55 protein-coding genes (2 of these 55 running past the window's edge) are annotated in these 57,537 nt (G+C 59.4%); 48 read left to right on the top strand and 7 right to left on the bottom strand.

Annotation, left to right across the window (positions count from 1 at the left end; all coding sequences use genetic code 11):
• Positions 1–65, top strand: partial view of a RidA family protein gene (locus AAAX34_RS02540; protein WP_055285184.1) — the 3' end only. 313 nt of this gene lie to the left of the window's left edge; the window shows 65 of its 378 coding nt (coding positions 314–378); the start codon falls outside the window, past its left edge; it ends in the stop codon at positions 63–65.
• Between the two features lie 112 nt (positions 66–177).
• On the opposite strand, the gene AAAX34_RS02535 is transcribed toward AAAX34_RS02540, so the two are convergent.
• Entirely contained in the window at positions 178–834 is a 657-nt protein-coding gene (locus AAAX34_RS02535; RefSeq protein ID WP_349109874.1) for a PAS domain-containing protein, read from the bottom strand.
• A gap of 352 nt (positions 835–1,186) precedes the next feature.
• On the opposite strand from AAAX34_RS02535, the gene AAAX34_RS02530 reads away from it, so the two are divergent.
• The 5 genes from AAAX34_RS02530 (at position 1,187) to xdh (ending at position 10,562) form a co-directional block, all read left to right on the top strand.
• Complete coding sequence (locus AAAX34_RS02530; protein WP_055285183.1) at positions 1,187–2,581, top strand: solute carrier family 23 protein; 1,395 nt, start codon at positions 1,187–1,189, stop codon at positions 2,579–2,581.
• 195 nt (positions 2,582–2,776) lie between these two features.
• Positions 2,777–4,132: a putative aminohydrolase SsnA gene (gene ssnA / locus AAAX34_RS02525; protein WP_349109873.1), complete on the top strand. Its 1,356-nt coding sequence runs from the start codon at positions 2,777–2,779 to the stop codon at positions 4,130–4,132.
• Positions 4,133–4,281: 149 nt separating this feature from the next.
• On the top strand, positions 4,282–7,281 hold the full coding sequence (ygfK, locus tag AAAX34_RS02520) for a putative selenate reductase subunit YgfK (RefSeq protein ID WP_349109872.1): 3,000 nt from the start codon (positions 4,282–4,284) through the stop codon (positions 7,279–7,281).
• A gap of 11 nt (positions 7,282–7,292) precedes the next feature.
• Positions 7,293–7,772, top strand: coding sequence for a 4Fe-4S binding protein (locus AAAX34_RS02515; RefSeq protein ID WP_035137469.1), 480 nt, complete (start codon positions 7,293–7,295; stop codon positions 7,770–7,772).
• Positions 7,773–7,784: 12 nt separating this feature from the next.
• The gene (xdh, locus tag AAAX34_RS02510; protein ID WP_349109871.1) at positions 7,785–10,562 is read left to right on the top strand and encodes a selenium-dependent xanthine dehydrogenase; all 2,778 of its coding nucleotides are present in this window, start codon (positions 7,785–7,787) and stop codon (positions 10,560–10,562) included.
• 541 nt (positions 10,563–11,103) lie between these two features.
• Here the strand turns inward: xdh and AAAX34_RS02505 are convergent.
• Positions 11,104–12,102, bottom strand: coding sequence for a hypothetical protein (locus tag AAAX34_RS02505; protein WP_349109870.1), 999 nt, complete (start codon positions 12,100–12,102; stop codon positions 11,104–11,106).
• Between the two features lie 591 nt (positions 12,103–12,693).
• Here AAAX34_RS02505 and AAAX34_RS02500 point away from each other — a divergent pair.
• From AAAX34_RS02500 to AAAX34_RS02445, 12 genes are all read left to right on the top strand, one after another.
• On the top strand, positions 12,694–14,073 hold the full coding sequence (locus AAAX34_RS02500; RefSeq protein ID WP_349109869.1) for an ATP-binding protein: 1,380 nt from the start codon (positions 12,694–12,696) through the stop codon (positions 14,071–14,073).
• Positions 14,074–14,265: 192 nt separating this feature from the next.
• A complete protein-coding gene (locus tag AAAX34_RS02495; protein ID WP_349109868.1) occupies positions 14,266–14,427 on the top strand; it encodes a hypothetical protein in 162 nt (53 codons plus the stop codon).
• On the top strand, positions 14,403–14,609 hold the full coding sequence (locus AAAX34_RS02490; RefSeq protein ID WP_349109867.1) for a hypothetical protein: 207 nt from the start codon (positions 14,403–14,405) through the stop codon (positions 14,607–14,609). Before AAAX34_RS02495 ends, AAAX34_RS02490 begins: the two co-directional genes overlap by 25 nt.
• A 456-nt stretch (positions 14,610–15,065) precedes the next feature.
• Positions 15,066–15,800 (top strand): 3'-5' exonuclease, encoded by a 735-nt coding sequence (locus AAAX34_RS02485; RefSeq protein ID WP_349109866.1) that lies wholly within the window; start codon positions 15,066–15,068, stop codon positions 15,798–15,800.
• Between the two features lie 374 nt (positions 15,801–16,174).
• Entirely contained in the window at positions 16,175–18,538 is a 2,364-nt protein-coding gene (locus AAAX34_RS02480; protein WP_349109865.1) for a hypothetical protein, read from the top strand.
• Positions 18,539–18,843: 305 nt separating this feature from the next.
• Positions 18,844–19,050 (top strand): hypothetical protein, encoded by a 207-nt coding sequence (locus tag AAAX34_RS02475; RefSeq protein WP_117773406.1) that lies wholly within the window; start codon positions 18,844–18,846, stop codon positions 19,048–19,050.
• Between the two features lie 2 nt (positions 19,051–19,052).
• On the top strand, positions 19,053–20,849 hold the full coding sequence (locus tag AAAX34_RS02470) for a class I SAM-dependent DNA methyltransferase (RefSeq protein ID WP_349109864.1): 1,797 nt from the start codon (positions 19,053–19,055) through the stop codon (positions 20,847–20,849).
• A 2-nt stretch (positions 20,850–20,851) separates the two neighbouring features.
• Positions 20,852–22,054: a restriction endonuclease subunit S gene (locus AAAX34_RS02465; protein WP_349109863.1), complete on the top strand. Its 1,203-nt coding sequence runs from the start codon at positions 20,852–20,854 to the stop codon at positions 22,052–22,054.
• A gap of 2 nt (positions 22,055–22,056) precedes the next feature.
• Positions 22,057–25,149 carry a DEAD/DEAH box helicase family protein gene (locus AAAX34_RS02460; RefSeq protein WP_349109862.1) on the top strand — a complete coding sequence of 1,031 codons (3,093 nt, stop codon included), beginning with the start codon at positions 22,057–22,059 and terminating at the stop codon, positions 25,147–25,149.
• A gap of 32 nt (positions 25,150–25,181) precedes the next feature.
• A complete protein-coding gene (tcmP, locus tag AAAX34_RS02455) occupies positions 25,182–26,408 on the top strand; it encodes a three-Cys-motif partner protein TcmP (protein ID WP_349109861.1) in 1,227 nt (408 codons plus the stop codon).
• Positions 26,409–26,502: 94 nt separating this feature from the next.
• Entirely contained in the window at positions 26,503–27,243 is a 741-nt protein-coding gene (locus AAAX34_RS02450) for a radical SAM protein (RefSeq protein WP_229026311.1), read from the top strand.
• Between the two features lie 265 nt (positions 27,244–27,508).
• Positions 27,509–28,117 carry a hypothetical protein gene (locus tag AAAX34_RS02445; protein ID WP_195239322.1) on the top strand — a complete coding sequence of 203 codons (609 nt, stop codon included), beginning with the start codon at positions 27,509–27,511 and terminating at the stop codon, positions 28,115–28,117.
• Between the two features lie 87 nt (positions 28,118–28,204).
• On the opposite strand, the gene AAAX34_RS02440 is transcribed toward AAAX34_RS02445, so the two are convergent.
• On the bottom strand, positions 28,205–28,627 hold the full coding sequence (locus tag AAAX34_RS02440) for a hypothetical protein (protein WP_349109860.1): 423 nt from the start codon (positions 28,625–28,627) through the stop codon (positions 28,205–28,207).
• A gap of 368 nt (positions 28,628–28,995) precedes the next feature.
• Here AAAX34_RS02440 and AAAX34_RS02435 point away from each other — a divergent pair, with 368 nt between their 5' ends.
• Positions 28,996–30,318 carry an ATP-binding protein gene (locus AAAX34_RS02435; RefSeq protein ID WP_349109859.1) on the top strand — a complete coding sequence of 441 codons (1,323 nt, stop codon included), beginning with the start codon at positions 28,996–28,998 and terminating at the stop codon, positions 30,316–30,318.
• Positions 30,319–30,355: 37 nt separating this feature from the next.
• Here AAAX34_RS02435 and AAAX34_RS02430 read toward each other — a convergent pair whose 3' ends face one another.
• Both AAAX34_RS02430 and AAAX34_RS02425 read right to left on the bottom strand, forming a co-directional pair.
• Positions 30,356–31,288, bottom strand: coding sequence for a hypothetical protein (locus AAAX34_RS02430; protein ID WP_349109858.1), 933 nt, complete (start codon positions 31,286–31,288; stop codon positions 30,356–30,358).
• A gap of 122 nt (positions 31,289–31,410) precedes the next feature.
• The gene (locus tag AAAX34_RS02425; protein WP_035137462.1) at positions 31,411–32,064 is read right to left on the bottom strand and encodes a helix-turn-helix transcriptional regulator; all 654 of its coding nucleotides are present in this window, start codon (positions 32,062–32,064) and stop codon (positions 31,411–31,413) included.
• A 277-nt stretch (positions 32,065–32,341) separates the two neighbouring features.
• On the opposite strand from AAAX34_RS02425, the gene dpaL reads away from it, so the two are divergent.
• The 5 genes from dpaL to hydA all read left to right on the top strand — a co-directional run bounded on the left by dpaL (position 32,342) and on the right by hydA (position 38,560).
• The gene (gene dpaL, locus AAAX34_RS02420; protein WP_118266260.1) at positions 32,342–33,556 is read left to right on the top strand and encodes a diaminopropionate ammonia-lyase; all 1,215 of its coding nucleotides are present in this window, start codon (positions 32,342–32,344) and stop codon (positions 33,554–33,556) included.
• A 74-nt stretch (positions 33,557–33,630) separates the two neighbouring features.
• Entirely contained in the window at positions 33,631–35,016 is a 1,386-nt protein-coding gene (locus AAAX34_RS02415; protein WP_195232234.1) for a YgeY family selenium metabolism-linked hydrolase, read from the top strand.
• Between the two features lie 201 nt (positions 35,017–35,217).
• Complete coding sequence (gene ygeW / locus AAAX34_RS02410; protein WP_055287465.1) at positions 35,218–36,420, top strand: knotted carbamoyltransferase YgeW; 1,203 nt, start codon at positions 35,218–35,220, stop codon at positions 36,418–36,420.
• Positions 36,421–36,569: 149 nt separating this feature from the next.
• Positions 36,570–37,184 (top strand): nucleotidyltransferase family protein, encoded by a 615-nt coding sequence (locus tag AAAX34_RS02405; RefSeq protein ID WP_195232232.1) that lies wholly within the window; start codon positions 36,570–36,572, stop codon positions 37,182–37,184.
• Positions 37,185–37,192: 8 nt separating this feature from the next.
• Complete coding sequence (hydA, locus tag AAAX34_RS02400) at positions 37,193–38,560, top strand: dihydropyrimidinase (protein WP_349109857.1); 1,368 nt, start codon at positions 37,193–37,195, stop codon at positions 38,558–38,560.
• 109 nt (positions 38,561–38,669) lie between these two features.
• On the opposite strand, the gene yqeC is transcribed toward hydA, so the two are convergent.
• Positions 38,670–39,404 (bottom strand): selenium cofactor biosynthesis protein YqeC, encoded by a 735-nt coding sequence (gene yqeC / locus AAAX34_RS02395; protein WP_349109856.1) that lies wholly within the window; start codon positions 39,402–39,404, stop codon positions 38,670–38,672.
• Positions 39,405–39,506: 102 nt separating this feature from the next.
• Here yqeC and yqeB point away from each other — a divergent pair, with 102 nt between their 5' ends.
• From yqeB to AAAX34_RS02280, 23 genes are all read left to right on the top strand, one after another.
• Complete coding sequence (gene yqeB, locus AAAX34_RS02390) at positions 39,507–40,301, top strand: selenium-dependent molybdenum cofactor biosynthesis protein YqeB (RefSeq protein WP_349109855.1); 795 nt, start codon at positions 39,507–39,509, stop codon at positions 40,299–40,301.
• A 9-nt stretch (positions 40,302–40,310) separates the two neighbouring features.
• Positions 40,311–41,354 (top strand): XdhC family protein, encoded by a 1,044-nt coding sequence (locus tag AAAX34_RS02385; RefSeq protein WP_349109854.1) that lies wholly within the window; start codon positions 40,311–40,313, stop codon positions 41,352–41,354.
• Positions 41,355–41,665: 311 nt separating this feature from the next.
• A complete protein-coding gene (gene rplE / locus AAAX34_RS02380) occupies positions 41,666–42,223 on the top strand; it encodes a 50S ribosomal protein L5 (RefSeq protein ID WP_006235260.1) in 558 nt (185 codons plus the stop codon).
• A gap of 79 nt (positions 42,224–42,302) precedes the next feature.
• Positions 42,303–42,488 carry a type Z 30S ribosomal protein S14 gene (locus tag AAAX34_RS02375; protein ID WP_022094280.1) on the top strand — a complete coding sequence of 62 codons (186 nt, stop codon included), beginning with the start codon at positions 42,303–42,305 and terminating at the stop codon, positions 42,486–42,488.
• A gap of 119 nt (positions 42,489–42,607) precedes the next feature.
• Positions 42,608–43,006: a 30S ribosomal protein S8 gene (gene rpsH / locus AAAX34_RS02370; RefSeq protein ID WP_349109853.1), complete on the top strand. Its 399-nt coding sequence runs from the start codon at positions 42,608–42,610 to the stop codon at positions 43,004–43,006.
• A gap of 33 nt (positions 43,007–43,039) precedes the next feature.
• The gene (gene rplF / locus AAAX34_RS02365; protein WP_006235263.1) at positions 43,040–43,576 is read left to right on the top strand and encodes a 50S ribosomal protein L6; all 537 of its coding nucleotides are present in this window, start codon (positions 43,040–43,042) and stop codon (positions 43,574–43,576) included.
• A gap of 75 nt (positions 43,577–43,651) precedes the next feature.
• Positions 43,652–44,020, top strand: coding sequence for a 50S ribosomal protein L18 (gene rplR, locus AAAX34_RS02360; protein ID WP_006235264.1), 369 nt, complete (start codon positions 43,652–43,654; stop codon positions 44,018–44,020).
• Between the two features lie 14 nt (positions 44,021–44,034).
• On the top strand, positions 44,035–44,559 hold the full coding sequence (gene rpsE, locus AAAX34_RS02355) for a 30S ribosomal protein S5 (protein WP_022094279.1): 525 nt from the start codon (positions 44,035–44,037) through the stop codon (positions 44,557–44,559).
• Between the two features lie 2 nt (positions 44,560–44,561).
• Positions 44,562–44,744, top strand: a complete 183-nt coding sequence (gene rpmD, locus AAAX34_RS02350) for a 50S ribosomal protein L30 (protein ID WP_006235266.1) — start codon at positions 44,562–44,564, stop codon at positions 44,742–44,744.
• A 3-nt stretch (positions 44,745–44,747) separates the two neighbouring features.
• The gene (gene rplO, locus AAAX34_RS02345) at positions 44,748–45,197 is read left to right on the top strand and encodes a 50S ribosomal protein L15 (protein WP_006235267.1); all 450 of its coding nucleotides are present in this window, start codon (positions 44,748–44,750) and stop codon (positions 45,195–45,197) included.
• Positions 45,191–46,477, top strand: a complete 1,287-nt coding sequence (gene secY, locus AAAX34_RS02340; RefSeq protein WP_022094278.1) for a preprotein translocase subunit SecY — start codon at positions 45,191–45,193, stop codon at positions 46,475–46,477. The genes rplO and secY overlap by 7 nt, the downstream gene beginning before the upstream one ends.
• 18 nt (positions 46,478–46,495) lie before the next feature.
• A complete protein-coding gene (locus AAAX34_RS02335) occupies positions 46,496–47,122 on the top strand; it encodes an adenylate kinase (protein WP_006235269.1) in 627 nt (208 codons plus the stop codon).
• Positions 47,119–47,907, top strand: a complete 789-nt coding sequence (gene map, locus AAAX34_RS02330; RefSeq protein ID WP_006235270.1) for a type I methionyl aminopeptidase — start codon at positions 47,119–47,121, stop codon at positions 47,905–47,907. Before AAAX34_RS02335 ends, map begins: the two co-directional genes overlap by 4 nt.
• A gap of 104 nt (positions 47,908–48,011) precedes the next feature.
• Entirely contained in the window at positions 48,012–48,230 is a 219-nt protein-coding gene (infA, locus tag AAAX34_RS02325; protein WP_035137443.1) for a translation initiation factor IF-1, read from the top strand.
• A gap of 150 nt (positions 48,231–48,380) precedes the next feature.
• The gene (gene rpmJ, locus AAAX34_RS02320; protein WP_006363204.1) at positions 48,381–48,494 is read left to right on the top strand and encodes a 50S ribosomal protein L36; all 114 of its coding nucleotides are present in this window, start codon (positions 48,381–48,383) and stop codon (positions 48,492–48,494) included.
• 14 nt (positions 48,495–48,508) lie between these two features.
• Positions 48,509–48,883, top strand: a complete 375-nt coding sequence (gene rpsM, locus AAAX34_RS02315) for a 30S ribosomal protein S13 (RefSeq protein WP_022094275.1) — start codon at positions 48,509–48,511, stop codon at positions 48,881–48,883.
• A 14-nt stretch (positions 48,884–48,897) separates the two neighbouring features.
• Positions 48,898–49,302 carry a 30S ribosomal protein S11 gene (gene rpsK, locus AAAX34_RS02310; protein ID WP_006235274.1) on the top strand — a complete coding sequence of 135 codons (405 nt, stop codon included), beginning with the start codon at positions 48,898–48,900 and terminating at the stop codon, positions 49,300–49,302.
• A gap of 19 nt (positions 49,303–49,321) precedes the next feature.
• A complete protein-coding gene (gene rpsD / locus AAAX34_RS02305) occupies positions 49,322–49,918 on the top strand; it encodes a 30S ribosomal protein S4 (protein ID WP_006235275.1) in 597 nt (198 codons plus the stop codon).
• Positions 49,919–49,950: 32 nt separating this feature from the next.
• Positions 49,951–50,892 carry a DNA-directed RNA polymerase subunit alpha gene (locus tag AAAX34_RS02300; protein WP_006235276.1) on the top strand — a complete coding sequence of 314 codons (942 nt, stop codon included), beginning with the start codon at positions 49,951–49,953 and terminating at the stop codon, positions 50,890–50,892.
• Between the two features lie 30 nt (positions 50,893–50,922).
• Positions 50,923–51,390 carry a 50S ribosomal protein L17 gene (gene rplQ / locus AAAX34_RS02295; protein WP_006235277.1) on the top strand — a complete coding sequence of 156 codons (468 nt, stop codon included), beginning with the start codon at positions 50,923–50,925 and terminating at the stop codon, positions 51,388–51,390.
• 92 nt (positions 51,391–51,482) lie between these two features.
• A complete protein-coding gene (truA, locus tag AAAX34_RS02290) occupies positions 51,483–52,307 on the top strand; it encodes a tRNA pseudouridine(38-40) synthase TruA (protein ID WP_117821238.1) in 825 nt (274 codons plus the stop codon).
• Positions 52,308–52,501: 194 nt separating this feature from the next.
• On the top strand, positions 52,502–53,509 hold the full coding sequence (locus tag AAAX34_RS02285; protein ID WP_349109852.1) for a glycosyltransferase: 1,008 nt from the start codon (positions 52,502–52,504) through the stop codon (positions 53,507–53,509).
• Positions 53,510–53,641: 132 nt separating this feature from the next.
• Positions 53,642–54,079 carry an ArgR family transcriptional regulator gene (locus AAAX34_RS02280; RefSeq protein WP_006235280.1) on the top strand — a complete coding sequence of 146 codons (438 nt, stop codon included), beginning with the start codon at positions 53,642–53,644 and terminating at the stop codon, positions 54,077–54,079.
• A gap of 188 nt (positions 54,080–54,267) precedes the next feature.
• Here AAAX34_RS02280 and AAAX34_RS02275 read toward each other — a convergent pair whose 3' ends face one another.
• Positions 54,268–56,469: a PBP1A family penicillin-binding protein gene (locus tag AAAX34_RS02275; RefSeq protein ID WP_349109851.1), complete on the bottom strand. Its 2,202-nt coding sequence runs from the start codon at positions 56,467–56,469 to the stop codon at positions 54,268–54,270.
• A 162-nt stretch (positions 56,470–56,631) separates the two neighbouring features.
• Between AAAX34_RS02275 and AAAX34_RS02270 the strand changes: the two genes are divergently transcribed.
• On the top strand, positions 56,632–57,537 hold the 5' end (the start) of the coding sequence (locus AAAX34_RS02270) for a U32 family peptidase (RefSeq protein ID WP_349109850.1). Its footprint extends 1,065 nt past the window's final position; the window shows 906 of its 1,971 coding nt (coding positions 1–906); it begins with the start codon at positions 56,632–56,634; its stop codon lies off the right edge, out of view.

Genomic DNA, 57,537 nt, shown 5'->3' with positions numbered 1-57,537 from the left:
CCTTCCAGGTTGCCGCCCTTCCGGCTGGCGGTCTGGTCGAGATCGAGGTCGTCGCCGCTCTCTAAGGCGTTGGCCACAACTAAACATGACATGCAAAAAGACCCTGCAGCGCGTGCGAGCTGCAGGGTCTTTTGTCAAGTGACGGGTCGCTTGTGGAGCCGCGCTCCATTTTGCTCGTTAGCCCTCCTTGCGAACTTTTTGCAGGTAGCGGTAGACGCTGGGCTCCGAGATGCCCAGCGCGGTGGCGGCGCAGGCCACGGCGCCCTTGAGCATGAACACCCCGTTGCCGTTGAGGTGGCGAATGACGTCCACGCGGTCGCTCTGACCAAGCGACGCTACATCCGGCCCGCGCGCGCTCAGCAACTCGGCAATGCTGCGGTCGATGAGCTCCTGTGTGGACTCCGAAAGGCTTTCGACCTCGATAGGGGCGGGTTCCGTGCGCGTCGGCGCTGCGTCGAAGCACGCCATGAGCTGCTGCGCCATGGCGTTGATGGAGCGCACGGTCGAGAGGTCGGTGTTGACACAGAGCATACCGACGATCTCGTCATTCTCGCGGATAAAGAACGTCGCGGACTCCAACGTCTTGCCACCGGCGCCGCGCCCTTCATAGCCCGTAATAAACGGCAGGTCGCGATACTTGGCGTCGTGCATGATCTTGAGCGCCAGATCGGTGGCGGGGCCGCCGACTTTGCGGCCGCTCACGATGCCGTTGCGAATATCGACAATGGCGTGGTCGGGATCCGAGAAATCGTGCAGCACGATTTCGCTGTTCTTGCCGAGTATCTGCTCCAGGAAATCGACCATCGGCAAAAAGCGACGTACGGTCTCGTTCACGGGCAACTCCTTGGGGTGAAATCGGAAATGTTCATAACAATTTTTTCTCATGGTAACACGCCATTTCTCATCTCGCATATTCGCAGGTACATTGCGTAATACAGACGAACGGTAGGAATTTGGCGGTAAACGGTCGACCAAAAGAAAAGTTAGATGTTATTTTGACCAGACACTTTTCTGACCTGCGGAAATGCATTGTCTCAGCTTAAGAATAGTCTGATAACAAAAAATTATTATTGAGAATGAGAATCATCTTTAATACGATATCCAACGAAGGCACAACCTCAACCCCGCACTGCGTCACAATAGAGCGTTAGATGCGAAAACAACTATTTCGAGGATTGGTGGTCAAATGACCCAGGAGACGGTTACGAACGGCACTGAAGCCCTGTTCACTCGTGAAGGCATGCCTCCCGTTAAGGAAATGATCCCGTGTGCCCTTCAGCACGTACTGGCATCGTTTGCCGGCATCATTACCCCGGCGGTCATCATGGCCGGCGTCTACGGCTTTAATAGCCAGCAGAGCACCGACATCATCCAGGTCGCGCTCATTCTTTCGGCAATCGACACGGCCCTTCAGGCCTTCGCTCCCTTCCGTCGCATCGGCGGCGGCCTGCCCATCGTCATGGGCGTTTCGTTCGCGTTCCTCCCGGCCCTCCAGGCCATGGGTGCCTCGGGCTTTAGCTTTGGTGCGCTGCTGGGCGGCGAGATCGTCGGCGGCGCCGTCGCGGTCCTCTTTGGTTTGGCTTACAGCAAGATCAAGTGGCTGTTCCCGCCCGTCGTGACCGGTACGGTCATCTTCTCCATTGGCGTTTCGCTGTATCCCACGGCCGTTAAGTACATGGCCGGTGGCATGGGCACGCCGCTGTGGGGCACCCCGCAGGCGTGGTGCGTCGCTCTCATCACCTTCGCCGTGGTCTTTGCGCTCGCCAACTTTGGCAAGGGCACGCTCAAGCTGGGATCCGTGTTCTTTGGCATGATCGTCGGCATGATCGTTTCGATTCCCTTTGGCATGATCGACTTCTCCAGCGTCGCCACCGCTCAGGTCTTCGCCCTTCCCAAGCTCATGCCCTACGCGCTCGAGTTTGATCCCGAGGTCTGCATTACCCTCGCCGTCGTGTTCCCCATGGTTGCCATCCAGGTTATCGGTGACGTCTCCGCCGCCTGCCTGGGCTCCATCGACCGTATGCCCACCGAGCGCGAGCTCTCCGGCGCTATCGTGTCCCAGGGCCTCACCTCTATGGTCGGCGGCCTGCTGGGCGGTCTTCCCACCAGCGCCCTTGGCCAGAACGTGGGCATCATCTGCTCCAACAAGGTCGTCAACAAGTGGGTCTTTGTGATCATCGCTGCCGTCTTTGCCATCGCCGGTCTGTTCCCGCAGCTCTCTGCCGTCCTTTCCGCTATCCCGCAGCCCGTCATCGGCGGCGCGACCGTCGGCGTCTTTGGCACCATCACCATGAACGGCGTGCGCATGTTCACCCGCGAGGGCCTCACGCAGCGCACCACCACCATCGTCGGTACCTCCGTCGTCTTTGGCCTGGGTATCTGGATGGCCAGCGGTTGCCTTGCCGGCGAGGGCATGCCCGCCTGGGTGTCCACCGTCATCGGCTCCAATGCCGTAACCCCCACCGCCATCATGGCCATTGTCCTTAACCTGATTCTTCCGCAGACGCCGGTCGTGGCTCAGCACATCGATGCTGCCAAGGACGCTGCCGTGGATCTGGTCTTGCCCGAGAGCAAGAAGTAACCAATTCGGTGCTATTCGTCGGCGGGCGCATCGCCTCGTCCGCCGACGTCATGCGGCGCCAAGCCGCACTTCAAAGGGTTTGTCCCTTTGGTGAAGCGTTGACGGGAGAGGGCCCGTTTCCGGTGTAGGCCGGCGCTTCGCACTCCGCCATGTCAGAGGTGTCAAACCCCGCCTCTGATGTCGAAGGGAGCATCCATGCTTCTGGTCGCTAACGGTTCCGTCTTTACCCGCAACGCTCAGGCCCCGTTCATCCCCAACGGTGCGGTCGCCATTGACGGAGATACGATCGTCGAAGTGGGCCCCGAGTGCGAGCTCAAGGCCAAGTACCCGGATGCCGAGTACGTCGACGCCCGGGGCAACCTCATCATGCCCGGACTCATCAACTGCCACACCCACATCTACTCGGGTCTGGCCCGCGGCCTTGCCATTAAGGGCTGCAACCCCACCAACTTCCTGGAGAATCTTGAGCAGCAGTGGTGGAAGATCGACGACAACCTGACGCTCGACGGCACCAAGGCCAGCGCCTATGCCACGATCTTGGACTCCATCCGCGATGGCGTCACCACGATCTTCGATCACCACGCGAGCTTCTGCGAGATCCCGGGAAGCCTCTTTACCATTAAGGACGCCGCTCAGGAGCTGGGCATGCGTTCGTGCCTGTGCTACGAGGTCTCCGATCGCCGCGGCCAGGAAAAATGCGACCAGGCCATTGCCGAGAACGCCGAGTTCGCCCAGTGGGCCGCCAAGGAGCGTCGCGATAACGACAACCACATGATCGCCGCCATGTTTGGCGGTCACGCCACCTTTACGCTGTCGGACGAGACCATGGACAAGATGGCCGAGGCCAACAACGGCCTGACCGGCTTCCACATCCACGTGTGCGAGGGCATGAACGATGTGTGGGATTCCCGCCTCAACCGCGGCGGTATCAGCCCCGTCGAGCGCCTGCTGCAGCACAACCTGCTCGGTCCCGACACCATGCTCGGCCACTGCATCCACGTGACGCCCGCCGAGATGGATATCGTCAAGGAGTCCGGCACCTGGCTGGTCAACAACCCCGAATCCAATATGGGCAACGCCGTGGGCTGCGCCCCCGTGCTCGAGTTCTTCCGCCGCGGCATCCCCGTGTGCATGGGTACCGACGCCTACACCCACGATATGCTCGAGAGCCTCAAGGTCTTCCTGATCATTCAGCGCCACAACGCCGCCATGCCCAACGTGGGCTGGTGCGAGGCCATGACCATGCTGTTCGAGAACAACGCCAAGATGGCCAGCAAGTACTTCGATCGCAAGCTCGGTGTACTCGAGGCCGGCGCCGCTGCCGACGTCATCGTTATGGACTACAAGCCCTTTACGCCGCTGAGCGAGGAGAACATCGACGGCCACATGCTCTTTGGCATGATGGGCAAAAACTGCCGTACCACCATCATCAACGGCAAGGTTCTGTACAAGGATCGCGAGTTCGTTGGCATTGACGAGGAAAAGATCAACGCGTGGACTATGGCTGAGTCCAAGAAGCTCTGGAGCACGCTCAACGATCGCACCTACTAATTCACAAGTAGATTCACGCGCGTCGGATGTTTCGCCGCATCCGACGCGCGTATAGGCGACCTCCGCGGGGTCGCCGGCGCTGTGCTAGCGCTACACCGTATTTGCGCCCGCCGCGCGGTCTCGCCGGGCGTTACAGAGAGGAGCTCATTATGAGCGACATCATGAGGCCGATCCCGTTTTCGCAGCTGATGAACTGGATCATCGAGGAGCACAAGACCCAGGACGCCATCTTTGGCGTGCGCAAGATGGTCACGACCAACCAGGAGGGCGCGCTTCCCATTTTTGACGAGCGCATCGAGACTCCGTTTGGCCCGGCCGCCGGCCCCAATACGCAGCTTGCCCAAAACATCGTGGCATCCTACGTTGCCGGTTCCCGCTTCTTTGAGCTCAAGACCGTTCAGGTTATGGACGGCGAGGAGCTCTCCAAGTGTGTGAACAAGCCCTGCATCGTGGCGCAGGACGAGTGCTACAACTGCGAGTGGTCGACCGAGCTCGAGGTTCCGCAGGCCTTTGCCGAGTACGTGAAGGCATGGTTTGCCTGCCACCTGATCGCTCGCGAGTACGGTCTGGGTAGCCCGGACGGTTTTGTCTTTAACATGTCCGTGGGCTATGACCTCGAGGGCATCAAGAGCCCCAAGGTCGACGCCTACATCGAGGGCATGAAGGACGCCAGCGGCTCCGACGTCTGGAACGAGTGCCGCGCATGGGCGCTCGCCAACCTGGACAAGTTTGAGCATGTCGACGCCGCGTTTGTCGAGTCCATTCCGGCGCGCGTGTCCAACTCCATCACCGAGTCCACGCTGCATGGCTGCCCGCCGGCCGAGATCGAGCGCATCGCGACCTATCTGATTACCGAGAAGGGCCTCAACACCTACATCAAGTGCAACCCCACGCTGCTGGGCTATGAGTTTGCCCGCCAGCGCCTCAACGAGCTGGGCTTTGACTACATCGTCTTCGATGACACGCACTTCCGCGAGGATCTGCAGTGGGCCGACGCCGTGCCCATGTTCGAGCGCCTGATTGCCCTGTGCGCCGAGCGCGGCCTGGAGTTTGGCGTCAAGCTCACCAACACGTTCCCCGTCGACGTGACGAGGAACGAGCTGCCCTCCACCGAGATGTACATGTCGGGCCGTTCGCTGTTCTCGCTGACCATCGAGGCTGCCCGCCGCATTACCGAGCAGTTCGATGGCAAGCTGCGTATCAGCTACTCCGGTGGTGCCACGGTCTACAACATCCGCGCCCTGTACGATGCCGGCATTTGGCCCGTCACCCTGGCGACCGACGTGCTCAAGCCCGGCGGTTACGAGCGCTTTAGCCAGATGGCTGGCGAGTTTACCGACCTGGATGGCAAGCCGTTCGCGGGCGTCTCGCTCGAGGCCGTGACCGCGATCCAGACCGATTCGCTTACCAACCCGCTCTACAAGAAGCCGCTGCGTCCGCTGCCCGACCGCAAGGTCGCCGGCAAGAGCCCTCTTTCCGACTGCTTTACCACGCCGTGCCGCACGAGCTGCCCCATCCAGCAGGATATTCCCGCCTACCTGGCGGCTGTTGACGAGGGTCGCTACGAGGACGCGCTCAACATCATCATCGAGCGCAACGCCCTGCCGTTCATTACCGGCACCATCTGCCCGCATCCCTGCGGCCGTGCCTGCGAGCGCGCGTTCTACGAGCCCGAGGGCGCCCAGATTCGCGCCAGCAAGCTCAAGGCCGCCCGCGAGGTCATGACCGCCGTGCTGCCCAAGCTGCGCGCCCAGGCCATTGCCAACGACGGCGAGCACAACGTTGCCGTAATCGGCGGCGGCCCGGCCGGCCTGGCGACGGCATTCTTCCTGACGCGTGCCGGCGTGCCCGTCACCATCTTCGAGGCCCGCGACTCTCTCGGCGGCGTGGTCCGTCACGTGATTCCCGAGTTCCGTATCGCGAGCGACGATATCTCCCACGACGCCGAGCTCTGCCTGGCCTTTGGCGCCAAGGTGCAGCTCAACGCTCGCGTTGATTCCATTGACGAGCTCAAGGCCCAGGGCTTTACCGACGTGGTCGTGGCCACCGGTGCCTGGATGCCCGGCTCTGCGGGCCTGGGCGAGGGTGCCGAGCTCGACGTGCTGGAGTTCCTCGAGACCGCCAAGAAGGGCGAGAAGCTCGAGCTGGGCGAGGACGTCGTGGTCATCGGCGCCGGCAACACCGCCATGGACGCGGCCCGCGTGGCCAAGCGCCTTGCTGGCGTGAAGAACGTGCGCCTGGTGTATCGCCGCACCAAGAAGCAGATGCCCGCCGACGAGGAAGAGCTCGATCTTGCTCTTGCCGACGGCGTTGAGTTCTGCGAGCTGCTGGCGCCCAAGGCGCTCAACGGCTCCGTGCTGACCTGCGACGTTATGGAGCTCGGCGAGCCGGATGCAAGCGGCCGTCGCAGCCCCGTCGCCACGGGCGAGACCGTCGAGCTTTCCGCCACCACGGTGATCTGCGCCGTGGGCGAGGGCATCGATGCCAGCCTGTACGATGCCGCGGGCGTCGAGCACGACCGTCGCGGCCGTCTTGCCGCCACCTCCACCGGCGTCGAGGGCGTTTGGGCTGCAGGCGATTGCCGTCGCGGTCCGGCCACCGTGGTCGAGGCTATTGCCGACGCCGCCGAAGTCGCCCGCGCCATCGCCGGCGTGGACTTTAACAAGTACGCCGACTGCAACGAGCAGGCCGGTCGCGAGGGCACCTGCTACGAGCGCAAGGGGTCGCTGTGCCGCGACAAGCGCAACTGCACCAAGACCCGCTGCCTGGGCTGCGGCTCGGTGTGCGAGGTCTGCTGCGACGTGTGCCCCAACCGCGCCAACGTGGCAATTAAGGTGCCGGGCCTGGCCAAGCATCAGGTCATCCACGTCGACGGCATGTGCAACGAGTGCGGCAACTGCGCCGTGTTCTGCCCCTACCAGGAGGGTCGTCCCTATAAGGACAAGCTCACCCTGTTCTGGAGCGAGGAGGACATGGAGAACTCCGAGAACGAGGGCTTCCTGGCCGTGGACGAGGATCACTTTAAGGTCCGCGTCGCCGATACGGTCCGCACCGTCTCGGTCGATGCCGTCAACACCGGCCTTCCCGAGGCCGTCCGCCTGACCATCAGGGCTGTGCGCGACAACTATTCGTACCTTCTTAAGAAATAGGCGAGTCTCTTATGGCCAAATCCATTCAACATAACGTGGCCTACGTTGCCTGCGGAAGCGGTTGCGCCTCTGCAGGCGGCGACGCCCGCTGCAGCGAAGGCTGCATTGGCTGTGGCGCCTGCGTCACGGCCTGCCCCCACGGCGCCATTGCGCTGGTCGATGGCGTCGCCCGCGTGGACCGCTCAAAGTGCACGGGCTGTGGCCTGTGCGGCATGGCATGCCCGCAGCGCGTGATTGCCTTCGTTCCCGGCTACCAGAACATTCTGGTGCGCTGCAACAACACCGATAAGGGCGCCATCGCCCGCAAGATCTGCGACACCAGCTGCATCGGTTGCGGCATGTGCGCCAAAAAGTGCCCTGCCGGTGCTATCCGCATCGAGGACAACTGCGCCCACATCGACGGTGCGGACTGCCTGTCGTGCGGCATGTGCGCCGTCGTCTGCCCGCATGGCGCCATCCACGACCGCACCGGCATCGCCGCCGGCGTGTAGAGGGGAATCACCATGGCACAGGAATTCACTTTTACCGTTAACGGCGTCGAGCGCACGACGACCCAAAACAAACCGTTGCTGCGTTATCTGCGCGACGACCTGCACATTCACTCCGCCAAGGACGGCTGCTCCGAGGGCGCCTGCGGTACCTGCACCATCCACGTGGACGGCGCGGCCGTCAAGGCGTGCGTGCTGACCACCGCTCTTGCCGCCGGCCGTAACATCGTGACCGTCGAGGGCCTGCCCGAGGACGTGCGCGAGGCCTTTGTGTATGCCTTTGGCGCCGTGGGCGCCGTGCAGTGCGGCTTTTGCATTCCCGGCATGGTCATGGCGGGTGCGGCGCTCATCGCCGAGGACCCCGAGCCCACCGAGGAGCAGATCAAGTACGCCATCCGCGGCAATGTCTGCCGTTGCACCGGCTACAAGAAGATTATCGAGGGCATCTCGCTGGCAGCTGCGGTGCTCCGTGGCGAAAAGCAGATCGACGAGGATCTGGAGCGCGGCGATGACTACGGCGTGGGCAAGCGCGCCTTCCGTATCGACGTGCGCAAGAAGGTGCTCGGCGAGGGCAAGTATCCCGACGACATCGACGAGCTCGATCAGCCGGGCCTGACCTATGCCAGCGCCGTTCGCTCCAAGTATCCGCGCGCCCGCGTGCTCTCCATCGACACCTCCAAGGCCGAGGCCCTGCCCGGTGTGGTGGGCATCCTGCGAGCCGAGGACGTGCCGGTCAACCAGGTCGGCCACCTTATCCAGGACTGGGACGTCATGATCGCCCAGGGCGATATCACCCGCTGCGTGGGCGACGCCATCGCGCTGGTGGTTGCCGAGGACGAGGCGACGCTCGAGAAGGCCAAGAAGCTCGTAAAGATCGATTACGAGCCGCTGGAGCCCGTGCGCAACATCGCCGAGGCCAGGTCTGCCGACGCCCCGCGCCTGCATGACAGTTTCTTTGCCTTTGGCAACACGGTGGAGCTCAAGGACAACGTGTGCCAGAGCCGCCATGTGACGCGTGGCGACGCCGCCAAGGCGCTGGCGGAGAGCGCGTTCACCGTGACGCAGCGCTTTACTACGCCCTTTACCGAGCATGCTTTCTTGGAGCCCGAGTGCGCCGTCGCCTTCCCGTACAAGAACGGCGTCAAGGTGCAGTCGACCGACCAGGGCGCCTACGACACGCGTAAAGAGTGCGCCCACATGTTTGGCTGGGATAGCGAGCCCGAGCGCGTGGTCGTCGAGACCATGCTCGTGGGCGGCGGCTTTGGCGGCAAGGAGGACGTGTCCATCCAGCATCTGGCCGCGCTCGCCGCATATAAGTTCCAGCGTCCCGTGAAGTGCAAGCTCACGCGTGCCGAGTCGCTCGCGTTCCATCCCAAGCGCCACGCCATGGACGGCACCTTTACGCTGGGCTGCGACGCCGAGGGCAACTTTACCGGCCTGGATTGCGAGATCAACTTTGATACCGGCGCCTACGCGTCGCTGTGCGGCCCGGTGCTCGAGCGCGCCTGTACGCATGCCGTCGGCCCCTACAAGTACCAGAATACCGACATTCGCGGCTTTGGCTACTACACCAACAACCCGCCCGCCGGTGCGTACCGAGGCTTTGGCGTTTGCCAGTCCGAGTTTGCGCTCGAGAGCCTGATCGACCTGCTGGCCGAGAAGGTCGGCCTGGATCCGTGGGAGATCCGCTACCGTAACGCCATCGAGCCGGGCGAAGTTTTGCCCAACGGCCAGATTGCCGACTGTTCCACGGCGCTGAAGGAGACGCTGCTCGAGGTCAAGGATGCCTACTACGCGCATCCCGGACACGCCGGTATCGCCTGCGCCATGAAGAACGCCGGCGTGGGCGTGGGCCTGCCCGATGCCGGCCGCTGCAAGATCCGCATCGAGGATGGCCGCGCCGTGGTCTACGCCGCCACGTCCGACATCGGCCAGGGCTGTAACACCGTCTTTTTGCAAGACGTTGCCGAGGCCTGCGGTCTGCCGCTTCGCTGCATCGCCAATGGCGAGTGCTCCACCGAGAACGCTCCCGACTCCGGCACCACGTCTGGCTCGCGTCAGACGGTCGTGACCGGCGAGGCCGTGCGCGGTGCCGCCTTCCTGCTGCGCGATGCCATGCTTGACATCGAGGCCGGCAAGCCTGCACCCGATACTCCCGTGAGCGCGCATGGCGACGGCGTCAAGATCGAGTACGACGACGGTCGCGCCTATCAGCTGCACACGCAGGAACTCGTCGCCGGCCAGGGCATGCATCCTCAGGATCCTGCGGCCGCCATCAAGGCGCTCGAGGGGTGCGAGTTTGGCTACGTGTATCTGGAGCCGACCGACAAGCTGGGCGCCGACGTTCCCAACCCCAAGAGCCACATCTGCTACGGTTTTGCCACGCATGTGGTCATTCTGGACGATGACGGCCGCGTGAGCGAGGTCTATGCTGCGCACGATTCCGGCAAGGTGGTCAACCCCATCTCCATCCAGGGCCAGATTGAAGGCGGCGTGCTCATGGGTATGGGCTATGCGCTTACCGAGGATTGGCCGCTCAAGGACTGCGTACCCCAGGCAAGGTACGGTACGCTCGGGTTGTTCCGTGCGCCCGAGATTCCGGATATCCACGCCATTTACGTGGAGAAGGACGAGCTGCTGCCTGTGGCGTACGGCGGCAAGGGCATCGGCGAGATCGCAACGATCCCCACGGCGCCCGCCGTACAGAACGCCTACCGCGCGTTTGACGGCAAGCTGCGTCCCGATCTGCCCATGGTGGATACGCCCTACAGCCGCGTCCGCAACCGCGGGTAGGGTAGGGTGCGGACGACCATTGCTGACGGGCTGTTCGCGCTCAACACCAACTGCATATGCTGCGCCTTTGGCCCCGGCTCCATCGCGAGCCGGGGCCTTTTGTTTGGAGCGCCTCCGCATACGGAAACTGCGTCCCGGATTTGCCGCTCAGAATGGGATGCGCTTTCCTTTTGAGCCTCTAGCGGAAAGCGTGTCCCAGAATTTCGCTTCAGAGTGGGATGCCGTTTCCGGCTGAACCCTCTGGCGGAAAGTTCATCCCAGAATTGACGCTCGGAGTGGGACACAGTTTCCGGATGGAACCTTAGCGGAAATTGCGTCCCAGTTTGAGCGTCTATTCCGGGATGCAGTTTCCGCTGGGCGCTTCAGCCGGAAAGCGTGTCCCGTTCTGGGCCTTGATTCCGGGACACGGTTTCCGCTAGGTATGCCATATGGAAGGCGCATCCCATTCTGAGCACTCAATCTGAGATATGGTTTCCGCGGTGCCGCCAACTGGAAAGTGTGCCCCAGTTTGATGGGCAGGCGGGCATAAGCTCAACAGCTCCTACAGGTCCACCTCGTTGAGCCATGTCGGCAGCGCGGTCTGCCGGATGCCTGCCGTCTGCAGCTTTTTGGCGAGCACTCCTGCCGAGCGGACCTCGTTCATGGTAAAGCGCAACAGAGGGTGACCGTAGAGCGATAGGTGTGCCTCGCGCTGTCGTTCGGCAACGAGCGCCTCGGCGGTGGTGCGTCCGGTCAGCATGGTCTGGTCGGTATATTTGATGAGCCCGTCGAGCTCGCCCAGCGTGAGTTCCCGCGCCTGGCGCTCCCAGGCAAAGTCCGTTCGTATGGGTTTGGCCGAATCGAAGGGGTCCGTCAGCTCGTATTGAAGCCTGTCGGGCGCAAAGCCCGTCTCGATCATGACGGCTCGGGCGACCGATTCCCCGCCGCTCTCGGCGCGGGCGTCGGCATATCGAAGCGTTGCGAGGGCGGTGTGGATCGCGCGACCATTGCGGGCAGTCGCTCGTTGCTCAACGGCCTCCATCAGCTGTTCCCGCGCAAGGCCGAGCTTTAGGATCGCCGAATCGGCAATGGGCATGCCATCGGCAAAACCAGTTTGCAGCAGGCAATCTGTGACCGTTTGGATGGGCGGCGTTACCGATATGCCGGCTCTGCGTATTGCTCCGGCCGGCTCAATCTGGTGCCGCTGAATATGTGCGCCCGGACGAGCCGACGGCTTTGTCGAGCTGCAAACATGCACGACATTCAGGTGTCGCCACGAGACCTCGAGCCCCAGCAGGCAAGCTGCCGAAAACGAGTAGAACGTCCAATCGGGGTGGATGATCGCAAGGGCGCGAATAATCTCGCAATGACGCTGCGCCCGGTTGAGCTCATCCCAGCGCATTTTGCGCGCGAACAAACCCGGCATGGGGGAGACGACCGCGCTGCCGATGCGCCGAAGGAGCGCTTTTCGGATCGCCGCGCTCGGAGGAATCAGACAGCGCCCCTCTTGTTCGGCTTGAGTGAGCAGTTGGTCGATGAGCTGGTCATTACAATGGGTCATGAGCTACCGCCTCCTTTTGGGTAGCAAAAACGTATCAGCTGGAACTTGCCGCTCAGCTGACCAAAAGCTGACCAAAATCTAACCATGCAGGTAGATGACCTGCTTATGGCGACATATTTCTTGTTTGAATCGGTGGGCGGTAATCGGCGACCGTGAACGGTAGCTGGATATGAAGTCTTGGTAAGTTTCGGGACGTGTACTTTTTGAAAAAGAGCATTCTATCTGCTGTTTTGTGTTTCTGGATCGCATATTTGAAGGTATGTGATAAGGGCTGCAGGTCGTCGTCTGTGTCGGCGGAAACTGTGTCCCGGAATTGATGTTCGGAATGGGACGCGCTTTCTGGAACCGCCCTCAACCGGAAACTGTGTCCCAGATTTCGGCCTCGGAGTGGGATGCCGTTTCCGGATCGGGCCTCAAGCGGAAATTGCATCCCGGAATGAGCGCTCAGAACGGGATACATTTTCCGGAACGGTCCACGTGCGGTGGTGTACCGCCCCTTTCGTGTGCGCCGCTTGTCGAATTACGTTATAGCTAGCTATATTATAGGAAGGTATAATATAGCTAGCTATAACGTAAAGGAAGGATGGCCCTATGTTTATCGGAAGAACAGCGGAAATGTCCGAGCTCAATCGCCTGTATGGCACGGGCTCCTTTGAGATGCCTGTGGTTTACGGCCGTCGTCGTGTGGGCAAAACGCGTCTCATCACAGAGTTCATCCAAGGCAAGAAGGCTATTTACTTTCAAGCTCGTCGTACCAATGCAGAGGCAAACCTGCACGGCTTTAGCCAGGCGATACTTGCGGGTTCGGTTGGTGCTGCAGGCGTGTCGTTTCGTAGTTTTGACGAGGCGTTCGATGCATTGGCCACCATGGCTCGCACGGAACGTTTGATTGTCGTGATTGACGAGTATCCCCATCTCGCCCAATCGAATCCCGAGATCAGCTCGTTGCTGCAAGACAAGATTGATCACCTGTACAAAGAGACCAAGCTCATGCTGATTCTATGCGGCTCGTCTCTTTCGTTTATGGAGGAACAGGTGTTGGGCTACGAGAGCCCACTATACGGTAGGCGTACGGCCCAGTTTAAGATCATGCCGCTCGATTTTACGACGACCCTCGGCCTGTGGCAGAGCATGGGTCGCGAAGACGCTGCGGTTTGCTATGGCATGACGGGCGGCATTCCTGCATATATCGAGAAAGTCGATCCTGCCGCACCGCTCAAGGACAACATCAAACGTCTCTTTCTTACTCCTACGGGCTATCTCTTTGAGGAGCCGAGCAACCTGCTATTGCAAGAGTGCCGCAATCCCGAGCAATATGACGCGATCGTGCAGGCAATTGCCCAGGAGCGCTCGAGAATCTCGGAGATTGCGAGCTCCACGGGAATCCCTGCGAGCAACGTAAAGAGCTATATGGATAAGCTGGCGTCGCTTGGGATTGTCGAGCGCGAGCTGCCCCTAAACGAGACGAGCAATAAGCGAGCCGTGTATCTGCTGAGCGACCAGATGTTTAGGTTCTGGTACAAGTTTGTGCCGCAGAACATTGGGCTGATTCAAAACGATATGGCCGAGATGGCGTATAAGCGCATTGAGCCGCACGTATCGGATTACATGGGTACGGTCTTTGAGCTTATATGCAGACAATACGTGTACGAACTCGCGCGCGCGGGCCGGCTCGACGTGGTTCCGGCGAGCGTCGGGCGCTGGTGGGGAACGGATAATCGCACGCATACGCAGGAAGAAATCGACTTGATTGTTGACGATGGCGAGGGTGCTGCGCTGTTTGCGGAGTGCAAATGGCGCAATGAACCGGTGGGCGAAGACGTGCTGCAAAAGCTCGTGCACCGGAGCGAGCTCTTTAGACGGCAGCATAAAAGCTACGTGATCTTCTCGAAGCGTGGCTTTACGCAAGGATGTCAGGAAGCTGCGGCGAACAGGGGAGATACCAAGCTGATTTCGTTTGCCGAGATGTGAGGGCGGAGATAACCAAGCGCTCTGATGCGCTGCTCGGAATGGGTCGCGCCAATGATGCCAAGCGTAAAACCTACAATAAAAATGGCGTAAAAAATACATTGAGAACGGCGTAAAAACTACATTGAGAATGGCGTAATTTCGCATATCGCATGATCGCCCGAGCTTGCACACGGCCTTTTGCGAGCTCTTGCCATGAACGAGAGACAGGCTGTCACGTACAAGACGCTCATAAAGGACGCCTCGTACGGTGAGGCGGGCCCCGACGAGAGGACCATCGCTGCGTACCTGGATCTCTTCAACAGGCTCAAGCTGACCGAGGACCTGTGCGGATGGGAGTCATCGAGGTTAAACTGAGTGATGCGAAAGCAGACGATGGAGCGAGAAATCTCAAGGCGCTGGAGAGGAAAGTGCTCTCCAATCCTGCCGCCCAGAATGCCGCGCCGGCGTTTTTGGCGGTCGTGGTTGGAAAGGGGAGCATTGCCTACACACGCGACGACGGCGTGGCGGTGATTCCCATGGCGGCACTTGGGGCGTAGTGGTTTTGCGGGCGTGCCGTGCTTCCTTTACCGAAAATCCATTTGGTAAACCAGATGCTCGCGGATAGAATAAAGTTGACGGCAGCCCAAGGGTGATAGCTGGGCAGCGCCGTTGCTTGGTCAAGAGGTCAGTGCCTTAATGGCAGCGACTTGTTATGCTTCGAATGCTGTTTGAGTGCCTCGGAAAGTTCGATAAGCGCCGTGAAGAGCAAGACCAAAGCAACCAAGAGCTCTACGAGCTCTGATGGGCCCGGGATGACCGCTGATTCAAGTCACCGGGCCTAATCTTTTTCATGCATTTGAATAGAGCGGTCGACTCTCTTGGGGCCGTCTGCATGGCGTGTGCTTGGCGCATGGTATATTGCGTCCCGCTTTCATGTCCGCACGGGTTCCTATCCTTACGGCAATGTAGCCGCCTATGTAACGAGCGGCAGTTGACGGAGAAAGGCCCTGACCGTGCCAGACAAAAAGACGCCGGATATTTCGGCTATCGATACGACGAACTTTGCGCGCCAGATTGTGCTGGACTTTGAGTTTGCGCCGGTGCCAAAGCAGCGCCAGCGCCGTGGACTGCGCAACGAGATTATCGAGATCGGCGCCGTCAAGCTCGATTACCACGGCAACGTTATGGGCGAGTTCTCGCAGTTTGTGCAGACGGAATTTACCGAAGGCGTTGCGTTTCCCGTCCGCGAGCTCACGGGAATATCGGCCGTGGACACCGCGATGGCCGATCCGCTCTACGTGGTGATCAAAAGGCTCAGCGATTGGATCGGCCGCTGCTCCGCCCAGATAGTTTGCTGGAGCGGGGCGGATCATCGACAGCTTATGACCGAGTGCCAGGCAAAGCAAATCGACCTTGCCGCATTTCCTACGGACTGGGCCGACCTGCAGGCTTTTTACACCTCGATCATGGATGTGGGCAGCCACGGGTGCGTCTCTTTGAGTGACGCGGCGACGTGGTTTGGCATCGAGTTCGACGAGTCGACGGGTCACGCCCACAGCGCCCTGGCCGATGCGCGCGTGACCGCCAAGCTGCTCAAGCAGATGATGGACGGGGACTACCACGTGAGTCCGCGTGTCCAGGAGATCCGCCAGCGGTGGGGGATGGGCGAGCGAGCTCAGACGCGCCTTTCCAAGAAGTGCCCCGAGCTGGGCGACCTGCTGCTGAAGCTGAAGGCGGAGGGGAGGTAGGCGGGTGCCCATTGGGCGCAAGCAGAAGGAATGGTTGCGGGAAGGATTCCAGAATCAGCATCAGAGGGCTGTGCTTGAGATGCTATTCAAGGACACGCTGACGCCCGCCGAGACCAGGCAGGTCAAGAGTATGGACACCGAGATGGCATCCATTGTCGAAGAACGGCTTGCTAACATGATTCGCTGGATGGGCAGGCATAGACCCGTGACGCTGTGCGCGTTATCGTTCACAATGAGGCGTACAGGCTGCCAGAGGCGAACAGTTCCGACGAGGTTCTGAGCAACTGCATCATCGAGATTATCGAGTAGTTCTACGAGAGGGATTTGGCGGCGTAGAGCAATCTAGTTTTACGCGTTTGCAGGAGGAAGCCGGTATGGCAGACGAACTTGTTTTTAGTGGCGGCGAGATAGTTTACACCATGCCTCAACTGCCCAAAGTTGCATCTGTGCCGCTGAACGGTAGCGCCGTGCTGGTTGGTTTTAAGGACGCTCCCGATGGGGAGGAGGTCCTCTTTGATTTTGACCCTCGGGCTGAAAAGGCTACGAAGCTCGACTATGAACTTGCAGCCGTTAGCGGGCTCCTCACGGGCGCGTTGAATATCCTGTGGCAGAAAGACTTCAACCTAGAGGGTGCCAAAGAGTGGGGCGACGAGAAGGTTGGCAAATTCGTTCTTACGATTGCCAAGTCTGCGGGTATGACAAAGGCGGATGCAACTCTAGAAGACGCTATTCGCTTTCTAGAGAAAGGGTTTCCTCTTGCCGCGGACAAGCTGACTGCCGAGTTTGGCGGCGGGCTCCAACATCATCTGCGGGACTTCTCGCACCACCCGAGCTTGGTTGGCCTTGCGTGTTCGATCCTCTCGCAATTCACGTGCAAAGGCTATGGTACCGATACGGCCGGCTGGTTTGTCACCTTTGACCTGCCTGCCGCCGCCTTCGATCCCGACTGCCCTCTTATAGGCAGGAACGTTCCAGAGAAGATCGCGTTTGGCACTCTGTTCTGGGCAATGCATCTCGTGAGCGACATGGCGGGGTCTAGTTCAAACCCCGGTAAGGGGACGGGTATTCCCGGCGTTGTGCTGTCCCTGCTAAAGGAGCTCTCCTCCCTGCCTGTTTTTCAAGACATGCAGATTGCCTATAAGGGCAAGGATATTCGCATTCAGCAATGGATCTCAAAGCTGTTTAACGGAACGGCGTTCAAAACCGAGGACGGCAAGCCCATTCGCTTCGACCTTCGGACGGAAGTCGGTCTTTTCGATCAAGCTTTAAGTCAGGTGCCAGCAGTCGTGGCCAACGAGGTTATCGTTCGTTGTCTCTACATGCTTTCAAGGCTCAAGGCCGAGCTAGAACGTTGCGAAGTGAGTGATGTCTCCGGCTTGCGCAAGCTCAAGGCTTCGCATTTCATGCCCTACAACAGCAGGGCCCTCACTCGCATGGTCACGGTTTCGAGTACTTCGTTCGTTCTGGCGAATCTGGCGACGGCGGTGGTCAGGGCGGGTATCGAATACGAGGGGAACAAGGTCGTGTTCGCCCAGAAGTTCTTCTTGCGAATAAACTACGTTGGAGTTGGACGCCTTGCGTTTGCCCTCCATGCCGACTGGGGCTATATGGCGGAGGAAATGTCCGAGGCTTGGACTGAGCGTGCCAGGCGCCGCCAGGATATTTTCGATGGATTCCACTTTTATAGCCTAGATAGAGAAACGACGAGGATTGCCTTCTCGCTGAAGCTTGCCGCCATCAACTACGACTGCGGGAACGAGAAGAACGAAGTGCGCAAAGGGCAAAAGAGGAGCTGGGCCCGCGCGTGGCAGGATTCGGTCACGGATGGCCTAGGCATTGATGCAGACGGCTATTTTTTGAGCGAGGAAGATGCGTGCGGAGCCCTTGAGGCTATTTCGCGGCAGCGAGGCGGCAAGGTGCGCGCTTTGCTGATCGCTCAGGAGCTGGTTGAGTTTCGCCCCTATTTCCAGATAGGAGATGAAGAGAAGAAGGAATACAAAGGTTTGAAGGGGAGCGGGGCTTGGGTTAAAGATGAATTTCCCAGGAGACAAGACGCGGTTGATTTGGACGCCATACGTTCCCTCGAGAAACGTTGCGGGACACGCTTCCGCGAGCTTTCAGGTACATTGCCAAAGCTTTTGGTGGGTGGCGTCATTGTCGTGGCGGCGGCCGTAGGCACAGGAGGAGTGGCCGCGGCATTGGCTCCGGATATTGCTGTCGGTATCTTTGGAGGCTCGTTTGTCGGCCTTCACGGGGCTGCGCTTGTCAATGCGAGCCTTGCTGCAGCTGGCGGTGGGGCCTTAGCCGCCGGCGGCATGGGCATGGCCGGTGGCACTGCTTTGATTACGGGCGGCGGCGCCGCGCTTGGTCTATTGGGTTCCGGCGGCGTTGCCTTGGCGGCATCGATGGGGGAGAACTACGCGCAGTTCGTACTCGTCGAATGTTCGAGGCTCCTTGCTTTTCTTGATGTAGCAACTGACCGCTGCCCGCATGAAGGGGCCATTTTGGTTCGGAAAGCGGCCGAGGCCGTGCAACGCAGCATCGCTGGTGTTGAGGAAGATGTCGAGAAGGAGAATGGAAAGGGGGACCGCAGGGATAGCAGGTTGCTTAAGCAGTTGAAGAGGGGTCTTGGGTATTTGACTTCGACCCTTAAGCAGATCGAGAAGATGCAGAGGCGCCTTGGCACCGCCGGTGAGGGTGAGCCGCTCAATAGCTTGCCGGCAACAAGTGATGAATAGGTTCGGGCAGTCTGGCTGCAATTCTATACCATCAGCGCCCTCGCTCAAGCTGGCGTCATGCTTACCCATTTCTTTGTGGAACGTGATAAGTGCGTTAGCGGCTTGCTCGGTGTCTTTTGAGTTGCCGACTAGTTCTCATCGAGCTCCTTCAGGCGGGAGAGACGACGGTTCAGAATGTTATTCCCCCTTCTTATTGGCGTTTAATTACTTGTCTATCCATCTGTGCTAGACGGTAATTAGTTTTCAGTCCTTTGCTAGAATCATAGGCACATTTGTATTGCATCATGCAATCGCGGGGGTTGCCAATGAAATACGCCGAGCTTGTCGACGGAGAGGCCAAGACAAGCGAGCTCAAGAGCTTTCTTGTGGATGGCGAGAACGTTGCCGTGACCATCCGCATACCTAAAAACATGCGTGATGCGGCGAAGGACGCCGCTGCGCTTTCTGGCATCAGCTTTACCTCGCTGGTAAAGATGAGCCTCATCGAATATCTGACCAAGAAGGAGAAATAGCAGTGGCGGATAGCGACGATCTTATCAGGGCCGTTGGCGCCAATATTCAAGAGAAGGCATCTCTCATTTGGAGTGCCGCCGATACCCTGCGTGGCCCCTACAAGCCTCATGAGTACGGCCTGGTCATCCTTCCTATGACCGTTATCAAACGCTTCCACGACTGCCTTGAGCCCACGCACGATGCCGTTCTCGCCGCAGCTGAGAAATACAAAGCCTTTTCCGTGAAGGACGGCTTTTTGCGCGATGCCTCCGGCTACCCCTTCTACAACACCTCTAAGTTCACCTTCGAGACGCTCAAGGCCGACCCGGAGAACATCGAGGACAACTTCAAGGACTACATCAACGGGTTCTCGGACAACGTGCAGGACATCTTGGCGCGCATGAAGTTCGCCGACCAGATCGAACGCCTCTCCGACCCAGACGCCCCGCTGCTCTACCAGGTCGTCTGCGACTTCTGCAAGCCGCAGGCCGACATGTCGCCCGACAAGATCAAAGCTGTGGACATGGGCTACATCTTCGAGAACCTCATTCAGCGCTTCTCCGAGTCCTACGACGAGGACGCCGGCGCTCACTTCACGAGCCGCGACATCGTGTATCTCATGACCGACCTGCTCATTCAGGCGGACCCGCACGTCTTCGACGGCGACCGCATCACGAAGACCGTCTACGACCAGACCATGGGAACCTCGCAGATGCTCGGCTGCACCGAGGAGCGCCTGCGCCAGCTCGACGCCGAGGCCCGTGTAACCTGCTACGGCCAGGAGTTCAATCCCTTCACTTTCGGCATCGCGAAGGCGAGTGCGCTAATTCGTGGCGAGGACGACGCCAACATGCGCTTCGGAGATACCCTCTCCGCCGATAAGTTCGATGGCTTCAAGTTCGACTACTGCATTTCCAATCCACCCTTCGGTGACCCGTGGAATCCTCAGGCCCCCTCGGTGGAGAAGGAATTCAAGACTGCCGGCGGTGGACGCTTCCCCGTTGAGAAGCTTCCCGCCAAGGGCGATGGTCAGATGCTCTTCGTGCTCAACGGCCTGTCTAAGCTCAAGGACGACGGCGTGATGGCGATTGTCCAGGACGCGAGTCCGCTCTACAAGGGCAAGCCCGGCAGCGGCGAGGACAGCATCCGCCGATACGTGTTGGAGAACGACTGGCTCGACGCGATCGTGCAGCTGCCCTGCGACTCGTTCTACAACACCGGCATCGCCACCTACGTTTGGCTCTTCAGCAAGGCGAAGGCACCGGAGCATCGCGACCACGTGCTGCTCATCGACGCCTCCCGGTGCTTCGAGAAGCGCCGCAAGGGCATTGGCGACAAGAAGAACGACATCACCAAGTCCTGCCGCGACCTTATCGTCCAGGCGTACTCCGAGTATCGCGACGGCACTTGGACGGGCGCCGGGTCCAACGGACTAGAGGTCTCCGTCGAGGCGCGCCTGATGGAGACGGTCGAGTTTGGCTTCAACCGCGTTGCCGTGGAGAGCCCCGTCGTCGATGAGGACGGAGAACCCGTCCTTAACAAACGCGGGAAAATGCAGGCGGACAAGGCCAAGGAGGACACCGAGGACATCCCGCTCACTCAGGACATTGACGCCTATATCGAGCGCGAGGTACGCCCGTACAACAAGTACGCCTGGGTGGACAAGAAGAAGACCAAGGTGGGCTACACCGTCCCGTTCACGCGCGTGTTCTACAAGTACGCCGAGCTCGAGCCGGCCGACGAAATCGCCAAGCGCATCCTAGAGCACGAGAAGACGCTCGAGAAGAGCCTCGAGGCGCTCTTCGGAGAGGTGCGCTAGCGATGCGGGAGATGAAGGACAGCGGATGCAATTACCTTGGGATGATTCCATCTTCTTGGTCGACAAGTCGCCTGAAAGGCTATTTCAAAGCATCGAGAACAACGGGCAGGCCTGACGCGACGGTCCTGTCGCTGTACCGCGATTACGGAATAGTGCCAAAGGACAGCCGGAGCGATAACCATAATGTGACGTCGCTCGATACGAGCAAATACAAATTCGTTGAGGTTGGAGACTTTGTCATCAACAAGATGAAAGGTTGGCAAGGCTCTATGGCCTTGTCTGCCTACGAAGGCATAGTCAGCCCTGCTTACCATGTGTTTAAGTTCACCAGCCCTCTGTTGCTGCCGAAGTACGCGCACTATCTGCTGCGCTGTCGTTCTTACGCTGACGAGTGGCACAAACTGTCAACTGGTCTCAGGGTGGGCCAGTGGGACCTTCATGTTGAGGATTTTCTCAATACGCGTATTCCGGTTCCTTCCCTCGACGAGCAGCGCCGCATCGCGGACTATCTGGACGAGAAGTGCGCCGAGATCGACCGCGCCGTCTCCGCCGCCGAGCGGTCTATCGAGGAACTGAACCTATATCGCTCTGCGCGTTTGGAAGAAGTGATTACCAGAGTTTCGCACGAAGCGCCACGAGAGAAACTCAAATACGTGCTGAAGGAGTCCAAGGATAAATCTCCTGACGGAATCGGAGAACCGCTGTCAATTACGATCGCTCGTGGAGTGCTTCGTTCTGCTGAGCTGTCTATACCGAATCCGACATCAAGCCTCGTTGGTGCCAAAATTGTTCATGCGGGCGACCTGGTCTTCAATAAGCTAAAAGCGTATTACGGCGTGATGTACGTGTCGCCTTACAACGGCTTGATTAGCCCAGAATATGCCGTTTATCGGGCCATCGATATGGGGAGAACCTCACTGAAATATCTTGAGTACGTATTCCATACAGCAGCAATGATTGACGAATTCATAATTCGCATCTCCGGTGTCGCGGATGGTTTCAGACGCTTGTATACAAGTGACCTGTTTGACATAGCGGTTCCAGTGCCTTCTATCGAGGTGCAGCAGGGTATCGTGGCGGAACTGGATGACCTGTATGCTTCCATTTTCGAATCGACAGAGGCCAAGCAAGCTATCATCGCCGACCTCAAGGCGTACAAGCAGTCGCTCATCTACGAAGTCGTTACTGGAAAAAGGGAGGTCTAAGTATGGCCGCTCAAACAAAGGAAAAGAACCTCGAAGAGGACATCGAGTCGTTTCTCTGCTCGCCTGAGGGCGGTTTCTTCAAGTGCGACGACAGGCATTCGCTCCTCTACGTCGAGGACGGCACCTATCAGATGGTCGGCGGCGGCTACATGGAGCATCGTGACCGTGCGCTCGACGCCGCTACCCTGGTCAACTTCATCCAGACGACGCAGCCCAAGGCGTGGGATCGCTTCGAGCGCATGTGCAACTCCGATTCCACGGCGAAGTTCGCCAAGGTCTTCAACGACGCCGTCGACCGCCTAGGTATGGTCGCGGTGCTCAAACACGGCTTCAAGCACCGAGGAATTCCTTTCAAGGTCGTATTCTTCAAGCCGGAGAGCGGGCTTAACGAAAGCGCCGCCGACCGCTATGCCAAGAACGTCTGCCGCTGCATCCGCCAGTTCCACTTCGCCGAGACGGGCAACCAGACCATCGACATGGTCCTGGACGTGAACGGCATCCCCCTGGTGGGCATAGAGCTCAAGGACCAGTTCACCGGCCAAGACGTTGAGAATGCCATGCGCCAGTGGCGCGAGGACCGCGACCCGAGGTGTCGCTGTCTCAAGTTCAACACGCGCATGGTGGCCTTTTTCGCCGTCGATCTCGAAAATGTCTACATGACCACCAAGCTGGAGGGCGCGAAGACCTTCTTCCTGCCGTTCAACCAGGGCTCCGCCGGGGCGGGAAACGACGGCGGCGCCGGCAACCCCGCAAATCCCGACGGTTATGCCACGAGCCACTTGTGGGAGGTCGCCCTGCAGAAGGACAGCCTGCTCGATATCGTCAACAAGTTCCTCCACCTGGAGGTCAAGGAAGAGACAGAGCTCGATGCACGCGGCAACGAGGTGAAGCGCAAGAAGGAGCGCATCATCTTCCCCCGTTACCACCAGCTCGACTCCGTGCGTAAGGTCATCGCCGACGTGCGCGCGAACGGGACGGGCAAGAACTACCTCGTGCAGCATTCGGCGGGGTCGGGCAAGTCGAACAGCATCGCCTGGACGGCCTATCGCCTTGCATCCCTCTTTGTGGATGACACCCCGCTGTTCGACTCCGTGGTCGTCGTCACCGACCGCCGAGTGCTCGACAGCCAGCTGCAGGAGACCATCTCGGGCTTCGATCACGCCATCGGCTCGGTCGTGACCATCGGCAAGGACAAGACCTCGGCCGACCTGCGGGACGCCATCAACGGCGGCGCTCGTCTCATCGTCTCGACCCTTCAGAAGTTCCCCGTGATCTACGAGCAGGTCGAGAGCAAGGGTAAGCGCTTCGCCATCATCGTCGACGAGGCACATTCGTCCCAGACGGGAACGAGCGCGCTCAAGCTCAAGAGCGCCCTTGCCGACAAGCGCGACGCGCTCGAGGAGTACGCTGAGATCGAGGCGGAAGCCGAGGACGCCGCAGCCGACTGGGAGGATGAACTCGCCAGCGAGCTCGCGAGCCACGGCCGTCATCAGAACCTGACCTTCGTGGCCTTCACCGCAACGCCGAAGGAGCAGACGCTCGAGATGTTCGGCGACGAGTGGTCCGACGGGTCGTTCCACCCGTTCCACGTCTACTCGATGCGGCAGGCGATCGAGGAAGGCTTCATCATGGACCCTCTCGCCAACTACGTGAGCTATTCGGAGGCGGTCGAGCTCGCGCGCACGGTCCCCGACAACCCCGACGTGCCGAGCAGTCCCACGCTCAAACTGCTCCGCAAGTACAAGGAGCTGCACCCCTACGCTCTCGGTCAGAAGGCCGAGATCATTGTGGAGACGTTCCGCAACGTGACACGCACCAAAATCCGCGGAAAGGGCAAGATGATGGTGGTCACGGCATCGCGCTTGGCGACAGTACGCTACTACCACGAGATCAAGCGCTACATGCAAAAGAGGGGCTATGAAGACATCGAAGTGCTGGTGGCGTTCTCTGGTGGCATCAGCGACCCTGCGGACGGTCCTGACGGCCCCGAGTACACTGAGCCGTCCCTCAACGTCGGCCACGACGGCCAGCGTGTTGCTGAGAGCCAGACGAAGGCCGAGTTTCACAACTATGGCGACGTGCTCGTCGTAGCCGAGAAGTACCAGACGGGCTTCGACGAGCCCCTGCTGCACACGCTGGTGGTGGACAAGAAGCTCAAGGACGTGAAGGCCGTCCAGACGCTCTGCCGCGTCAACCGCATCCACCCGGACAAGGAGGACACCTACATCCTCGACTTCGTCAACAAGCCCGAGGACATCCAGAAGGCGTTCGAGCGCTTCTACACCGAGACGTCGCTCTCCGAGCAGATCAACACCGATCTCCTTTACCAGGTGCAGACCGACATCCGCGGCTACGGGCTCTATGACGAGTCCGATATCGAGGCCGCGGCCGAGATGGTCTTCACCGATGGCAAGGGCAAGTCGCAGAGCAACGTGCAGGGTAAGCTCGCGGCCGTCTTGAAGCCGGCGGTCGCGCGCTATAACGAGCTGGACGATGATGAGCGCTACCAGGTGCGCCGCAAGGTGCGCAGCTTCTGCAAGTGGTACACCTACATCACCCAGATCGTGCGCATGTTTGACCGTGACCTGCATAAGGAGTACGTGTATCTAAGCTATCTGCGTCATCTCCTCAAAGTTGAGAAGATTCCCGTCGAAGCGGTGGACGATAAGGTTGAGATGCGCTTCTACAAGCTCAAGCGTGAGTTCGAGGGGAGCATCTCGCTCGAGGGTACTGGCGGAGTGTTCGAACCCGGCGGCTCGGCTAAGACTGTTGTACCCGACAAGAAGCGCGATCCGCTGCAGGTGCTCGTGGATAAGTTCAATGAGCAGTGGGCGGGCAACTTCACTGAGGGAGACCGCGTGGTGATCGATACGCTGTGGAAGCGTATTGCTGACAACCCGCAGGTCGCCGACACCATCCGTCGCGACGGCAGACAAGTTTTCGAATCTAGTCTGTTGCCCAAGGTGTTCGATGAGGAGGCTCGCCGCGCCTATGTGGAGAACACGGACTCCTTTACCAGCCTCTTTGAGGACAGTGAGAAGTATCGCGCCATGATGAGCGCCATCGGGCAGTTGCTGGTGGAGAAGTTCAAGTAGACGATGAGGACTAAGAGCAAGGTGGGCTTAGCATGACAAAAAATCAGTCAGATTACTTTCAGGCAAAACATCCGTGGTCTGAGACCAAGGATGATCTTCTGGCATGCTATCTAACGCCTTTTTTCACTAAGGTGTATCGACCTTCACGGAACGGCATTCTTTATATCGATGCTTTTGCTGGTGCGGGTTTATTTGCCGATGGCAGTAAGGGATCTCCCTTGATTGCCCTTTCTAAGTATTTTGCAATTGCAAAGAAAAATCGTTCAAAGACGCCCATCCAGTTCATTCTTAGTGAATCCAACGCGGAATCTAGAAAGCATCTCGAATCGACATTTAACGAAGCAAAGGGAGCTAGCGGCTATATCAAGCCGCCAATTATCGTTTCCAGTTGCGAGGATGCTATAAGACGGGCACAACAAACTAGCGTTTGTGGGGGTGGTAAGCCCTCAACAGTCTTCTATTACATCGATCCATTCGGGGTTAAAGACCTACGACTCGATCTTCTAACTAATTCGCCTAATATGGCTCACACGGAGGCCCTGGTCAACTTCAATAGTTTTGGCTTATTCCGCGTTGCCTGCGCTGCCATGAAAGTGCCACTGTCACTTCCAAATGAAGTTGAACTGCCGGAAGACGACTTTAATGAGCTCACGAAAGCCAGCGTTTGGGTTGAGCGTCTGAATGCCTGCATCGGAAGTGGTGACTGGAAAGAAGTGGTCGTTCGTTATAAGGCTGGAGAGATTGACGCTTGGCAGGCTGAACATGCGCTCTCGGAACTCTTTTGCAACAACGCGCGTTCTTACTATAAGTATGTAACGAATATGCCTATCAAAGATATGAGTAAACGCGTTAATGTCGGTGGGCTCGTCAAATATAGAATGATCCATATGACCAATAGCCCAGACGGTTGCGTTCTGATGAACGATAACATGATTAAGCGCAACCTCGACCGGCAATGCAAGCAGTTGGGATTGTTTGCGGTGGATGTTGATGGTCGTAATGTTGAGACTGCCGTAATTGCGGCCAAGGCCAGTGATTTTGTCCAGCATATGCCCGTTCACCAAAACATGAAAATGGGTGATATTGCTGCCACGTTGATTTCCGAGTGCGGAGTCTTTGACAGAAGCAATACTATTTTGAAGACCTATGTGGGCCCAATGATTGAGGAAGGTGTTCTTGAGCGTGCGGTCAAGTTCACTTTGAAAGGAAAGCCAAAAAAGAGCTTTGCGCTCAAAGACGAGGTTTATCGAGCAAGATGAGTGCTTAGGTCGGTCGTATCTTTGGTGTGAGGAAGTTCAGCGAGAAGAGAATTAAAGAACAATGGAACAACTTGGGCACATATATCGAAAAAGTATGCTCTACCGTACAAAAGTTGAATATGGCGATTGGGCGATGAATCATGTGCAAGGCTGTTCGCATGGATGCAATTTTCCATGCTATGCATATTTAATGGCAAAACGTTTTGGGCGTGTCAAAACATACGAGGAATGGCGGCGGCCGAGCCTTGTCGACAACACTTTGGATCTGCTGCGCAAAGAGTTGCCGCGTTATTGTGATGAGATAAAACAGGTTCAACTGTGCTTTACAACCGATCCTTTTATGCTCGGATATCCAGAAGTTGGCAGTATGAGCTTGGGTGCAATTGAGCTCATTAACGAGTACGGTAAGCCGTGCAGCATTCTGACGAAAGGAGAGCTTCCCGTTGAACTTGCGGCGTTGCCTAATGCGGCGTTGAACACCTATGGAATTACCTTGGTGTCGCTTGATGAGGACAATCGGAAAAGGATGGAACCCGGTGCAGCGGCATACTCAGTCAGGCTTGCCGCTCTCGAGTCTCTCCATAAGGCTGGCTGTAAGACTTGGGTTAGCATGGAGCCATATCCGACTCCAAATATCTGCGAGCAAGATTTGGATGCGCTGCTGCGCAAGATCTCTTTTGTCGATAAAATTGTTTTTGGCAGGACGCACTATGACAGACTAACAAGCTCCTACGACGACTGCGCCCGCTTCTATCGTGATAGTGCAAGGGAAGTCCGTGATTTTTGCTCCGAGCACGGCATCGAGTGCCACATTAAAAAGGGGACAGTTGGCTAGCGCCGAGTTTCTGCGGTCTGGAATTCATGACGACAAATACCAAGGAGATTCCGACTATCTTCACTCAGTCAGAACCTCCGATAGCCTCTTAAACAAATCGCCATTTTGGGTCTATTGAGAGACGCTGTCTACAGCCTTATTTTTCCTCCCGTGCCGTCGTAATCAAGTGTGCGGCGTGCGGGCATTGCGCCCTATCCGGTGCAATGCGACAATTCGGGCAAAGACCAGTTAGCTGGGGAGGGTGCACCATAGGGGCTTATTACGGATGGGTCAACGCAACGAACGCAACGAAAATGGAGTATCTGGGCAATACGCCATTCGCGTATTCCGTGGGGTTATGGAAAACTGTTGCTTCCCCAACGACCGCACTGATATCGCCCTCACTCTGCTCGCCGGTCGCTTGCATGGTGATCTCGTCGCCTACGTGAGCGACTATACCAACTTTGAGGCGCTCGAGGGTGAGGGCTTTCGACGCATGGCGGAACTTATCCCCGAGAACCCGCGCGATTACATCGAAGACAATGGAACCGATGTCGGCGGCTTGTTCTCGTGCTTTAAGGGCGCGGAAAGGTATTGCTCGGCAGACGATGATCCCGATGCCGATTTCATGCATCCCTATCAGGGGTCATTCGACGAGGAGCCTGTATTCTATCGTTATGTGGTCAACGAGACACGCAAGGAGTACGTCGCCCGCATGGACGGCCAATATCTCTGCACGGTTGAAGGGAAAGACATTCTGGAGGACGTAACCCCAGCGATCCTTGGAGACACCAACCGTTTGGATTATCGGGGGCAGGAGGTCTTGGAAGGGCCTTGGGGGGCGATGTTATTACGCCCACCAACGACCGACCGGGCCCTGATTTTACCGACGTGACACCTGATTACACCATCTGGTAGCAAGTCGAGCTGTAGACGGTCACATTTGGCTTTGTGTGCTTGGGCTTAAAAACGATATGTTCGTCTATGCCATCGCAACCCCGCGTGCCACGCTCAGCAGCTCATATTCCCTCTGGTCCCACTGATGCAGCTCGGCGGCCTCGACGGCGTCGCGGCACAGGTCCAGGAACACCTCGGCGCCCTCGCAGAAGCACTCACGGACAAAGGCGCCGGATCCGTCCGCAACGCACTCGCCGTCGGCAAAGAGCTTCCAGCTGAATGGCTCGCACGAGTCATCTCCAAGCAGCTTAATCTGTAATACGTGCGGGGCGCCGGCGGCGCAGAGCTCTTTCTCAAGCACCTGCACGGTAAAGCGCATCTGGTGGGAGAGGCTGCTCTTGACCATGGGCGAGGCATAGCCGCTCGGCTCGTCCAGAAGATGCATGCGTTTTGGCTGTGCGACCAGGTTGTGGAAGTTGCGCTCGCTGCGCACGGAGAAATTGTCCATACGGACTCCTTTCATCGATGTTGGCAGGGCCACCGTGCCTCTTGGCCGGTTGGCGTCGGGATTGTGGAGCCAACTCTCTACCCCGACTCTGGATAAAACGCGCCCGCTCCTTGCGGGCACGATGGAGTCTGTCAGCACGCGCGGACAGAAATCAAGCGCCGCGTGCGAAATGACGCGCGGGCGGCGCTTGATTTCGCCGGCTGCTGCTAGGCTCAAATCCGAAAAAGTGTCGAAATCTTCCATGTAAAAGTACGGAAAAGTGTCGTAATACACACTTTAGAACTTCGAAAAAGTGTCGAAATTAGCACCTAACAACTACGGAAAAGTATATCCTAGTGCTAAAACAGCATGTAATAAGGGGTGCGCTTATGCTACAGAGAAAAGCGAAGGCACAGTTTGAATCTTGGCTTGCCTCGTCGCCTAACAAGGCTCTTTTGGTCAAGGGTGCCCGACAGGTAGGAAAGTCATATTTGGTCAACGTCTTTGCAAGCGAATCGTTCGAAAATGTTGTGACGTTCGACCTTATCGCCGACGCGTCCGTGCGCGATTCGTTTTTGGCGGCAAAAAGCGCGGATGACCTGCTTATGCGCATGTCTATTGCTGCAACGCAGCCGATGGTTGCGAACAAGACCGTTGTGGTTATCGACGAGGTGCAGCGATGCCCCAACGTGGTGACGTTTATCAAATACCTGGTCCAGCGCGGCGATTTTCGATACATCCTTATCGGATCGCTCCTTGGCGTTGAGCTCGAGGGCATCGATTCCCTGCCGGTGGGGTATGTCGAGCAGGTCCAGATGCACCCGCTCGACTTTGAGGAGTTTTGCTGGGCAAATGGCGTTGGTGCCAGCGTGTTTGACATGCTCAGGGGCTGTCTAAAGGATGAAGGGGAGCTCCCCGGCTACCTGTATGACCGCTTGCTCGATCTGTTCCATCAGTATGTGGTGGTGGGAGGCATGCCCGACGCGGTCAATTCCTTCTTGGCGACGCGCAATGTCGACGAGGTTCGAAACATCCACCGCGATCTTCACGCCCTGTATCGCGATGACATCGCAAAGTACGCTCCGCCCGAGCTACGCTTGGTTATTCGCGATATCTATGATTTGATTCCCAGCGAGGCCGGTTCCAAAAACAAGCGATTCAAACTGTCATCGATTAACGGTGTCAAACGTTTTGCGCAGGTGACAGATCATTTTCTCTGGTTATCGGAGGCGGGTGTCGCGCTTCCCGTGTATAACGTAACGGCGCCCGTGGCACCCCTGCTATTGGGGGAGCAGCGAAATCTGTTCAAGCTGTTTTACCTGGACACCGGAATGCTCATGTCGTTGTATTCCAAAAGGGTCGCTCAAGGCGTTTTTGATGGGGAGGCGGAAGACGCCTTTGGCATGAACATGGGGGCGGCGTTCGAGGGCTTCGTTGCCCAAGAGCTCAAAGCTCATGGATTTAGATTGCGCTACTTTACGTCCAAAAAGGTCGGTGAGCTCGATTTTGTGGAAGAGACGTTCGATGGGGAAGTGTTTGCCATCGAGGTCAAATCGGGCAAGAGTTTTAAGTCCCACGCGGCGCTCGATAACGCACTGGCAACGAAGGGCTACGGAATCGATCGCGCCCTGGTACTTGCGGAATGTAATCTTCACCGCGATGGTGACGTGCTGTATCTGCCCATCTTTATGGCAGGGCTTTTGGAGCCGTAACGTGCCGCCGGCTCTTCTGGCCCTCCCTTAACCCTCGCTACTCGTCGTCCCCGTCGTTGGGGTCGCCCTTGAGGGTGTTGATGTCCAGGTACTGGTTATCGTCCTCTTTTTGCTGGGTCTCCGACTCCGCTTGGGTGGGGCCGCGGAACAGCTGGAATCCCTCAAACGCAATGGCGCCGAGCAGGGCAATGACAATGGCGATAAAGGCGACCTTGACTGCCTGCGGAAATTCCGAGAAACGCAGCGCCTTTTCCTCGGCGTAATAATCGGCGAAGCGCTCTTCGCCCGTGCTTTTGGTATACGCCGGTGCGGGCGCGGCCTCCGGGTCATATTCCGGTGCAGGCGTGGCGGCGTACGGATCGTTGAGATAATCGCTCGATGCGGTGCCATAATCCTCGGTCTCGATGCGACCGGTGCCAGCATAGCCATCGGAATAATCGGAATATGCCGCACTGCCCTCATAGTCCGCGGCGCTCGTGTTGGCGGCAAAAAGCGGGTTAACTGGAACGTCGAGCGCCGGCATGCCGGTAGAGGTCTCATCCAGATCGGCTGCAGCCCAGGAATCGTAGGCAACCTGATGGGCAACGGGCTCATCGAGCCTTGCGACCGGAGGCTTGCGTGCCGCAGGAACAGGCAACTGCTGGGCGCTGTACATAACGGTGCTGTCGGCCGATTTGCCCTGCGTCGCTGCAGCGAGAAATGCCGCCGTCTCGGACGGGTCGTTTGCGGGGCGGGGAGCGGGCGTGGGCGCCGAAGTGGGTGCGGGCGTAGGCGCAAGTGCGGGATTGGGACTTGACGGGCGAGCCCCGCCGCCCATGAGTTCGTCGGCGGTCCACGGGCGATCATCCATCACGTCGTCAAGGCTCAGCGAAAACAGGTCGTCTTCCCCCTCATCGAACATGCGGTGCACATGTCCACCAATTGCCGGAATCAATCCGCGACCGGTGCATGATGCCTTGCTCAACGCCATTCTGTCCCATCCTTTCGAAATACTAATGACATCGATTATATGGAACTTCCCAAGCGGCTCGGTCTTGGATTCGTGCTTTCCAGAACTCGCGCCCAAAAGGGGAGGGCAATCCAGGCGAGTGCCTACTTGTCGCCGGCCGCCGCCTTGGCCTCATTGAGGTAGCTATAGAAGCTGTACTTGGAGATGCCAAAGAACTCGCAGGCGCGCTCGCTCGACTTGGAAATGAGGAAGGCGCCGCGACGGTCGAGGTAGCCAATGGCACGAATGCGCTCGTCTTTGGTCATGAGTGCCGCGGGCTTGCCCACAAACTGCTCGCACTCGTGCAGCAGGTCCTCGAGCAGGTCGCCGATGTTCTTGGTAATGGGCTCGGGCTCGGTATAGCCCGTGCCGCCGGTGCCGGTAAAGGCGTCGAGCGAACGCTCAAAAGCCTTCATGAGCGTAATGTCAAAGTTGATGCCCAAAATGCCGACGGGCTTGCCTTCGTCGTTGCGGATAAAGATGGTCGAGGACTTGAGCAGCTTGCCATCGGTGGTTTTAGTGAGGTACGGCTCGCGGTCGTGTACGTCGGTGCTGCCCTCGTGCATGGACTCAAACACAATATGGCTGGGGCCGTCACCCAGTTTGCGCCCGCTGACGTGGCCGTTTTCGATCACTACGATGGAGTGGTCCACGTCCTCGGTCTCCAGATCGTGGACGACGACTTCGCAGTTGGGGCCAAATTGGAGCGCCAGGCCGTGTGCGAGGCGCTTGTAAAACTCAATCTGTGCGGGGGTCATGGGTGCCTTCCTAAAAATTAGTTTGGGCACACTTTGCCATAAACCACATCTGTTCGCAAACAAATCCATCAACAAGGCAATTCATGACCGTTCGGCGGCGAAAAAGTACCGATTACGGCAACAAACAATTTGTTAGGTTTGCCAATCAAAAAGTGTGATAGAACAGTGCTAACAAACTTTTTGTTTGGCATCCACATAAAAGTTCAGTCGCATGAATGGGAATGGGCTGAAACGCGTATGCGGGGGCCGGCAAGAGAGGACTTAAGGAGTTCACCGTATGGCCGATAAGATCCAGTGGGCGGGCAACACGATGCCCAAGAGCGATGACAAGCACTTGGGAATCATGAGCCTCGACCACGTGAAGAAGGCCCGCGCCTTCCACCAGTCGTTCCCTCAATATACCGTCACCCCGCTTGCCCGCCTGGACGGTCAGGCTGCGCGCTTGGGTCTGTCCAACCTGTGCGTTAAGGACGAGAGCTATCGCTTTGGCCTCAACGCCTTTAAGGTTCTGGGCGGATCGTTTGCCATGGCCAACTACATTGCCGACGAGACCGGCAAGGACGTTGCCGAGTGCACCTTCGATTACCTGACCTCCGATCAGCTTGCCAAGGACTTTGGCCAGGCCACCTTCTTTACCGCTACCGACGGCAATCATGGCCGCGGCGTGGCATGGGCTGCCAACAAGCTGGGCCAGAAGGCCGTCGTTCACATGCCCAAGGGTTCCACCAAGCCCCGCTTCGATAACATCGCCGCCGAGGGCGCAACGGTGACCATCGAAGAGGTCAACTACGACGAGTGCGTGCGCATGGCCGCCGCCGAGGCCGACGCCTGCGAGCGCGGCGTCATCGTTCAGGACACCGCCTGGGAGGGCTACGAGAAGATCCCGTCTTGGATCATGGAGGGCTACGGCACCATGGCTTCCGAGGCTGCCGAGCAGCTGCGCGAGATGGCCATCAACCGCCCGACGCACGTGTTTGTCCAGGCTGGCGTGGGTTCGCTCGCCGGCGCCGTGGTGGGCTACTTCACCAACCTGTATCCCGATAACCCGCCCACCTTCGTCGTGGTCGAGTGCGCTCCGGCCGCCTGCCTGTACAAGGGCGCTGCCGCCGGCGACGGCGATCCGCGTATCGTGGACGGTGACATGCCCTCCATCATGGCCGGTCTGTGCTGCGGTGAGCCCAACATCCTGGGCTGGGATATCCTGCGCAACCATGCCACCGCCTTCGTGTCCTGCCCCGACTGGGTCACCGCTCGCGGCATGCGCACCCTGGGCGCCCCCGAGAAGGGCGACCCGCGCGTCATCTCCGGCGAGTCCGGCGCGGTGACCACTGGCCTGGTCGAGACCCTCATGCTCGATCCTGAGTACGCCGAGCTCAAAGAGCTCATCGGCCTGGATAAGACGAGCTCCGTGCTCTGCTTCTCCACGGAAGGTGACACCGATCCGGATCAGTACCGTCGCATCGTCTGGGAAGGCGAATACCCCACTTGCTAATCGTTGGGGCGGAGTAAATAGGTATCGCTCCGCCACCTCACAGGTAGATTCCTTAGTTTGAAAGGTTATGAACAATGGCTAAAGAACTCGATTTCGACGCTATCAAGGCTGCTGCTGAGTCCCATCGTGCTGATATGACTCGCTTCCTGCGCGCCATGATCTCTCACCCCTCTGAGTCCTGCGAGGAGGGTGAGGTCGTCGCTTGCATTAAGGCCGAGATGGAGAGCCTTGGCTATGACGAGGTCAAGGTCGACGGCCTGGGTAACGTCATGGGCTTTATGGGCGAGGGCGACAAGATCATCGCCATCGACTCTCACATCGACACCGTCGGCATCGGCAACATCGATAACTGGGATGCCGATCCTTATGAGGGCTACGAGACCGACGAGATCATCTATGGCCGCGGCGGCTCCGACCAGGAGGGTGGCATGGCTTCTGCTACCTACGCTGCCAAGATGATGAAGGACATGGGCCTCATCCCCGAGGGCTACAAGATCATGGTCGTCGGCACCGTCCAGGAAGAGGACTGCGACGGCATGTGCTGGCAGTACATCTACAACAAGGACGGCATTAAGCCCGAATTCGTCATTTCCACCGAGCCCACCGACGGCGGCATCTATCGCGGTCACCGCGGCCGCATGGAGATCCGCGTCGACGTTCACGGCACCTCCTGCCACGGCTCTGCTCCCGACCGCGGCGACAATGCCATCTACAAGATGGCCGACATCATCGCCGACGTTCGCGCTCTCAACAACAACGGCTGCGACGAGTCGACCGACATCAAGGGCCTCGTCAAGATGCTCGATCCCAAGTACAACCCCGAGCACTTCGAGGACGCCCGCTTCCTGGGCCGCGGCACCTGCACCGTCAGCCAGATCTTCTACACCAGCCCCAGCCGTTGCGCTGTCGCTGACTCCTGCGCCATCTCCATCGACCGTCGCATGACCGCCGGTGAGACCTGGGAGTCCTGCCTGGACGAGATCCGTAACCTGCCGGCAGCCAAGAAGTACGGCGACGACGTGAAGGTCTCCATGTACATGTACGACCGTCCGTCCTGGACCGGCGAGGTCTACGAGACCGAGGCTTACTTCCCCACGTGGATCAACAAGGAGACCGCTCCGCACGTCAAGGCCCTCGTCGACGCCCATAAGGCTATGTTCGGTGACGAGCGCATCGGCTGCGAGCCCAGCATGGACAAGCGCACCGGTCGTCCGCTGTGCGACAAGTGGACCTTCTCCACGAACTGCGTTTCCATCCAGGGCCGCTACGGCATCCCCTGCGTCGGCTTTGGCCCGGGTGCCGAGTCTCAGGCTCACGCTCCCAACGAGGTCACCTACAAGGACGACCTGGTCACCGCTGCCGCCATGTATGTGGCTGCCCTGAACCTCTACGATCCGAGCCAGGCCGATGGCGATGCCACCGTGTTCCGCGCCGGTCTGACCAACAACAAGATCGACTAGTCTCATTCCTCGATCTTGTTGAGCCGGGGACAGTTTATGCCCCCGGCACCCCCTGTTGACTTGGGGCCCGCGGTCGTTATCTCCCATGCTTCCTCAACGGTAGCGGGTCCTCGTCATGGTGCTCTGCATGTTCTAGCCACACGCGCATGCCGGAGCACATCTACTCATTGCGATCGTTTCATCTTTAGAAAGGACATTTCCATGGACGCCAAGTTTACCGAGCTCGTCGAGCAGCTGAACGGCCTCGACTTTAAGGGTATGTACGGCAGCGACTTCCTGCACACCTGGGATAAGACCACCGATGAGCTCAAGGCGCTCTACATCGTCGCCGACGCTCTGCGCGAGCTGCGCGAGAACAACGTTTCGTCCAAGATCTTCGATTCGGGCCTGGCCGTCTCGCTGTTCCGCGACAACTCCACCCGTACGCGCTTCTCCTTCTCTAAGGCCGCCAACCTGCTCGGCCTTGAGCTGCAGGACCTGGACGAGAAGAAGTCCCAGATCGCTCACGGCGAGACCGTCCGCGAGACCGCTACCATGATCTCCTTCATGGCCGACGTCATCGGCATCCGCGATGACATGTACATCGGCAAGGGCGACGCCTACATGGCTGAGGTCTCCGAGTCTGTCCAGCAGGCTTACGAGGATGGCGTTCTGGATCACCGTCCCACGCTCATCTCCCTGCAGTCCGACTCCGATCATCCCACGCAGTCCTCTGCCGACATGCTCTACCTTATCAACGAGTTTGGCGGCCTCGAGAACCTCAAGGGCAAGAAGGTTGCCGTCACCTGGGCCTATTCGCCCTCTTACGGCAAGCCGCTGTCCTGCCCGCAGTCGCTGATCAGCCTGCTGCCCCGCTTTGGCATGGACGTCACCCTGGCTCACCCCGAGGGCTACGACCTCATGCCCGAGGTCGTCGAGCGCGCCAAGGGCTATGCCGCCGAGTCCGGCACCACCTTTAAGCAGGTCAACACCATGGCCGAGGCCTTCGAGGGCGCCGACATCGTGATCCCCAAGAGTTGGGCTCCGTTTGCCGCCATGGAGAAGCGCACCAACCTGTACGCCGAGGGCGACGACGCCGGCATCGCTGCGCTCGAGAAGGAGCTGCTCGCCCAGAACGCCACCCATCAGGACTGGTGCTCCACGACTGAGCTCATGGAGAAGACTGCTAACGGCCAGGACACCATCTTTATGCACCCGCTGCCCGCCGACATCTCCGGTGTCTCCTGCGAGCACGGCGAGGTCAACGCCGACGTCTTCGACATGCACCGCGTGGGCATGTACAAGGAGGCCAGCTACAAGCCGTACGCCATCGCAGCCATGATGTTCCTGCAGAAGGTTGCCGATCCCGCCGCTACCCTCAAGGCCCTCGACGAGCGCAACACCGCCCGTTGGCTCCAGGCCTAAAGCCGGGTTGAGGTAAGCCATGTAAAGGGGGCGCTCTGCCAACCGGCGGGGTGCCCTTTTTTGCATCGCGGGCGTGCGGGATAAGCGCTTTCGATGTGGATGCCCGCGGCGCGAGTTATGGGTACGATGGTTTCGGGGGAGGTATCACCATGAGACTTGGATGCGTCATTATGGCTTCGGGCGAGGGCAAGCGGTTTGGCTCTAACAAGATGCTTGCCGATATCTATGGCGAGCCGCTGATTGCCCGGGCCATCGATTCGGTTCCCCGGGGCTTTGACGTCGTGGTTTCGACGCGTTGGCCCGAGGTCGCTCAGATTTGCGAGGACAAGCATTGCCCGTGCGTTCTGCACGATGGCGAGCTGCGCAGCGAAAGCGTCCGTGCGGGCCTTTCGTGGGGAGTCGAACGCAACTGGAAAGGTTGCCTCTTTTTGCCGGGCGACCAGCCGCTTGTGAGCACGGACTCTTTTGAGGCCATGGTTCGCGCGTTTGACGAGCGTGGCCGCAAACATCCGGTGCGCTTGGCGTGCAACGGTGAGCCTTCGAGCCCGGTGCTCTTTCCGGCGGAACTATTCGATGCACTCATGCGTCTTGAGGGCAAGGACGGCGGGGGCTCGATTCTCAAGGACCGTACCGACGTGGTGCTGGTCGAGGCGCGTGCCTACGAGCTGTGGGATGTCGATACCGCAGAGGGACAGCGACGCATAACGGAGCATATCGCGGCCTGCTCGTATTTTGATCGCGTGGCCAACTGTATTAATCAATAAGGAGCAACATGATCATCATCAAAAACGGCGCGCTCGTGACGCCCCAGGGGCTTCGCCGCGCCGATCTTGCCATGGAGGGCGACAAGATTGTGCGGATTGCCGCGGCGATTGAGCCGGCCGAGGGCGATACCGTCGAGGACGCCGCGGGCTGCTGGGTGTTTCCCGGCTTTATCGACGGCCACACGCACATGCAGTGCTGGACTGGCATGGATTGGACAGCCGATAGCTTTGAAACCGGCACGCGTGCGGCTGCCTGCGGCGGTACGACGACCATCGTGGACTACGCGACGGCTGATCGCGGCGTGACCATGCCCGATGCCTTGGCCGAGTGGCATCGCCGTGCCGACGGAACCTGCACGGCCAACTACGCCTTTCATATGGCACTCGCCGAGTGGAATGAACGCAACCGCGCCGATCTTTCGGCTATGCGCGAGGCGGGCGTATCGTCGTTTAAGACCTACTTTGCCTACGATCATTTGCGCCTGGACGATGCCGAGACGCTCGAGGTGCTCGAGGAGCTCAAGCGTATTGGCGGCATACTGTGCGTGCATTGCGAGAACGGTACGCTGGTGAATGAGCTGCAGAAGCGCGTGTACGAGCAGGGAATTCATGGGCCCGAGGGGCATGCGCTCAGCCGCCCGGACGTGTGTGAGGCCGAAGCCGTGAGCCGCCTGCTGTATCTGGCGCACCTGGCCGGCGACGCCCCAGTCAACGTGGTGCACCTTTCGACCAAGTTGGGGCTCGGGGCCATTCGTGCTGCCAAAGCGCGCGGGCAGAAGAATATCTATGTCGAGACCTGCCCCCAATATCTGATGCTTGACGACACCTGCTATCTGGAGCAGGGCGAGGACGGCTTTGCGGGCGCCAAGTACGTGATGAGCCCGCCGCTGCGCCATGCCGGTGACCGTGCGGCACTGCGCGAGGCGCTTGTGGCCGGCGAGATCGATACGATTGCGACCGATCATTGCAGCTTTAACCTGCACGGGCAAAAGGACCGCGGGCGCGACGATTTCCGCGCGATTCCCAACGGCGTGCCCGGCGTGGAGCATCGTCCCGTCGCGATTGCCACGAGCTTTGAGGGACAGCTGGGACCCGAGGACCTCTGCCGCTTGATGAGCGAGAACCCGGCGCGCGTGTTTGGCATGTACCCGCGCAAGGGCTGTCTTGCCGAGGGCGCCGATGCCGATGTGTGCGTGTGGGATCCCAAAGCGCGCTGGACAATCAGCGCCGCGACACAGCATCAGGCCGTGGACTACACGCCGCTCGAGGGCTTTGAGGCACATGGCCGCGCCAAGGCCGTGTTTGTGAACGGCGTGCTGGTGGCGCGCGATGGCGAGCCCACCGGAGCCCAACCCGGCCGCTACGTGCCCCGCTAGCAGCAAAGATGCCGTGTCCCCTCCTCAGTTGCGGTGAAATACGGACTGTTTGCGGCCGTCGGGCGGCCAAACAGTCCGTATTTCACCGCAACTGAGGAGATGGGGCCGGCTACTTGAGGCTGCTGGCGACGACGGGGCGGTCGAGAGCTGCCTCGAAGCGGTCGGCCATCGTGGGGTCGCTGAGCGTGTCGACTTGGTTGAGCATGACGCGTGCGGTGCTGAGTTTCAGCGCCTGCATCTCGGCATTGAGCACCTGGGCGACGCGCTCGGGCGTGGCGATGTCGGTGAGCTCGCAGCCGCAACGCTCGCAAAAGAGCTCGGGGCGGTGGACGGCTTCGTTGATGGGCTTGCTGAGTCCCGAGGCGCCGACGAGCCAGATGACGTTGGCCGTGCCGGCGGGAATTACCGGCTCCCAGGCGGCATGCGCCTTGAGCGGGAGTCGCTTGCTACCGTCTGCCTCGGCCAACACATAGTCAAAGCGCTGTGCCAGCCCGCCGAGTGGCTCGGCGGGGGCGGAGAGCTTGCCTGTCTCCGGGTCCAAGACGCCTGCCTGGCAGATGCCTCCGCGTGCAAGGCCCGCGCAGGCCTCGCAGGTGCAACCGGGGACATGCGAGGCGCCCGGCTTCCAAGGCGCGGCGTCCAGGCGACGATTCGACCCGTCCCATGGCACGCCGGCAACGGGAAGCATATGCGTGGTGGTGCAGAGGAGCACGCGGCCGCCAGCGCGCATGAGCTCAAGACCCAGCGTTTTGAGCAACGTCGACTTGCCGCCGCTGCCGATAATCGCGGTAATGCCCGGCTCGATCCTGAGCGCCGAGGCAAGATTGCCGCTAACCGTTTCCATCTGTTCACCGCCGTATAATACTGTGATAATAAATAATCATCAGAGTAGCGGTCGAACCGCTTTTGCTCTGCTCAAACCGTAGCACAGGGAGGTGCCCCGGGAATGCTCGTTTATGTTCGCGGCGCCGGCGATATCGCCACGGGCGTCGCCGCCCGTTTGGTGCGCGCCGGCGTGTCGGTCGTTATGGCCGATATCGCGGTTCCCACGTGCATCCGCCGCACAATCAGTTTTTGCGAGGCCATTCGCCTGGGCGAGGTCCAGGTCGAGGGCATTCGCGCTCGCTTGGCGCAGACGCCGGCAGAGGCGCTTGCAATTACCGAGGCCGGAGACGTCGCCGTCGTGGTAGACCCCCAGGCCAAGATGCTCGATGAGCTTAAACCCGCTGCCGTGGTCGACGCGATTTTGGCCAAGCGCAACCTGGGTACTACGCGCGACATGGCGCCTGCCGTCATCGCCGTGGGGCCGGGCTTTACCGCGCCGGTTGACTGCGACGCCGTGGTCGAGACCATGCGCGGGCATTTCTTGGGCCGTGTCATTACCCAAGGTTCGCCCCAGCCCAACACGGGCGTGCCGGGCATTATCGCCGGCTATGGCAAGGAGCGCGTAATCCACAGCCCCGCCGCCGGCGTGTTTCGGTCCGACCGCGCAATCGGCGACATCGTGCGCGCCGGAGACGTGATTGGCTACGCGGGCGATACGCCCATGCGCACGCAGATCGATGGCTGTCTGCGCGGGCTTTTGGCGAACGGCGTGCAGGTGACCGAGGGCTTTAAATGCGCCGATGCCGATCCGCGCGGCGATGCCAGCTATATCAACTACATTTCGGACAAGGCGACGTCGGTCGGCGGCGGCGTGCTCGAGGCACTCGCTATGCTCACCGATATCTTTAGAGGATAGAAGGCGGCAATGGAAAAGCTCGATGTTGTGAATGCGGCGCTTGTCGCCCTGCGTGCTGGCGAGACGTGCGAGCTCGTGGTCGTGGCCGGCACGGCGGGGTCGTCGCCGCGCGGCGTGGGCGCCTGGATGGTCGTCTTTGCCGACGGCAGCCAGGCGGGCACCATCGGCGGCGGCAAGATCGAGCTCTTTGCGCTGGACGAGGCGCGAGAGCTGCTGGCCGCGGGGCAATCGCGTCTGGTCCGCTACACCATGGGCGGCGAGAACTCCGATACCGGCATGATCTGCGGCGGAGCCATCTGCCTGTGCTATCTGCATCTGGATGCGACCCAGGCACCGTTGTTTCAGGAAATTGCCGACGTCTTGGTCTATCGGCGCATCGGCGACTTCGTCATCGACTTTGAGCCGTTTATCGCGAGCGCGCTCGAGGGCGATGTGGCCGAGTACCATGGCGAGGCATCGCGCCATACCATTGCCGGCTGCCCCGAGCTTTCGCTGGTGGAGGAGGGGAGTAAGGTCACCTACACCAACGCCGCCTCCGAGATTCCCGCGGCGCACATCGAGACGCTCTGCCCCGAGGGCCTGACCTATATCTTTGGCTGCGGCCACGTGGGCGCCGCGACGGCGCGGGTGCTCACGGCGGCGGGCTTTGCCGTCGTGGCGTGCGACGACCGCCCCGGCACGCTGACCCCCGATTGGGTGCCCGGTGTCTACGATCGTCGCTTGGTCGATTACAAGAACCTGAGCGAGCTGTGCCCCATCGGCCCGCGCGACCTGGTGGTCGTCGCCACGGCGGGTCACAAGTCCGATATCGACGTGGTGATTCAGGCCATGCACGCCAAGCCTGCCTACCTGGGCTGTCTGGGTTCGCGCCGCAAGAGGGCCTTTGTGCGTGCCCGCCTGGAGCAGGAAGGCTTTACGCAGGACCAGATCGACGAGCTGCACCTGCCGATCGGCGTTGCCATCGAGGCCGAGGACCCCGAGGAGATTGCCATCTCCATCGCCGCCGAGATGATTCACCTGCGCCGCACCAAACTCGTCCCCCGCAAGCGCTAATCGCATCCCCACCAATAAGTTGCGGTGAAATACGGATTGTTTAAGCCTGTTAGGCCGCCCAACAGTCCCTATTTCACCGCAACTGCTTTTTGGGACCCATTTGTGCGGGGGAGTTGTGGAGTTGTGCAGGCAGACGAGGTTTTTCTGGAAATACGCACCCAATGCGCGTATAGTACCGATTGTTTTGTCGGCTCCTGCTGCGTCGAGTCCAAACCGCAAAATGCCATGAGCGGCGCGGATGCAGCCAGGAGGCACGAGGACAACCCATCGTGGCCACGCCCCGTGCTTAAAACCCCAAGAAGGAGTGAACAATGGCAGAAGAGAAGTATGTGCCGCGTCTGAAGACCAAGTACAACAACGAGGTCAAGCAGCAGCTTCAGGACAAGTTCCAGTACGAGAACGTCATGATGATCCCCAAGTTTGAGAAGATCGTCGTGAACATGGGTGTCGGCGAGGCCGCTACCGATTCCAAGGCCATCGACGGTGCCGTGCGCGACCTGCGCGCCATCACCGGCCAGCAGCCGATGATCACCCGTGCCCGCAAGTCCATCGCTACCTTCCGCCTGCGCGCTGGTATGCCGATCGGCTGCAAGGTTACCCTGCGTGGCGACCGTATGTGGGAGTTCTTCGATCGTCTGACCTCCGTCGCGATCCCCCGTATCCGCGACTTCCGCGGCATCTCCGCCAAGAGCTTCGACGGCCGTGGTAACTTCTCCATGGGCGTCACCGAGCAGCTCATCTTCCCCGAGATCGACTTCGACTCCGTCGATCACCAGCGCGGTATGGACATCACTTTCGTGACCACCGCCAATACCGATGAGGAGGCCAAGGCCCTTCTGGACGCCTTCGGTTTCCCGTTCAAGAAATAGGTTCACCTGCCCTATAAGCGCCGTTCCCACAAGGGGGCGGCGCTTGGGGCGAACAATACTCTATGTGAGGAGGATATAAGTGGCTAAGACATCGATGATCGTCAAGTGCAATCGCAAGCAGAAGTTCTCTACTCGTGAGTACACGCGCTGCCAGCGCTGCGGCCGTCCGCACTCTGTGTACCGCAAGTTCGGCCTGTGCCGTGTCTGCTTCCGCGAGCTTGCACTCAAGGGCGAGCTTCCCGGCGTTAAGAAGGCCAGCTGGTAAGTCACTACCAGCGTTTCAAGCATCAGTTTGGAACAGGGAAAACGCGCTAAAAAGGCTTTGCCGTTAAGGGCGGCGAAGAACCAAGAGCACGTGTTCATCAAGAACGAAGGAGAATCTGTATGAACCTTACAGACCCGATCGCAGATATGCTTACGCGCATCCGTAACGCTAACTCTGTGAACAAGGCCACGGTCTCCATGCCGAGCAGCAAGAAGCTCGTCGAGATCGCTCGTGTTCTGCACGAGGAGGGCTACATCGAGGGCTACAATGTCGAGGACACCGTTCCCCAGAAGACTCTGCACATCACGCTTAAGTATGGTCCCAAGAAGGCTAAGGTCATCAACGGCATCCGCCGCATTTCCAAGCCGGGCCTGCGTAAGTACACCGGCGTTGCCGACATGCCCCGCGTCCGCGGTGGCCTTGGTACCGCCATTATTTCCACCAGCCATGGCGTCATGACCGACCGCGATGCTCGCAAGCACAACGTCGGCGGCGAGATCATCGCTTACGTCTGGTAATTCGCTCGGTAGGTAGAAGGAAAGGAGATCACCGTGTCTCGTATCGGTAATAAGCCTGTCCAGATTCCCGCCGGAGTCGAAGTGGCAGTCAACGGCAACAATGTTGTCGTCAAGGGCCCCAAGGGCCAGCTCGAGCTCGATGTCTTTGAGAAGCTCGCTATCAACGTCGAGGACAACGTCCTCACCGTTTCCCGTCCCGACGACGAGCGTGAGACCCGTGCCCGCCACGGCCTCACCCGCGCCCTCATCCACAACATGGTTGTTGGCGTTTCCGAGGGCTTCGAGAAGAAGCTCGAGCTCGCCGGCGTCGGTTACCGCGTGCAGCAGAAGGGCAAGAACCTCGAGTTCTCCCTGGGCTTCTCGCACCCCGTGATCGTCGAGGCTCCCGAGGGCATCACCTTCGAGGTTCCCGACAACACCCACGTGAACGTCAAGGGTATCAACAAGCAGCAGGTCGGTCAGATCGCCGCTGAGATCCGCGGCCATCGTCCTCCCGAGCCTTACAAGGGCAAGGGTATCCACTACGTTGGCGAGCACATCCGCCGCAAGCTGGGTAAGGCCGCCAAGTAGTCGTAACCGACTCACTCGCATAAGACCAGCACCCCGTCAGGTGCTGGCAAGATCAACCTTTTTAGGAGTTTACGTATGAACAAGCATAAGGCGAAGCTGGAAGGCCTCAAGCGTCGTCAGCGTCGTGTTCGCGGCAAGGTCTCGGGTACCTCCGAGCGTCCGCGTCTTCGCGTGACCCGTACTAACGCCAACATCTATGCCCAGATCATCGACGACAGCAAGGGCTCCAGCCTGACGCTCGTCTCTGCCTCGACCCTCGAGGCCGAGTTCAAGGGCACCCACACCTCGAACAAGGAGGCTGCGGAGAAGGTCGGTCAGCTCGTTGGCAAGCGCGCCATCGAGGCCGGCATCACCAAGGTCGCCTTCGATCGCGGTGGCCGTATCTACCATGGCCGCGTCAAGGCCCTCGCCGACGGTGCTCGTGCCGCCGGTCTCGAGTTCTAGGAGGTATGTAGCACATGGCTCGTAATCAGAAGCAGCAGCGCGAGGCCTCCGAGTTCGAGGAGCGCGTCGTTTACATCAACCGCGTGTCGAAGACCGTCAAGGGTGGTCGTCGCATGAGCCTCGTCGCTCTCGTCGTCGTTGGTGACGGCAAGGGCAACGTCGGCGTTGGCATGGGCAAGTCCGCTGAGGTGCCCATGGCCATCTCCAAGGCGTCTCTCGATGCCAAGAAGAACATGTTCCACGTGCCGGTGACCGATCAGGGCACCATTCCGCACGAGGTTCTCGGTCACTTTGGTGCCGGCCGCATCATCATCAAGCCCGCTGTCGAGGGTACCGGCGTTATCGCCGGCGGCGCTGTGCGTCCCCTCTTTGAGCTTGCTGGCATCAAGAACGTCCTGTCCAAGTCCCTCGGTACCGACAACGGCCTCAACATCATCAAGGCTGCCGTCGAGGGCCTCAAGGAGCTCTCCAGCCCTGAGGACGTCGCGGCTCGCCGTGGCCTGACGGTCTCCGAGATGTTCGTCGGTAAGGAGAACTAAGCATGGCTGACACCATCAAGATCAAGCAGGTCCGCAGCACCAACGGTTGCAAGCAGGACCAGGTCCGTACTGTCCGTGCCCTCGGTCTCCACAGGATCCGCGAGGTTCGCGAGATTGCTGACAACGAGTCCGTCCGCGGCATGATCTTCAAGGTCAAGCACCTTGTCGAGATTGTAGAGGAGTAGCAAATGCAGCTTCACGATCTTACTCCCGCGCCCGGTTCCACCAAGAACCGCAAGCGCGTCGGCCGTGGCAATTCTTCGGGTCACGGCACCACTTCTGGCCGCGGTCAGAAGGGCCAGGGTTCCCGCTCTGGCGGCACCAAGGGTGCCGGCTTCGAGGGTGGCCAGACTCCGCTGGCCATGCGCCTGCCCAAGCTTCCGGGCTTCCGCAACCCCCGTCGTATCGAGTACACCGCTGTTAACGTTGAGCGTCTCGAGCGTAAGTTCGAGGACGGCGCTGTGATCGACGGTGCCGCTCTTAAGGCCGCTCGCATCACCAAGAGCGAGTTCGAGCCCGTCAAGGTGCTCGGCAATGGTGAGCTCACCAAGAAGTTCACGGTCAAGGTCGACAAGGTCAGCGCTTCTGCGCAGGCCAAGATCGAGGCCGCCGGCGGAAAGGTCGAGCTGCCGTGCTAAATGGTCTTAAGAATGCTTTCCGCATCAAAGAATTGCGCGAAAAGATTCTTTTTACCATAGCTATGCTCGTCGTGTACCGCATTGGTGCGCACGTTCCTGTGCCCGGCATTCCCTTCCAGGGGATGCTGGGCCTTTTCTCGACCGATAACAATTCGGTCGCCGCAGGTGCTATGGCCCTCCTGAATCTTTTCTCTGGCGGCGCGTTGAGCTATGTGTCGGTGTTTTCGCTGGGCATCATGCCTTACATCACCAGCTCGATCATCCTCCAGATGCTCCAGGCCGTCGTGCCTTCCCTGCATGAGCTTGCCCGCGAGGGCGAGGTCGGTCAGACCAAGATTACGCAGTATTCGCGTTACCTCACCCTTGCTCTGGCAATCCTCAACTCCGTGGGTTACCTCTTCCTCTTTAAGAGCTTCGGCATCAGCTTCAACGGTGCCGGCGCTCCCGAGATCATCTTCGACCTCATGATCGTCGGCACGCTCACCGCGGGCGCCATGCTGATCATGTGGATTGGTGAGCTCATCACCCAGCGCGGTATCGGCAATGGCATGTCGCTGATCATCTTTGCGAACATCATGGCCGGTCTGCCGCAGGCTATCTTCTCCAGCACCGAGGGCAATGCCGGTGGCATCATCACCATGGTGATTATCTGCGCCATCATCCTGCTGGTTATCCCGCTGATTGTTTTCCTTGAGCGCGGCCAGCGCCGCATCCCGGTCTCCTACGCTAAGCGCGTCGTGGGCCGTCGCATGATGGGTGGCCAGACCACCTACCTGCCCATCAAGGTCAACACCGCGGGTGTCGTGCCGATCATCTTCGCTTCGGCGCTGCTGTACTTCCCGGCTCAGATTGCCGTGTTCTTCCCCGGCATCGGCTGGATCCAGGCAGTTGCTTCTGCGCTTTCGCGCGGCTGGCTCAACTGGGTGCTTAACGTTGTCCTCATCGTGTTCTTCGCGTACTTCTACACCTCCATGGTGTTCAACCCCGATGACACGGCCGACAACCTTAAGAAGCAGGGCGGCTTTATTCCGGGCGTGCGTCCGGGTAGGGCTACCGCGGCCTACATCAAGAACGCGCTCAACAAGATCACGCTTCCCAGTGCTGTCTTTTTGGCGCTCATCGCCATCGTGCCTTCGATCATCTTCTCCTTCACGGGTAACCAGCTGATTCAGGCATTTGGCGGCACGTCCATCCTCATCATGGTCGGCGTCGTGCTCGACACGGTCGATAAGCTCGAAGGCCAGATCAAGATGTATGATTACGATGGATTCTTTAAATAGGCTAGAGGAGGATTGCTCATGAACCTCGTATTGCTCGGAGCTCCGGGTGCCGGTAAGGGCACCGTCGCACAGGAGCTCGTCGCCGAGTTTGGCGTCGCCCACATTTCCACGGGCGACCTGCTGCGTGCTGCCGTCAAGGGTGGCACCGAGCTTGGTATTCAGGCTAAGAAGTACATGGACGCTGGCGAGCTCGTTCCCGACCAGCTCGTGATCGACCTTGTCAAGGAGCGCCTTGCCGCCGATGACGCCCAGCAGGGCTTCATCCTCGACGGCTTCCCGCGCAACACCGCCCAGGCCGTGACGCTCGATTCCGAGCTCTCCGCCATGGGTCGCGAGATCGACTGCGCCCTTCTGGTCGATGTGGCCCCCGAGGTCATCATCGATCGTCTGTCTTCGCGTCGCACCTGCCGCGCCTGCGGTTACACCGGCACCGCTGCCGATGCTACCTGCCCCAAGTGTGGCGGCGAGATGTATCAGCGCGACGACGACAAGCCCGAGACCATCAAGAACCGTCTCGACGTCTACGAGAAGTCCACGAGCCCGCTCGTCGACTACTATCGTGGCCAGGGTCTGCTCAAGTCGGTCAACGGTGACCAGGCTCGCGAGACCGTGTACGGGGATGTCAAAGAGGCTCTCGGTCTATGATCAAGATTAAGTCTGCAACGCAAATCGAGCAGATGAAGAAGGCAGGAGCGCTATCTAAGATGGCGCTCCGCCACGTTGGAGCCATGGTGCGCCCTGGCGTTTCGACTTTTGAGCTCGATCAGCTCGCGGAGCAGATTATCCGCATGCATGGTGGCACCCCAGCCTTTAAGGGTTACGGCGGGTTTCCCGGAACCATTTGCGCATCGATTAACGATGCCGTGGTACACGGTATTCCCAACCCCGACATGATCCTGCGCGATGGCGATATCATCTCCATCGATACGGGAGCCGTTGTCGACGGTTGGGTCGGCGATAACGCTTGGACGTTTTTCGTCGGCACCCCCACGCCCGAAGCCAAGGCTTTGTGCGAGGTCACGCGCGATTGCCTTAAGGCTGCCATCGAGCAGGCTGTTCCCGGTAACCATATCGGGGACGTCGGTTATGCCGTTCAGTCCCTCGCCGAGTCTCACGGTTACGGCGTGCTTCGTGATTATGTGGGCCATGGCATTGGCCGCGTGATGCACGAGGACCCCAACGTTCCTAACTATGGAAAGAAGGGGAGGGGCGTTCGCCTCCAGGCCGGCATGGTCATTGCCATTGAGCCGATGGTTACGATGGGTTCCAACCATGTGAGCACGGGTTCCGACGGTTGGATCGTCACGACCAACGACCACCTGCCCGCCGCGCACTACGAGAACACCGTCGCCATCACCAATGACGGTCCGGTGATTCTCACCACGGATGCGCAAGGTGCTTGGTGTTCGCTCCAAGGCGGAGAAATGTAACAAGTTCCACTTAGTTGTGGAGCCATTACGAAGTTATTACGATGCGTGCATACGTGTTGTAGAATACTCAATCGCTGTCGTTTTCTAGAGAAAGATGATTGCTTGTGAAGAAGGAAGACGCAATTGAGCTCGAGGGTACGGTAAAAGAGCCGCTGCCCAACGCCATGTTTAAGGTTGAGCTCGAGAACGGTCATTCGGTTCTGTGCAACATTTCTGGCAAGATCCGAATGAATTACATCCGCATTCTCCCCGGTGACAGGGTTGTCGTGGAGCTTTCCCCGTACGACCTGACCCGCGGCCGCATCACCTATCGCTATAAATAGCGGCACGCATACACGCACTCCATTTCCGGCTGCAGGCTTAGCTCAACCTACAGTCGGATTGTGTGTGAAGACCAGCCATAGTTTTAAACGCCTGCGGCTGGGCGAGTAGATAGTAGGGAAGTAGTTTGAGCGCTACCGAAAGGAAGAACGATGAAGGTACGTCCTTCGGTCAAGAAGATGTGCGATAAGTGCAAAATCATTAGGCGCCATGGCAAGGTCCTCGTCATTTGCGAGAACCCCCGTCATAAGCAGCGTCAGGGTTAAGAGAGGAGACTACGTTGGCCCGTATTAATGGTGTCGACCTCCCGCGTGAGAAGCGCGTTGAGATCGGTCTGACCTACATTTACGGCATCGGCCGCACCACTGCGACGAAGATCTGCGTCGAGTGCAACGTTAACGTGGATACGCGCGTTAAGGACCTCACCGAGGATGAGGTTAACGCCATCCGCGATTATATCGATAAGAACCAGATCATGGTTGAGGGCGACCTCCGCCGTGAGCGCAACCAGAACGTCAAGCGCCTTATGGACATCGGCTGCAACCGCGGCCTTCGTCACCGCAAGGGCCTCCCGGTCCGCGGCCAGCGCACCCACACTAACGCTCGTACCCGCAAGGGCCCGAAGCGTCAGATCGGTGCTAAGAAGAAGAAATAAGGAGCGCTAGATAGATGGCTACTGCTAAGAAGAACGTTCGCGCTGCCCGTCTGAAGCGCGCGGACCGTAAGAACATTTCCGTGGGCCAGGCTCACATTCGTTCTACGTTCAACAACACGATCGTTTCGATCACCGATCCCCAGGGCAACGTCATTTCCTGGAAGTCGGCTGGCCAGGTGGGCTTCAAGGGCTCCCGTAAGTCCACGCCGTTCGCTGCCCAGATGGCTGCCGAGGCTGCTGCCAAGCAGGCCATGGAGCACGGTATGAAGAAGGTTTCCGTCTTCGTCAAGGGCCCCGGCTCCGGTCGTGAGACCGCCATCCGCTCCCTCCAGGCTGCTGGCCTCGAGGTCTCGAGCATCCAGGACAAGACCCCCATTCCGCACAACGGCTGCCGCCCCAAGAAGCGTCGCCGCGTGTAACTGAAAGGATCGTATCAATATGGCAATCGACAGGACTCCTGTTCTTAAGCGCTGCCGTCAGCTCGGGATCGATCCCGCTGAGCTCGGTTACAGCAGCAAGAAGGAATCTATCCGTCAGCCCAAGCGCCGTCGCAAGGAATCTGAGTACGGCATGCAGCTGCGCGAGAAGCAGAAGGTCAAGTTTATTTATGGCGTTCTGGAGAAGCAGTTCCACGGCTACTTCAACAAGGCCCGCAAGATGAACGGCGTCACCGGTGAGAACCTCATGATCATCCTTGAGTCTCGCCTCGACAACGTTGTCTTCCGTCTTGGCTTCGCCCGCACCCGCAAAGAGGCTCGTCAGTCCGTCCGTCACGGTCACTTCACCGTGAACGGCAAGCGCGTGGACATCCCGTCCTACCGCGTCAAGGCCGGTGACGTCGTCGCTGTCGGCGAGAAGTTCCGTGACCTCCTCCCCATCAAGGAGGCCCTGATTTCCTCCGAGCGCTTTGAGGTCCCTGGCTGGCTCGAGGTCGATATCGAGAAGCTGTCTGGTAACGTGCTCGCTCTGCCGACGCGTGAGCAGATCAGCGGTGATATCAACGAGCAGCTCATCGTCGAGCTCTACTCTAAGTAGTCCATCCGGGCTGCTGAGGCTGGAGGTAATACATGTCAGAATTCATTAGGCCTCAGGTTCAGGTCGAAGAGATCAACGAGACGTCTGCTCGTGTCTCCGTCGAGCCGCTCGAGCGTGGCTACGGCGATACGCTGGGTAACTCCCTTCGTCGCGTTCTTCTGTCCTCGCTCGAGGGTGCCGCCGTCGAGGCTATTCAGATCGATGGTGCGCAGCACGAGTTCATGACCATCCCTAACATGGTCGAGGATGTCACCGACATCGTCCTGAATGTCAAGGGTCTTGTCTTCAGGGCTCTCGGCACGACCGACGAGGCGACCGCCACCATCTCGGTTGACGGCCCCTGCGAGGTCACCGGTGCGGACTTCTTTATTCCGTCCGAGTTTGAGCTGGTCAACCCCGAGCAGCACATTGCTACGCTCACCGAGGGTGGCCATCTCACCATGAGCATGCGCATCGGCTATGGCCGCGGCTATGTTTCTGGCGAGGCCAACAAGCGCGATAACGATCCCATCGGTGTGATCCATGTCGACTCGCTGTACTCGCCGGTTTCCCGTTGCGCCAAGCTCGTTGAGGCTTGTCGTGTCGGTCAGCACACCGACTACGACCGCCTTGTCCTCGAGATCGAGACCAACGGCTCCATCGCCCCGCGCGACGCCGTGGTCCAGGCTGCCAATATCATCAACCAGCATATGGCCGCCTTTATGAACCTTGCCGAGACCCCCGAGGTCGAGGAGGAGGCTTCGATCTTCGCTCCCGAGGTCACCAACGACAACGCCGAGCTGGACAAGCAGATCGAGGATCTGGACCTTTCCGTCCGTTCCTACAACTGCCTTAAGCGCGCCAGCATTCACTCGGTCCGTCAGCTCGTTGAGTTCTCGGAGAACGATCTGCTCAACATCCGTAACTTCGGTGTTAAGTCGATCGAGGAAGTGAAGGACAAGCTTGAGTCCATGGGCCTGAGCCTGAAGGCTTAATGCTTCGCATATTTGAGGAGAAACTAGACCATGCGTCACAACGTTAAGAAGGGCCTGAAGCTCGGCACCGATGCGAGCCACACCAAGGCCATGAAGAAGAGCCTTGCTAAGGCCCTCTTCGAGAACGACCGCATCAAGACCACCGAGACCCGCGCTAAGGCGCTGCGTTCGGTCGTCGACCCGATCATCACTTGGGCCAAGAAGGGCGATCTGCACTCTCGTCGTCTGGCTATCGCCAAGCTCGGCGACAAGCAGCTCGTTGCCGAGATCTTCGACAAGGCTGCCCAGGGCATGTGGCAGGACCGCAACGGCGGTTACACCCGCATCATGAAGCTCGGCAACCGCAAGGGCGACAACGCTCCCATCGTTATCATGGAGCTCGTCACCGAGCCTTGCACGCCTAAGGCCAAGAAGGCTGCTCCGGCCCCCAAGAAGGCCGCTGCTCCCAAGAAGGTCGAGGCTGTCGAGGAGGCTCCTGCTGAGGAGACCGCTGAGTAGACATTCCGTCTGCATAGGCTATATTCGAGGGGTACGTTCGCGTACCCCTCTTTTTTTGTCGCGATACCGTTACTTGTTTGTTGGGAGCGCCCATGACTGCGCCGTCTGATTTCAATTCGATTTCCGAGCTTGACGCCACGCTCGTTTTCCGCGTGGCCTATGATGGCTCGTCGTATAGCGGATTTGCCGAGCAGCCGGGACAGACGACGGTTGCGGGTGAGCTACGTCGAGCCATCGAGACGCTGCTTCGCCGCCCGATCGATTTGACGTGCGCGGGACGTACCGATGCCGGCGTACATGCCGTGGCTCAGTACATCAGCGTGCCTGTAACGGACGCTGAGCTCGCGTGTACGCGCCGTAGGTGGCTGCGGGCTATGGATGCCCTGCTGCCCAAAGATATCGCCATCAACGAGGTCTACAAGGCTCGTAAGGGCTTTTCTGCGCGCTTTGACGCGCGCTCTCGCACTTACACCTATCGCATTGCCGATCGTGATGCGCGGCCCGTGCTGTCACGCGGTGCTGTGTGGTGGCATCGCTATCCCCTCGACGTCGATGCGATGGCGGCCGCCTGCCCTGCGCTTTTGGGCGAACAGGACTTTAAAAGCTTTTGCAAGGTTGCCTCTGCCGTGGGCAAACCTACGCACCGCTGCGTAATGCGCGCCGAGTTTGGCCATGAGGTTGCGTTTGGCGAGGACATCCTGACGTTTACCATCGAGGGCAATGCGTTTCTGCATTCGATGGTCCGCACGATTGTGGGCACGCTTGTCGAGATTGGCATGCATCGCCGTGAACCCGAGTGGATGCGCGAGGTCATCGATGCTTGCGATCGTACCGCTGCGGGTCCCACGGCTCCTGCCTGCGGTCTTACGTTTATGGGTGTGGATTACGATCCCGCCGAGCTTGTCGTGCTCGACTAGGGGAGGGCTCGACGCGTCGTTCGTCGGCACCTGTCATCTGTGGGCTGCACGTGTGCAACATCTGTTCTTGGCGTGCAATACAACCGGTGTCTCATTGCTTTTATTGCCGGGGTGTACCATGAACCACGATTTGATTCATTGCTGTCGAGAGGACGGATAACTTGGTTCGACGTGGCTCGCATCCGCGACTTTCGGTGATCCTTGTGGTAGAAGGTTCGCCCAGCTATGCGATGCGTGCGCTCGAGAGTATCCAGAACCAAGACCTCTACGATTTGCAGATTGTCGTTGTTTGCCGCGATGCTGCGCCCGGTGTGCGCCATTCGCTTCAAGTTGCTGCCGACAGGGACATCCATATTGATTTGATTGACGTCGAGGACGCGAAGCGCGGCGCTTGCCTTCGTGCCGGTTTTGATGCCTCGCGCGGCTCTCAAATCATCGCCATGAACGCCGATGAGTGGTTTGCTCCGCAGGCCCTTTCCAAGATGGTCGATATCGCGTGCGATACTGCGGCAGACATTGTGCTCCCCTCGGTGTCGCTCGATCGATACGATGCGCATCGCGAGCGTCATTCGCGCGTCTTGGATGCTGCCTCTATTGCCATAGAAGACGAGTCTTCTATGGTGACTGGGCTGCCCCAGTTGATTTTGGGCGGCCTAGTCGCTCAGACCTCTGGCGTGATGTATAGCCGTCCGCTGTTTGAGGCATGCCTGTCGCGCGGCAAGGCGTACCGTACGGTTGAGTTTATGGCTTATGCGCTCTCGCAGGCACGATTCGTGTCCGGCTGCGGCGACGCTTGTTTCCACGCGGTGGCACCTAAGCTTACAGATGCCTTTGATCCCACCATGTATACCAGGATATCCGATGACACTCGAGCGCTCGACGAGCTTGCGGACTCACTCTCGGAAGCAGATAGCGGTGGTCGGCTCAAGCTGGCAAGCCAAAAGTTCTACTTTGCCGGACTGGTCGCCTGCATCGAGAATTTGTGTCTGAGCCCGCATGGAGTGTCGTCAATCGAGCGTTCCGCCCGCATGCGTGATATGCTCGAGGCGCCTCGAACCCGTCAGATGGTCGCCGCGCTCAAGGATAACCATCGGGGGCTCGGTCTGTTGTTTGGGCCGATCGCCAGCGCCAAGCCCGCGCGCTGCGTGATGTGTACGCATCTGGCAGCTTTTCTTAACCGGACGGGTGCAAAAACCGCCTAAACGGCTCATTTCGAAACAAATTTGCATAGAATTGTTTCGAAATGCGTTCTTATACACAAAAGCCTTCAAATAGCGTTAAACTATTCAATCACTGATTGATTGTCTCCGCCATCTTTTGGAGAGAGGGTTTGTATGGCTAAAAAACGCAATGGGCGCCAGGATGCCATTAGAGATATTGTGCGCAATAAGGACGTCCGCACGCAGCGCGTGCTGGTCGATGAGCTCCGCGCTATGGGCTTTGATTGCACGCAGGCGACTGTCTCTCGCGATATTGCCGATATGGGACTGCGTAAGCTCCCTGAGGGCATCTATGTTCTGGCAGAGGACCTGCACCTGCAGCGTATGGTTTCCGAGCTCGTAACGGGCGTTCTGCGCACCGATAATCTGGTTATGATTAAGGCTCAGCCTGGCACGGCTTCCGGCATCGCCGCCGCTGTTGATGCGGCAGAGCTGCCCGATGTGCTTGGCTCGCTTGCCGGCAACGATACGATTTTGGTTATTGCCCAGACGGCCGAGGACGGCGAGCGTCTTGAGGCGCTGATCAATAAGCTGAGCAATTCTCGCAAGTAGGCGTGCGGGTCGTGCGCTCGGCACTGTGCGCGCTGACATGGTGGCTTGTAAAGGGTATCGACGTTGGTCGGTACCCTTTTTTGTCTGCCGGTATAAAGACCGCCCATCAGGTCGCTTTAAACTAAAAAGGCCCCCGAGCAGTTCAAATAAGCTGCTCGGGGGCCTTGTTGCTTATGGCCGGATGATTTCTAGCCGACCGTATCGTCAGGCGTGGGCGAGGGGTCGGGAGTGGGCGTGGGCGTAGGCGTGCCGCCATCGCCGCCGGTCGAACCACCAGTGGAGCCGCCCGTCGAGCCACCAGTCGTACCGGTGCCGCCGGTGGTGTCGCCGCCCGTGGTCTCGGTGGTCGTGGTCGTCGTGGTAGTCGTTGTGGTGGTGGTTTCCTCTTCGTCCTCGTTCTCGTCCTTGTCCTTGTCGTCGTTCTCCGTCTTCTTGGTGTTGTTGGTGCCGTAGAACTTCCAGACGCTATTGTTCTTATAGGTGGGCGCCGTTCCAGTCGCAAACTCCTCGCGCTCGGTACCGGTCAGAACGGTGTTCATAAACCGCTTAAAGACAGGCAGGTTGGTGCTGTCGCCCAGCAGGTCCGTGCCGTATTTTTGGATGGGGATCTCGCCCGCGGAATAGCCGGTCCACAGGGCGCACGCCAGCTGCGGGGTATAGCCGCAGAACCACAGGTTGGTGGTGTTGTCGGTGGTGCCCGTCTTGCCGGCATAGGGCTGGTTGACGCTCAGGGCACCGGCAGCACCCGTGCCGCCGCCCTGCATGACGCCGGACAGAACATCGGTGACCGCGGCGGCCTCGCCCTCGGTAAGCACCTGTGAGGGATTGTCGGTATGCTGGTACAGCACCGAACCGGTACGAGAGTCAATCTCGGTGATGGCGATCGGCTGGCGATAGTAGCCGCCGTTGGCAAACGTCGCGTAGGCGGCGGCCATCTCGAGCGGCGAGATCGAGCCGGTGCCGAGGGTCATGACGGGAACGTCCTCGATGTTGTCCTTGGCGGGATCGATGCCGAGCTTTTTGACGAGCGAGATGATCTTGCTGTTGCCGACGGCTTCCGCCACCTGGATGTAGCCGGTGTTGGAGGAGTATGCCGTTGCCTGCTTAAGCGTGATGTTGCCATAGCTATGGTTGGCGTAGTTTTGGACCTCGGTCGTGGTGCCCTTGGCCTTGAGCGGCGAGTTGCAGTTGAGGGTGACGTTGGGGTTCATGCCGTTTTGGATGGCAGTTGCCAGCGTAAAAGCCTTAAAGGTGGAGCCGACGGGACGCTTGGCCGTGGCATGGTTTACGTGGTTCTCGTCGGCGTTGTAGTCGTAGCCGCCCACCATGCACTTGATGTAGCCGGTCTTGGGGTCGACGACGACCATGCCCATGTCCAGGCCGTCGAGTGAGAGTGTGTCGAGCTGCTCGCGGACGGCATTCTCTGCCACCTGCTGCATCGTGGGGTCGATGGTGGTCTTGACGGTCAGGCCGCCCTTAAAGAGCACGTCGGTCGAGAACTCCTGCTCCAGCAGCTGCTTAACATAGGCGACAAAGTAGGGCTGCGAGTATACGTCGACGCCGCTGCCCGAAATCTCGGTCACGTTGAGGGTGATGGGCTCGGCCTGTGCGGCATCGTGCTCCTCCTGCGTGATGTGGCCCAGGCGCAACATGTTGTCAAGGACCTTGTTGCGACGGGACAGCGCCAGGTCGGGGTTGACCGTGGGGTCGTACTGCGAGGGCGAGTTGGGAAGGCCGATGAGCAGTGCGGCCTCGCTCAGGGTGAGGTCGGCGGCGCTCTTGGACAGATAGGTTTCGGCTGCGGCCTCGATGCCGTAGGCGCCGTGACCGTAGTAGATGGTGTTGAGGTACATCATGAGGATCTCGTCTTTGGAGTACATGTCCTCCATCTTGACGGCGATGTAGGCCTCGCGCACCTTACGCTCGATGGTCGAGTCGAACTGCTCCTCCTGCAGGATGGTGTTGCGCACCAGCTGCTGGGTGATAGTCGAGGCGCCTTCGTGCCCGCCGCCGAGGGTTGCCACCGCAGCACGCGCGATACCCCACAGGTCGATACCGCCGTGCACGTAGAAGCGCTCGTCCTCGACGTCAACGGTGCCCTGCAGCACGTAGGGGGAGACCTCGTCCTTGGTGATGGACTTGCGGTTTTGCGTGTAGAAGCTCGCAATCTTGTTGCCGTTGCAGTCGACGATCTCGGTGGGCTCGCTCACCAGATACGCGTTGGCGTCGGTGTAGTCGGGCAGATCGGACAGCCAGCGGTTGACGTTGCCGACCATGCCGATGCCAAACGCCACGCCCGCGATAAGCAAAAAGCCCAAAAGCGAGAGCAGGATTATGGGCAGAGCATGCGTCTTTGAACGGCTGCGTCCCTGTCGTTGGCGAGGACCCATATATTGACCTCCAGGTATGTCGTGCCGGACGGTGGATGTGCCGTCGGGGCAGGATGGACATAAGTTATTACACGATAAACCAAACGGGGCGCGCGAGGCCTCGTGTATGCTGGAAGACGGCATTTTTCAGAGTGAATGCATACCTTGGTAAGGAGTTTGTCGATGGCGATTCGGACGATGGGGCCGAGCGGACAATACGAGACTGGATTGGATGCTGCCGGTGCGGCGCTGCCCGAGCTGCTGGCGCCGGCGGGCGGACTCGACCAGATGCTTGCGGCCATCGCCGCGGGTGCCGATGCCATCTATGCGGGGTTGGGCGGCTTTAACGCCCGTGTGAGCGCCCATGGCTTTACGGATGACGAGTTTGCGCGCGGCTGCGCCGTGGCGCATGCCCATGGCGTGCGTGTGTACGTAACGCTCAACGTGTTCGTGTTTGACGATGAGTTGTCCGACGCGGTGGCGTTGGGAGCTCATGCACTGGAGTTGGGCGCCGATGCTCTGATTGTCGCCGATGCCGGGTTGGCCTGCGCGCTGCGCGCGGCGATTCCCGGGGTCGAGATTCACCTGTCCACGCAGGCGGGCGCTCATAGCGAGAGCGCCGTGCGGCTTGCCGCCGATGAGCTTGGGGTCGAGCGCGTGACGACGGCACGCGAGCTGGCGGTCGACGAGATTGCGGCGCTATGTGCCACGGGCGTGCCCATCGAGGTATTCTGCCACGGTGCGATTTGCATCGGCTATTCGGGGGCGTGCGAGTTCTCGGCCCTGCGGCGTGGGCGCTCGGCGATGCGCGGCGACTGCACGCAGCCGTGCCGTTTGGCGTACGACCTGGTGGACGAGGCTGGACAGAGCGTTGTCGCCGTCGAGGGAGATCGCCTGCTGTGCCCGCGCGACTATCTGGGTATTGCGCATCTGCCCGAGCTTGTAGATGCCGGCGTGGCGTCGCTCAAGATCGAGGGGCGCATGAAGAACCCTGATTACGTATTCAACGTGGTGCGGGTGTGGCGCCGGGCACTCGATATGCTGTGCGACGGCGCGTGGGACCCCGGTGCCGTGGAAGAGCTCGAGCGC

It is taken from the genome of Collinsella sp. CLA-ER-H4 (genome assembly GCF_040092395.1).
GTDB lineage: Bacteria > Actinomycetota > Coriobacteriia > Coriobacteriales > Coriobacteriaceae > Collinsella.
Note: the sequence above shows the minus strand (reverse complement) of the source record. Positions and strands in the feature narration are given on the sequence as shown.

Excerpts from the sequence above, each read along its gene's own strand:
- AAAX34_RS02530 (WP_055285183.1), top strand. The coding sequence starts at position 1,187 with ATGACCCAGGAGACGGTTACGAACGGCACTGAAGCCCTGTTCACTCGT.
- ssnA (WP_349109873.1), top strand. The coding sequence starts at position 2,777 with ATGCTTCTGGTCGCTAACGGTTCCGTCTTTACCCGCAACGCTCAGGCC.
- ygfK (WP_349109872.1), top strand. The coding sequence starts at position 4,282 with ATGAGCGACATCATGAGGCCGATCCCGTTTTCGCAGCTGATGAACTGG.
- AAAX34_RS02515 (WP_035137469.1), top strand. The coding sequence starts at position 7,293 with ATGGCCAAATCCATTCAACATAACGTGGCCTACGTTGCCTGCGGAAGC.
- xdh (WP_349109871.1), top strand. The coding sequence starts at position 7,785 with ATGGCACAGGAATTCACTTTTACCGTTAACGGCGTCGAGCGCACGACG.
- AAAX34_RS02505 (WP_349109870.1), bottom strand. The coding sequence starts at position 12,102 with ATGACCCATTGTAATGACCAGCTCATCGACCAACTGCTCACTCAAGCC.
- AAAX34_RS02500 (WP_349109869.1), top strand. The coding sequence starts at position 12,694 with ATGTTTATCGGAAGAACAGCGGAAATGTCCGAGCTCAATCGCCTGTAT.
- AAAX34_RS02495 (WP_349109868.1), top strand. The coding sequence starts at position 14,266 with ATGAACGAGAGACAGGCTGTCACGTACAAGACGCTCATAAAGGACGCC.
- AAAX34_RS02490 (WP_349109867.1), top strand. The coding sequence starts at position 14,403 with ATGGGAGTCATCGAGGTTAAACTGAGTGATGCGAAAGCAGACGATGGA.
- AAAX34_RS02480 (WP_349109865.1), top strand. The coding sequence starts at position 16,175 with ATGGCAGACGAACTTGTTTTTAGTGGCGGCGAGATAGTTTACACCATG.
- AAAX34_RS02475 (WP_117773406.1), top strand. The coding sequence starts at position 18,844 with ATGAAATACGCCGAGCTTGTCGACGGAGAGGCCAAGACAAGCGAGCTC.
- AAAX34_RS02465 (WP_349109863.1), top strand. The coding sequence starts at position 20,852 with ATGCGGGAGATGAAGGACAGCGGATGCAATTACCTTGGGATGATTCCA.
- AAAX34_RS02460 (WP_349109862.1), top strand. The coding sequence starts at position 22,057 with ATGGCCGCTCAAACAAAGGAAAAGAACCTCGAAGAGGACATCGAGTCG.
- tcmP (WP_349109861.1), top strand. The coding sequence starts at position 25,182 with ATGACAAAAAATCAGTCAGATTACTTTCAGGCAAAACATCCGTGGTCT.
- AAAX34_RS02450 (WP_229026311.1), top strand. The coding sequence starts at position 26,503 with ATGCTCTACCGTACAAAAGTTGAATATGGCGATTGGGCGATGAATCAT.
- AAAX34_RS02445 (WP_195239322.1), top strand. The coding sequence starts at position 27,509 with ATGGGTCAACGCAACGAACGCAACGAAAATGGAGTATCTGGGCAATAC.
- AAAX34_RS02440 (WP_349109860.1), bottom strand. The coding sequence starts at position 28,627 with ATGGACAATTTCTCCGTGCGCAGCGAGCGCAACTTCCACAACCTGGTC.
- AAAX34_RS02435 (WP_349109859.1), top strand. The coding sequence starts at position 28,996 with ATGCTACAGAGAAAAGCGAAGGCACAGTTTGAATCTTGGCTTGCCTCG.
- AAAX34_RS02430 (WP_349109858.1), bottom strand. The coding sequence starts at position 31,288 with ATGGCGTTGAGCAAGGCATCATGCACCGGTCGCGGATTGATTCCGGCA.
- AAAX34_RS02425 (WP_035137462.1), bottom strand. The coding sequence starts at position 32,064 with ATGACCCCCGCACAGATTGAGTTTTACAAGCGCCTCGCACACGGCCTG.
- dpaL (WP_118266260.1), top strand. The coding sequence starts at position 32,342 with ATGGCCGATAAGATCCAGTGGGCGGGCAACACGATGCCCAAGAGCGAT.
- AAAX34_RS02415 (WP_195232234.1), top strand. The coding sequence starts at position 33,631 with ATGGCTAAAGAACTCGATTTCGACGCTATCAAGGCTGCTGCTGAGTCC.
- ygeW (WP_055287465.1), top strand. The coding sequence starts at position 35,218 with ATGGACGCCAAGTTTACCGAGCTCGTCGAGCAGCTGAACGGCCTCGAC.
- AAAX34_RS02405 (WP_195232232.1), top strand. The coding sequence starts at position 36,570 with ATGAGACTTGGATGCGTCATTATGGCTTCGGGCGAGGGCAAGCGGTTT.
- hydA (WP_349109857.1), top strand. The coding sequence starts at position 37,193 with ATGATCATCATCAAAAACGGCGCGCTCGTGACGCCCCAGGGGCTTCGC.
- yqeC (WP_349109856.1), bottom strand. The coding sequence starts at position 39,404 with ATGGAAACGGTTAGCGGCAATCTTGCCTCGGCGCTCAGGATCGAGCCG.
- yqeB (WP_349109855.1), top strand. The coding sequence starts at position 39,507 with ATGCTCGTTTATGTTCGCGGCGCCGGCGATATCGCCACGGGCGTCGCC.
- AAAX34_RS02385 (WP_349109854.1), top strand. The coding sequence starts at position 40,311 with ATGGAAAAGCTCGATGTTGTGAATGCGGCGCTTGTCGCCCTGCGTGCT.
- rplE (WP_006235260.1), top strand. The coding sequence starts at position 41,666 with ATGGCAGAAGAGAAGTATGTGCCGCGTCTGAAGACCAAGTACAACAAC.
- rpsH (WP_349109853.1), top strand. The coding sequence starts at position 42,608 with ATGAACCTTACAGACCCGATCGCAGATATGCTTACGCGCATCCGTAAC.
- rplR (WP_006235264.1), top strand. The coding sequence starts at position 43,652 with ATGAACAAGCATAAGGCGAAGCTGGAAGGCCTCAAGCGTCGTCAGCGT.
- rpsE (WP_022094279.1), top strand. The coding sequence starts at position 44,035 with ATGGCTCGTAATCAGAAGCAGCAGCGCGAGGCCTCCGAGTTCGAGGAG.
- rpmD (WP_006235266.1), top strand. The coding sequence starts at position 44,562 with ATGGCTGACACCATCAAGATCAAGCAGGTCCGCAGCACCAACGGTTGC.
- rplO (WP_006235267.1), top strand. The coding sequence starts at position 44,748 with ATGCAGCTTCACGATCTTACTCCCGCGCCCGGTTCCACCAAGAACCGC.
- AAAX34_RS02335 (WP_006235269.1), top strand. The coding sequence starts at position 46,496 with ATGAACCTCGTATTGCTCGGAGCTCCGGGTGCCGGTAAGGGCACCGTC.
- map (WP_006235270.1), top strand. The coding sequence starts at position 47,119 with ATGATCAAGATTAAGTCTGCAACGCAAATCGAGCAGATGAAGAAGGCA.
- rpmJ (WP_006363204.1), top strand. The coding sequence starts at position 48,381 with ATGAAGGTACGTCCTTCGGTCAAGAAGATGTGCGATAAGTGCAAAATC.
- rpsK (WP_006235274.1), top strand. The coding sequence starts at position 48,898 with ATGGCTACTGCTAAGAAGAACGTTCGCGCTGCCCGTCTGAAGCGCGCG.
- rpsD (WP_006235275.1), top strand. The coding sequence starts at position 49,322 with ATGGCAATCGACAGGACTCCTGTTCTTAAGCGCTGCCGTCAGCTCGGG.
- AAAX34_RS02300 (WP_006235276.1), top strand. The coding sequence starts at position 49,951 with ATGTCAGAATTCATTAGGCCTCAGGTTCAGGTCGAAGAGATCAACGAG.
- rplQ (WP_006235277.1), top strand. The coding sequence starts at position 50,923 with ATGCGTCACAACGTTAAGAAGGGCCTGAAGCTCGGCACCGATGCGAGC.
- truA (WP_117821238.1), top strand. The coding sequence starts at position 51,483 with ATGACTGCGCCGTCTGATTTCAATTCGATTTCCGAGCTTGACGCCACG.
- AAAX34_RS02280 (WP_006235280.1), top strand. The coding sequence starts at position 53,642 with ATGGCTAAAAAACGCAATGGGCGCCAGGATGCCATTAGAGATATTGTG.
- AAAX34_RS02275 (WP_349109851.1), bottom strand. The coding sequence starts at position 56,469 with ATGGGTCCTCGCCAACGACAGGGACGCAGCCGTTCAAAGACGCATGCT.